At 70.4% G+C, this 54,524-nt stretch carries 61 protein-coding genes and 3 pseudogenes (1 of these 64 running past the window's edge); 14 read left to right on the plus strand and 50 right to left on the minus strand.

Annotated elements, in window-relative coordinates:
- The 3 genes and pseudogenes from IG99_RS49125 to IG99_RS51760 form a co-directional block, all read left to right on the plus strand.
- Positions 1-550: pseudogene (locus IG99_RS49125) on the plus strand (hypothetical protein); the annotation flags it as partial.
- Positions 551-751: 201 nt separating this feature from the next.
- Positions 752-2,305, plus strand: a complete 1,554-nt coding sequence (locus tag IG99_RS32265) for an alpha/beta hydrolase (protein WP_037680293.1) — start codon at positions 752-754, stop codon at positions 2,303-2,305.
- A 142-nt stretch (positions 2,306-2,447) separates the two neighbouring features.
- Positions 2,448-3,092, plus strand: a complete 645-nt coding sequence (locus IG99_RS51760; RefSeq protein ID WP_324606154.1) for an ATP-binding protein — start codon at positions 2,448-2,450, stop codon at positions 3,090-3,092.
- 56 nt (positions 3,093-3,148) lie between these two features.
- Here IG99_RS51760 and IG99_RS32275 read toward each other — a convergent pair whose 3' ends face one another.
- Positions 3,149-3,640 (minus strand): hypothetical protein, encoded by a 492-nt coding sequence (locus IG99_RS32275; protein ID WP_037680295.1) that lies wholly within the window; start codon positions 3,638-3,640, stop codon positions 3,149-3,151.
- A 487-nt stretch (positions 3,641-4,127) separates the two neighbouring features.
- On the opposite strand from IG99_RS32275, the gene IG99_RS50705 reads away from it, so the two are divergent.
- The 4 genes from IG99_RS50705 to IG99_RS32300 are packed head-to-tail and all read left to right on the plus strand — an operon-like array spanning position 4,128 to position 6,766.
- Complete coding sequence (locus IG99_RS50705) at positions 4,128-4,643, plus strand: SAV_915 family protein (RefSeq protein ID WP_234312043.1); 516 nt, start codon at positions 4,128-4,130, stop codon at positions 4,641-4,643.
- Positions 4,643-4,945 carry a DUF6317 family protein gene (locus tag IG99_RS32290; RefSeq protein ID WP_037680297.1) on the plus strand — a complete coding sequence of 101 codons (303 nt, stop codon included), beginning with the start codon at positions 4,643-4,645 and terminating at the stop codon, positions 4,943-4,945. Before IG99_RS50705 ends, IG99_RS32290 begins: the two co-directional genes overlap by 1 nt.
- The gene (locus tag IG99_RS32295) at positions 4,945-6,240 is read left to right on the plus strand and encodes a WXG100 family type VII secretion target (RefSeq protein WP_037680301.1); all 1,296 of its coding nucleotides are present in this window, start codon (positions 4,945-4,947) and stop codon (positions 6,238-6,240) included. Before IG99_RS32290 ends, IG99_RS32295 begins: the two co-directional genes overlap by 1 nt.
- Positions 6,218-6,766 (plus strand): hypothetical protein, encoded by a 549-nt coding sequence (locus IG99_RS32300; protein WP_234312044.1) that lies wholly within the window; start codon positions 6,218-6,220, stop codon positions 6,764-6,766. Before IG99_RS32295 ends, IG99_RS32300 begins: the two co-directional genes overlap by 23 nt.
- Before the next feature lie 230 nt (positions 6,767-6,996).
- On the opposite strand, the gene groL is transcribed toward IG99_RS32300, so the two are convergent.
- Together groL and groES are read right to left on the minus strand one after the other, a co-directional pair.
- On the minus strand, positions 6,997-8,622 hold the full coding sequence (gene groL, locus IG99_RS32305; RefSeq protein ID WP_037680305.1) for a chaperonin GroEL: 1,626 nt from the start codon (positions 8,620-8,622) through the stop codon (positions 6,997-6,999).
- Between the two features lie 123 nt (positions 8,623-8,745).
- Entirely contained in the window at positions 8,746-9,054 is a 309-nt protein-coding gene (groES, locus tag IG99_RS32310) for a co-chaperone GroES (protein ID WP_003998759.1), read from the minus strand.
- Between the two features lie 224 nt (positions 9,055-9,278).
- Here groES and IG99_RS32315 point away from each other — a divergent pair, with 224 nt between their 5' ends.
- Positions 9,279-9,557 carry a hypothetical protein gene (locus IG99_RS32315; RefSeq protein WP_158973282.1) on the plus strand — a complete coding sequence of 93 codons (279 nt, stop codon included), beginning with the start codon at positions 9,279-9,281 and terminating at the stop codon, positions 9,555-9,557.
- Positions 9,558-9,576: 19 nt separating this feature from the next.
- Here IG99_RS32315 and IG99_RS32320 read toward each other — a convergent pair whose 3' ends face one another.
- Positions 9,577-10,365: a polysaccharide deacetylase family protein gene (locus tag IG99_RS32320; RefSeq protein ID WP_037680310.1), complete on the minus strand. Its 789-nt coding sequence runs from the start codon at positions 10,363-10,365 to the stop codon at positions 9,577-9,579.
- A gap of 56 nt (positions 10,366-10,421) precedes the next feature.
- Positions 10,422-11,363 carry a polysaccharide deacetylase family protein gene (locus IG99_RS32325; protein WP_078948043.1) on the minus strand — a complete coding sequence of 314 codons (942 nt, stop codon included), beginning with the start codon at positions 11,361-11,363 and terminating at the stop codon, positions 10,422-10,424.
- A gap of 90 nt (positions 11,364-11,453) precedes the next feature.
- On the opposite strand from IG99_RS32325, the gene IG99_RS32330 reads away from it, so the two are divergent.
- Positions 11,454-12,626, plus strand: coding sequence for a class I SAM-dependent methyltransferase (locus tag IG99_RS32330; protein ID WP_037680312.1), 1,173 nt, complete (start codon positions 11,454-11,456; stop codon positions 12,624-12,626).
- Between the two features lie 599 nt (positions 12,627-13,225).
- Here the strand turns inward: IG99_RS32330 and IG99_RS32335 are convergent.
- The 6 genes from IG99_RS32335 to IG99_RS32360 all read right to left on the minus strand — a co-directional run bounded on the left by IG99_RS32335 (position 13,226) and on the right by IG99_RS32360 (position 20,226).
- Positions 13,226-14,509: an RNA polymerase sigma factor gene (locus IG99_RS32335; RefSeq protein ID WP_037680314.1), complete on the minus strand. Its 1,284-nt coding sequence runs from the start codon at positions 14,507-14,509 to the stop codon at positions 13,226-13,228.
- Positions 14,510-14,563: 54 nt separating this feature from the next.
- Positions 14,564-14,920 carry a YciI family protein gene (locus tag IG99_RS32340; protein ID WP_037680317.1) on the minus strand — a complete coding sequence of 119 codons (357 nt, stop codon included), beginning with the start codon at positions 14,918-14,920 and terminating at the stop codon, positions 14,564-14,566.
- Positions 14,921-15,045: 125 nt separating this feature from the next.
- Positions 15,046-16,437, minus strand: coding sequence for an FG-GAP and VCBS repeat-containing protein (locus IG99_RS32345; RefSeq protein WP_037680320.1), 1,392 nt, complete (start codon positions 16,435-16,437; stop codon positions 15,046-15,048).
- Between the two features lie 97 nt (positions 16,438-16,534).
- Positions 16,535-17,536 carry an LCP family protein gene (locus IG99_RS32350; RefSeq protein ID WP_037680322.1) on the minus strand — a complete coding sequence of 334 codons (1,002 nt, stop codon included), beginning with the start codon at positions 17,534-17,536 and terminating at the stop codon, positions 16,535-16,537.
- A gap of 109 nt (positions 17,537-17,645) precedes the next feature.
- Positions 17,646-19,064: a glycoside hydrolase family 10 protein gene (locus IG99_RS32355; RefSeq protein ID WP_078948034.1), complete on the minus strand. Its 1,419-nt coding sequence runs from the start codon at positions 19,062-19,064 to the stop codon at positions 17,646-17,648.
- 82 nt (positions 19,065-19,146) lie between these two features.
- Positions 19,147-20,226, minus strand: coding sequence for a LacI family DNA-binding transcriptional regulator (locus IG99_RS32360; protein WP_037680324.1), 1,080 nt, complete (start codon positions 20,224-20,226; stop codon positions 19,147-19,149).
- 141 nt (positions 20,227-20,367) lie between these two features.
- Here IG99_RS32360 and IG99_RS32365 point away from each other — a divergent pair, with 141 nt between their 5' ends.
- Entirely contained in the window at positions 20,368-22,683 is a 2,316-nt protein-coding gene (locus IG99_RS32365; RefSeq protein WP_037680326.1) for a beta-xylosidase/alpha-l-arabinosidase, read from the plus strand.
- Between the two features lie 77 nt (positions 22,684-22,760).
- Here IG99_RS32365 and IG99_RS32370 read toward each other — a convergent pair whose 3' ends face one another.
- Genes IG99_RS32370 through tsaB form a run of 4 tightly spaced genes read right to left on the minus strand, consistent with a single transcriptional unit; the run spans position 22,761 to position 25,306 of the window.
- Positions 22,761-23,018, minus strand: a complete 258-nt coding sequence (locus IG99_RS32370; protein WP_037680329.1) for a hypothetical protein — start codon at positions 23,016-23,018, stop codon at positions 22,761-22,763.
- Positions 23,015-24,106, minus strand: coding sequence for a tRNA (adenosine(37)-N6)-threonylcarbamoyltransferase complex transferase subunit TsaD (gene tsaD / locus IG99_RS32375; protein ID WP_037680332.1), 1,092 nt, complete (start codon positions 24,104-24,106; stop codon positions 23,015-23,017). Before tsaD ends, IG99_RS32370 begins: the two co-directional genes overlap by 4 nt.
- Positions 24,099-24,620, minus strand: a complete 522-nt coding sequence (rimI, locus tag IG99_RS32380) for a ribosomal protein S18-alanine N-acetyltransferase (protein ID WP_037680512.1) — start codon at positions 24,618-24,620, stop codon at positions 24,099-24,101. Before rimI ends, tsaD begins: the two co-directional genes overlap by 8 nt.
- 32 nt (positions 24,621-24,652) lie before the next feature.
- Positions 24,653-25,306, minus strand: a complete 654-nt coding sequence (gene tsaB / locus IG99_RS32385; RefSeq protein ID WP_037680334.1) for a tRNA (adenosine(37)-N6)-threonylcarbamoyltransferase complex dimerization subunit type 1 TsaB — start codon at positions 25,304-25,306, stop codon at positions 24,653-24,655.
- Between the two features lie 168 nt (positions 25,307-25,474).
- On the opposite strand from tsaB, the gene IG99_RS32390 reads away from it, so the two are divergent.
- A complete protein-coding gene (locus IG99_RS32390) occupies positions 25,475-25,999 on the plus strand; it encodes a hypothetical protein (protein WP_037680336.1) in 525 nt (174 codons plus the stop codon).
- Positions 26,000-26,027: 28 nt separating this feature from the next.
- On the opposite strand, the gene IG99_RS49770 is transcribed toward IG99_RS32390, so the two are convergent.
- The 7 genes from IG99_RS49770 to glmS form a co-directional block, all read right to left on the minus strand.
- Complete coding sequence (locus tag IG99_RS49770; protein WP_199815660.1) at positions 26,028-26,198, minus strand: hypothetical protein; 171 nt, start codon at positions 26,196-26,198, stop codon at positions 26,028-26,030.
- A gap of 150 nt (positions 26,199-26,348) precedes the next feature.
- Positions 26,349-26,861 (minus strand): tRNA (adenosine(37)-N6)-threonylcarbamoyltransferase complex ATPase subunit type 1 TsaE, encoded by a 513-nt coding sequence (tsaE, locus tag IG99_RS32395; protein ID WP_037680342.1) that lies wholly within the window; start codon positions 26,859-26,861, stop codon positions 26,349-26,351.
- Entirely contained in the window at positions 26,827-28,080 is a 1,254-nt protein-coding gene (locus IG99_RS32400) for an alpha/beta fold hydrolase (RefSeq protein WP_037680343.1), read from the minus strand. The genes tsaE and IG99_RS32400 overlap by 35 nt, the downstream gene beginning before the upstream one ends.
- A 173-nt stretch (positions 28,081-28,253) precedes the next feature.
- Positions 28,254-29,426, minus strand: a complete 1,173-nt coding sequence (gene alr / locus IG99_RS32405) for an alanine racemase (RefSeq protein ID WP_037680345.1) — start codon at positions 29,424-29,426, stop codon at positions 28,254-28,256.
- A gap of 142 nt (positions 29,427-29,568) precedes the next feature.
- Positions 29,569-31,005, minus strand: coding sequence for a bifunctional ADP-dependent NAD(P)H-hydrate dehydratase/NAD(P)H-hydrate epimerase (locus IG99_RS32410; RefSeq protein WP_037680346.1), 1,437 nt, complete (start codon positions 31,003-31,005; stop codon positions 29,569-29,571).
- Positions 31,006-31,112: 107 nt separating this feature from the next.
- Positions 31,113-31,484: a holo-ACP synthase gene (locus IG99_RS32415; protein ID WP_037680348.1), complete on the minus strand. Its 372-nt coding sequence runs from the start codon at positions 31,482-31,484 to the stop codon at positions 31,113-31,115.
- Between the two features lie 73 nt (positions 31,485-31,557).
- Positions 31,558-33,405 carry a glutamine--fructose-6-phosphate transaminase (isomerizing) gene (glmS, locus tag IG99_RS32420; protein WP_037680351.1) on the minus strand — a complete coding sequence of 616 codons (1,848 nt, stop codon included), beginning with the start codon at positions 33,403-33,405 and terminating at the stop codon, positions 31,558-31,560.
- Between the two features lie 154 nt (positions 33,406-33,559).
- On the opposite strand from glmS, the gene coaA reads away from it, so the two are divergent.
- Together coaA and IG99_RS32430 are read left to right on the plus strand one after the other, a co-directional pair.
- On the plus strand, positions 33,560-34,549 hold the full coding sequence (gene coaA, locus IG99_RS32425) for a type I pantothenate kinase (protein WP_037680355.1): 990 nt from the start codon (positions 33,560-33,562) through the stop codon (positions 34,547-34,549).
- Positions 34,550-34,566: 17 nt separating this feature from the next.
- A complete protein-coding gene (locus tag IG99_RS32430; RefSeq protein WP_037680358.1) occupies positions 34,567-35,487 on the plus strand; it encodes a DUF389 domain-containing protein in 921 nt (306 codons plus the stop codon).
- A 105-nt stretch (positions 35,488-35,592) separates the two neighbouring features.
- On the opposite strand, the gene glmM is transcribed toward IG99_RS32430, so the two are convergent.
- From glmM to IG99_RS32450, 4 genes are all read right to left on the minus strand, one after another.
- Positions 35,593-36,951 (minus strand): phosphoglucosamine mutase, encoded by a 1,359-nt coding sequence (gene glmM / locus IG99_RS32435; protein ID WP_037680361.1) that lies wholly within the window; start codon positions 36,949-36,951, stop codon positions 35,593-35,595.
- A gap of 222 nt (positions 36,952-37,173) precedes the next feature.
- The gene (gene rpsI, locus IG99_RS32440; protein WP_037680363.1) at positions 37,174-37,695 is read right to left on the minus strand and encodes a 30S ribosomal protein S9; all 522 of its coding nucleotides are present in this window, start codon (positions 37,693-37,695) and stop codon (positions 37,174-37,176) included.
- A gap of 42 nt (positions 37,696-37,737) precedes the next feature.
- Positions 37,738-38,181, minus strand: a complete 444-nt coding sequence (rplM, locus tag IG99_RS32445) for a 50S ribosomal protein L13 (RefSeq protein WP_037680366.1) — start codon at positions 38,179-38,181, stop codon at positions 37,738-37,740.
- A 204-nt stretch (positions 38,182-38,385) separates the two neighbouring features.
- Complete coding sequence (locus IG99_RS32450; RefSeq protein WP_037680369.1) at positions 38,386-39,609, minus strand: glycosyltransferase family 87 protein; 1,224 nt, start codon at positions 39,607-39,609, stop codon at positions 38,386-38,388.
- A 74-nt stretch (positions 39,610-39,683) separates the two neighbouring features.
- On the opposite strand from IG99_RS32450, the gene IG99_RS32455 reads away from it, so the two are divergent.
- Entirely contained in the window at positions 39,684-40,559 is an 876-nt protein-coding gene (locus IG99_RS32455; RefSeq protein WP_037680371.1) for a hypothetical protein, read from the plus strand.
- Between the two features lie 19 nt (positions 40,560-40,578).
- Here the strand turns inward: IG99_RS32455 and truA are convergent, their stop codons facing one another.
- From truA to rpsC, 24 genes and pseudogenes are all read right to left on the minus strand, one after another.
- Positions 40,579-41,436 carry a tRNA pseudouridine(38-40) synthase TruA gene (gene truA / locus IG99_RS32460; protein ID WP_037680376.1) on the minus strand — a complete coding sequence of 286 codons (858 nt, stop codon included), beginning with the start codon at positions 41,434-41,436 and terminating at the stop codon, positions 40,579-40,581.
- Positions 41,437-41,576: 140 nt separating this feature from the next.
- Entirely contained in the window at positions 41,577-42,074 is a 498-nt protein-coding gene (rplQ, locus tag IG99_RS32465; protein WP_037680377.1) for a 50S ribosomal protein L17, read from the minus strand.
- 84 nt (positions 42,075-42,158) lie between these two features.
- Positions 42,159-42,968: pseudogene (locus tag IG99_RS32470) on the minus strand (DNA-directed RNA polymerase subunit alpha); the annotation flags it as partial.
- Between the two features lie 244 nt (positions 42,969-43,212).
- Positions 43,213-43,617 (minus strand): 30S ribosomal protein S11, encoded by a 405-nt coding sequence (gene rpsK, locus IG99_RS32475; RefSeq protein ID WP_003956432.1) that lies wholly within the window; start codon positions 43,615-43,617, stop codon positions 43,213-43,215.
- 65 nt (positions 43,618-43,682) lie between these two features.
- Positions 43,683-44,063 carry a 30S ribosomal protein S13 gene (rpsM, locus tag IG99_RS32480; protein ID WP_037680379.1) on the minus strand — a complete coding sequence of 127 codons (381 nt, stop codon included), beginning with the start codon at positions 44,061-44,063 and terminating at the stop codon, positions 43,683-43,685.
- A gap of 194 nt (positions 44,064-44,257) precedes the next feature.
- Positions 44,258-44,371, minus strand: coding sequence for a 50S ribosomal protein L36 (rpmJ, locus tag IG99_RS32485; RefSeq protein WP_004984509.1), 114 nt, complete (start codon positions 44,369-44,371; stop codon positions 44,258-44,260).
- 197 nt (positions 44,372-44,568) lie between these two features.
- Complete coding sequence (gene infA / locus IG99_RS32490; RefSeq protein WP_003948620.1) at positions 44,569-44,790, minus strand: translation initiation factor IF-1; 222 nt, start codon at positions 44,788-44,790, stop codon at positions 44,569-44,571.
- 321 nt (positions 44,791-45,111) lie between these two features.
- Positions 45,112-45,939 (minus strand): annotated as a pseudogene (map, locus tag IG99_RS32495) (type I methionyl aminopeptidase); the annotation flags it as partial.
- Between the two features lie 128 nt (positions 45,940-46,067).
- Positions 46,068-46,730, minus strand: coding sequence for an adenylate kinase (locus IG99_RS32500; protein WP_037680380.1), 663 nt, complete (start codon positions 46,728-46,730; stop codon positions 46,068-46,070).
- Positions 46,730-48,043, minus strand: a complete 1,314-nt coding sequence (secY, locus tag IG99_RS32505; protein ID WP_037680383.1) for a preprotein translocase subunit SecY — start codon at positions 48,041-48,043, stop codon at positions 46,730-46,732. The genes IG99_RS32500 and secY overlap by 1 nt, the downstream gene beginning before the upstream one ends.
- A 175-nt stretch (positions 48,044-48,218) precedes the next feature.
- The gene (gene rplO, locus IG99_RS32510; RefSeq protein ID WP_037680385.1) at positions 48,219-48,674 is read right to left on the minus strand and encodes a 50S ribosomal protein L15; all 456 of its coding nucleotides are present in this window, start codon (positions 48,672-48,674) and stop codon (positions 48,219-48,221) included.
- 2 nt (positions 48,675-48,676) lie between these two features.
- Positions 48,677-48,859: a 50S ribosomal protein L30 gene (gene rpmD / locus IG99_RS32515; RefSeq protein WP_003974250.1), complete on the minus strand. Its 183-nt coding sequence runs from the start codon at positions 48,857-48,859 to the stop codon at positions 48,677-48,679.
- A gap of 2 nt (positions 48,860-48,861) precedes the next feature.
- A complete protein-coding gene (gene rpsE, locus IG99_RS32520; RefSeq protein ID WP_009190144.1) occupies positions 48,862-49,467 on the minus strand; it encodes a 30S ribosomal protein S5 in 606 nt (201 codons plus the stop codon).
- A gap of 39 nt (positions 49,468-49,506) precedes the next feature.
- Positions 49,507-49,890, minus strand: coding sequence for a 50S ribosomal protein L18 (gene rplR / locus IG99_RS32525; RefSeq protein ID WP_037680387.1), 384 nt, complete (start codon positions 49,888-49,890; stop codon positions 49,507-49,509).
- Between the two features lie 3 nt (positions 49,891-49,893).
- Complete coding sequence (gene rplF / locus IG99_RS32530; RefSeq protein WP_037680394.1) at positions 49,894-50,433, minus strand: 50S ribosomal protein L6; 540 nt, start codon at positions 50,431-50,433, stop codon at positions 49,894-49,896.
- Between the two features lie 24 nt (positions 50,434-50,457).
- Complete coding sequence (gene rpsH, locus IG99_RS32535) at positions 50,458-50,856, minus strand: 30S ribosomal protein S8 (RefSeq protein ID WP_013001411.1); 399 nt, start codon at positions 50,854-50,856, stop codon at positions 50,458-50,460.
- Between the two features lie 239 nt (positions 50,857-51,095).
- Positions 51,096-51,281 (minus strand): type Z 30S ribosomal protein S14, encoded by a 186-nt coding sequence (locus tag IG99_RS32540; protein ID WP_003948630.1) that lies wholly within the window; start codon positions 51,279-51,281, stop codon positions 51,096-51,098.
- 5 nt (positions 51,282-51,286) lie between these two features.
- Positions 51,287-51,844 (minus strand): 50S ribosomal protein L5, encoded by a 558-nt coding sequence (rplE, locus tag IG99_RS32545; protein WP_037680397.1) that lies wholly within the window; start codon positions 51,842-51,844, stop codon positions 51,287-51,289.
- A complete protein-coding gene (gene rplX, locus IG99_RS32550; protein ID WP_030039760.1) occupies positions 51,844-52,167 on the minus strand; it encodes a 50S ribosomal protein L24 in 324 nt (107 codons plus the stop codon). Before rplX ends, rplE begins: the two co-directional genes overlap by 1 nt.
- Positions 52,168-52,169: 2 nt before the next feature.
- Positions 52,170-52,538, minus strand: a complete 369-nt coding sequence (gene rplN / locus IG99_RS32555) for a 50S ribosomal protein L14 (protein WP_003998823.1) — start codon at positions 52,536-52,538, stop codon at positions 52,170-52,172.
- Positions 52,539-52,859: 321 nt separating this feature from the next.
- The gene (gene rpsQ, locus IG99_RS32560; protein WP_037680399.1) at positions 52,860-53,147 is read right to left on the minus strand and encodes a 30S ribosomal protein S17; all 288 of its coding nucleotides are present in this window, start codon (positions 53,145-53,147) and stop codon (positions 52,860-52,862) included.
- Positions 53,147-53,371 carry a 50S ribosomal protein L29 gene (rpmC, locus tag IG99_RS32565; protein WP_010036720.1) on the minus strand — a complete coding sequence of 75 codons (225 nt, stop codon included), beginning with the start codon at positions 53,369-53,371 and terminating at the stop codon, positions 53,147-53,149. The genes rpsQ and rpmC overlap by 1 nt, the downstream gene beginning before the upstream one ends.
- On the minus strand, positions 53,371-53,790 hold the full coding sequence (gene rplP / locus IG99_RS32570; RefSeq protein ID WP_007494765.1) for a 50S ribosomal protein L16: 420 nt from the start codon (positions 53,788-53,790) through the stop codon (positions 53,371-53,373). Before rplP ends, rpmC begins: the two co-directional genes overlap by 1 nt.
- Positions 53,791-53,795: 5 nt before the next feature.
- Positions 53,796-54,524, minus strand: the 3' portion of a protein-coding gene (gene rpsC, locus IG99_RS32575) for a 30S ribosomal protein S3 (protein WP_037680401.1). The gene runs 93 nt beyond the window's last position; the window shows 729 of its 822 coding nt (coding positions 94-822); its start codon lies beyond the right edge, outside the window; it ends in the stop codon at positions 53,796-53,798.

The raw sequence follows: 54,524 nt of genomic DNA on the forward strand, positions 1-54,524 counted from the left end.
CACCACCCCCGCCCCGGAACCCGAAGCCGTGCCCCTCGAAGAGGCCGAAGCCCTCACCGCCACCTACTCCCACCTCTCCCCTGCCCTCCACCACATCCCCCGAGCCATGCATTCCGAGCTGACCCGCCTCACCGCCCGCTGGCTCGCGGCCGGACACACCCCCGCAGCCATCCGCACCCACATCCTCCGTGCCCTTCCCGACGACGGCACCCCCGTCCACCGTGCCCTTCCCGACGACGGCACCCCCGTCCACCGCCCCGGCGGCCTCCTGCGCCACCTCCTCCGCGAGGTCACGCCCGTCCCAGAACCCACGCCGCCGACGCCCAGGCCGGACTCGTCCCAGCCGACAGGACCCACCTGCCCCCGCCTCTCCTCCCGCCTGGAAGGAACACGGGAGTGCGAGGGCACCCACCTCCAGCCCATGCTCTTCCGGCCGTTGAGCGACGAGACACTCTGCCCGCGTTGCACGGCTGAGCCAGGCGCAGCAACGCGCATGGCACCTGCACGCCAACTCACCGACGCGGCCGAAGGAGTGGGTCCAGTGCTGTGACCGCGTACGTTCACCGAGTTGGGGATCCGCCGCAGAGGGAGTCGCGTGGGCACGGGGCGGTCTGAAATTCCGGGCACTCTCGCGAGCCGAGCTGTCGGAGGCGGCTAGTAATCTGCACTCATTCGAACGATCGGACGATCGCGGGTACGGGCATGCAGGCACGAGGCCTGGGCGTCCAGGGGCGGGAGCACGGGGATTTCAATGCGTGACGCGCATCCGTTACGGAGTGGCAGACCGGGCCTCTCGGCCGTTGCGCTCATGATCGCCGGGGTCGTCCTCGCCGCGGTAGGGGCCATCGGCGCCTGGCTCCAGCACGACGCTCCCGGCCGAAGTGCGGAACCGCGTACGGAGTTCACCGCGGACAACCCGCCCGCCGGTCTGCCCACCGCGCTCACCACCGGCCAGCACCTCCACTGGTCCCGCTGCACCTCGCCGCCCACCGCGCGCACGGGTTACGACTGCGCCACCATGAAGACCCCCCTCGACTACCGGAAACCAGACGGCAGGACGATCGACGTCGCCCTGATCCGCCGCAAGGCCACCGGCCCGAACACCCGGCGCATCGGCTCGCTCGTCCTCAACTTCGGCGGCCCCGGCCTGTCCGGCGTGAGCGGACTGCCCGAACACCTCAACCAGTACAAGCCGCTCCTCGACCGCTACGACCTGGTCTCCTTCGACCCGCGCGGCGTCGGCGCGACCATCCCCGTGCGCTGCGGGAAAACCGCGGACGACACCGGCTACGACGGGGCCGACGCCTGCGCCAAGTACTCCGGGGCGCTCCTCCCGTACGTCGGCACCTCGCACACCGCGCGCGACCTCGACCTGATGCGCTACCTCCTCGGCGACGAGCGGCTGCACTACTTCGGCGTCTCGTACGGAACGGCGCTCGGCGCGGTCTACGCCCACCTGTACCCGTCGCACGTCGGACGGCTCGTCCTCGAAGCGTCCGTCGATCCGACCGAGGACCTCAACGAGGAGCAGGTGTCGCAGGTCAAGGCGGTTCAGGCGGCGTTCGACCGGTTCGCCGCGCACTGCGCGGCCCGTATCCGCCACTGCCCGACCGGCGACGGGCCCGAGGAAGCCGCGCGACGCATGACGCGCCTGGCCGACCGTCTGGAGAAGGAGCCCGCCCCGGCCGGCAGCGGAAGGAACCTCGCCGCCGACGACCTCGCGCACGCCGTCTTCGATCATCTCAACCGCGGCACAGACGGCTGGTCGCCGCTCGCCAAGGCCCTCACCGCGCTGATCGACCACAATGACGGCCGTCCGCTGAGCAAGGGCGCGGACGACATCGGCTCCGCCGACCGCGCGGCGACCCCGCTCGACAACAGCCGCATCGCCCGGACCGCGATCACCTGCGCGGACTCCAGCCTGCGCCCCGGCTTCGAACGCCTCGACAGGGACGAGGCCCGCATCAAAGCCGCCTCACCCGTCTTCGGCGCGGCCTGGTCCAGCGGCGTCTATCTCTGTTACGACTGGCCGTTCGACGGCGAGCGCGCCACGCCCCAGGTGAACGCCGACGGCGCGGCCCCCGTCCTGGTGGTCGGCGGCACCGGCGACCCGAACACCCCATACCCCGGCGCCCGCCACATGGCCCGCGCCCTGGGCGACGGTGTCGGCGTGCTGCTGACGGCCGAGGAGGAGGGCCACGGCACATACCCGCAGAACCGCTGCGTCACGGATGCGGTCGACCAATACCTCCGCACGGGCCGCACCCCGGCCCCGGGGACGGTGTGCCGGGGCAGCATGTCCTGAGGCCCGTACGGATCCGCCGGGCGACCGTCAGCACACCGGTTCGCTCGCAGGGGCCGCGGGTGTGCACCACCACACCGCCCGGCCCGAGACCGCCTTCGGGTGGGTGCCGGGTCAATCGCCTGGGGCATGATCGCCGACGGCTGTGAGGCAGACGAAGGGCTCCGATGACGTCGAAGCGATCGGGGTCTTCTTCGGTCCGCCGCAGGCCCCACGGCCCTGTACCCCACAGCCCCCACAGGGCTACGCCGCACCCCGACAAACCCGCGTCGTACCACCGTCACCCCTGGTCACAGCTACTCCGGACGCGGGATCTTCGGCGCATGACCCTCCCCACGACGACACGACCGTCGGCACGACCGCCCTCCGCCCGGACCGCGAGCCCGGCCTCACCCTCCGGTTCAGCTCCACCCCGCGCGGCGCCCGCCTGGCCAGACGCATCGCCTCCCAGCAGATGGACGCCTGGGGATGGCCGTACGGCACTGAGGTCAACGACGCCGTCGAACTGATCACGGCCGAGCTTGCCGCCAATGCCGTCACCCATGGCCGGGTCCCAGGGCGGGACGCCGAACTGCGGCTCCACAGGTACGACGAGGAGGGGCGCGTCCGGGTGGAGGTCAGTGACGTACGCGGGGAGCGGCTGCCGGTTCCCGTACGCGAGGGTCGGCCCCTCGCGGACGGCGGACGCGGGCTCGCCCTCGTGGCGGCCCTGGCCGAGGAGTGGGGTGTCGCTCCCCGGCCGGGTGCGCCCGGCAAGACCGTGTGGGCCGTTGTGTCCTGCGCTCCTTGAGGCCGCCGCCGGGCGCCGGGCCAGGGGAACTCGTCGACGACTTCACGCCCACCGCGTCAGTCGTCCGCCACCTGAATCAGCGCGGCGAAACGGTCGCCGTTCGTTCCTACGACGAGACCGTCCAGGGTGCAGCCCACGAGGCCTTCCGAAATGGATCCGTCGGTGTTCGACCACCAGCGCGCCTCGGGGCCCAGAAGCCGCACGATGCTTTCGGCGATCGACTGCGCCTCGGTCGGGTCCATGAAGGTGAACTCGGAGAACAGCAGGTCCCTGGACGCGAACCGGCCCATCAGCGCGATGGCCTCGTCCGGATCCTTGGGGTACAGCGACAGTTCGATCTGTTCGGCGGGGGTCGGGCCGTCTGTGGCGTATCGGTGCCGGTACTCCTCGTGCAAAGTGAGGACGAGGGAGTGCACTTCTTCGGCAACGGCCCTCATGACGGTCCGGGTCTCGCCGACGCGGCGCAGTCGCCCGGCACGGACGTAGACGCGATATTCGGACGAGCGGGTGTCGAGCAGCGGCCCCAACTCGTCCGCGGGGAGGGTCACTCCCGGCCCTCCGGCGTCTCCGGCGCGTACACGGCACCCGGCCCGCCAAGCCGGTGGGCGACCAGCTCCGGCCAGCCGCTCGGCGCGTACGGAGCCGGCGGGTCGACCTCCATACCCAGCTCGGCCGGGGCCAGTGCTTAGTCGGACTCCTCCAGGTCGAGGGCGAGCAGCTCATGGAGCTCGCCCACCAGCCTGGCGGCCAACTGCGCGTCCGTAGTGCCCCGGTAGTCGTCGACGGCGGCGTCGTGATCAGCGAACCGGGGGTTTCTTCGTCGCTCGGACGGACCGGCCGCAATGCCCGCGCTGGAGCCGACCGCTGCCGGCCCATCAACCGGTCAAGGGCTGATCAGCCCGCCGCCAAAACATCGCATGCGTTCCGTGTGGGCCCCTGCCAGTAAGCCGACATGAGCGGATTTGAACCGGCGCCCCCTGACTACCGTGGCAGGCCTCAACCGGCGCGGAGGACAACGGGGAAGAGGTGACGGCGGTGGGGACGCCGATACGCTCACGCTTGTTCGACTACGTCGACCCGCGGGCGGCGGCACATCCGGATGCGGCCACTCCTCCGGAACCGGCCCCCGCGCCGCCCCGTTCGCGCCTGCTGGACTTCGTCGAGGAGGCACCGCCCGAGCGGCCGGACGCCGACTACCTGACGGGCCCGAAACCGGGGGTTCCCGCCTACCGGACGCCGGTGTTCGTACCGGCGCACCCCAGGTCGCTCGCGGCGACGGGCGCGGGGGGCCGTACGGCCCGCGTGCCGTTCATCGTCTACGAGCTCTTCGAGCACCCGGCGAACGGAACCGTGGCCTTCGCCTTCACCACGCCCGAACGGCTGGTGGAAGCGCTCGGCGAGTCGCAGCCATGGGTCGCCGCGTCCCTCGGCCCGCTCGCGGAAGGCATGCGTGAGCAGGGCGTCACCGTCCTCCTCGACCCACGGGTGGCCCCCGGACACCACAACTGGCAGCCGGCCGACCTGGCCGCCTACACACGGGAGGTGCGCTGATGGGGGCCGATTTCAAAGCGATCTACGACGACCTCACCACGATGGCGAAGACGTTCCACGACCAGGCAACCGACTGGCGCAAGCTGCACGCCGACGTGGCACCGCCCGTGGTCAGCGGCGGCGACGGCGGGCTGGACCACGCCATCAAGGAGGTCGCCGACCTCATCGTCGGCCTGCACATCGGCCTGGCGGACAAGCTCGACGACCACGGGGACAAGGTCGGATACGCGCGGGACTCCTTCCACCGGCACGACATCGACGTGCATGGCCTGTTCGACGACCTGAAGCTGGAGGAGGGCTGATGGGCGACAGCTGGGTCGGCGGCGACATCGGCGGGCTGCGCACGATGTCCGACACGTATCTGAACGCCAAGGACAAGCTGGACGGCGTCGCGAAGCCCCTCACCACCGCCGTCGACGCACTGGCCGACGACACGAGCGGGAGCTGGAAGGGCGACGCGGCCACGACCTTCCGCGCGCAGTGGACCGCCGACGCGATCACCGTGGGGGCGTTCGCCACGTTCGTGCACTCCGTGGGAAAGGTCGTCGGCGACCTCGCCGACGCCCTCACCACCTGCGAGACCGCCCTCCAGAACGCGGAGCACATCGCCACGCGCAAGAACCTGCCCATGGCGGGCAAGGGTGTCGTCGCGCCGATCGTCACCTCCGACCCGAAGGTGGCCGCCGCGCTGAAGGAGTACGAGACGGCCCGCACCGAGATCCTGCACACCGCGCAGCACGCGCGGCTGGCGGCGGCGGACAAGCTGCGCGGGCTGTACGCGCAGGTGACCTCGGATGACGGCGAGGGCGACGCGGTGTCCCCGGGGGACAAGGTCACCGTCGCCGACTATCTGCGCGGTCTCTACGCGTACGACGCCGAGGACGCCCGGGCGGGCGGTGCCAAGGCCCGTACGCAGATCGACGACGCCAAGGCCGAGGCGCGGGCCGCCAAGAAGGAACTCAAGGCGGAGCGGCGGGTGTTCCAGCAACAGGGCCGCGCCATGCCCGACGACTTCCCGGCCAAGAGCGCCTACCGCGACACGGTGACCAAGGTCGACTCCCTTGAAGACGCCATCGCCCGCGCCGACAACGGCAGCACCAAACTCCCCTACGACCGTGCCCTCAACGTCAAACTGGCCGATGCGGCCGATGCGTTGCGCATGGGCGAAGGTCTGGAGAAGGTGCCGGACTTCCTCAAGGAGATCCCGGTCCTGGACGTCGCCGCCGCCGGTGCCTGCGGGGTGCTGGAGGCGAAGGGCGACCATGACCAGGGGTGGTCCTGGCAGCACTCGATAGCCGTGGACGGCGGTGCCAACCTCGCCGGCCTCGCCGCCGGTACGGCCATCACGGCCGGCGTGGTGGCCCTCGCGCCCGTCGAGGTACCCACGGCCGTGGTGGCCGGTGTCGGCGGCATCATCGTGATCGGTGCGACCGGCCTGATCGACCACGGCTTCCACGAGCACTGGAGCGAGGACATCCACGACCACGGGGTGGTCGGCGGTGTCCTGCACGGGAGCGGGCATGTCGCGACAGAGACCTGGGACGACGGCAAACGACTGGCGAAGGACTGCTGGAGTGGCATCAAAAGCATCTTCTGAGGTACCCCGCTCCCGATCCGGTCACGAACCCCCCGCCCGCATCCCGGCGCTGAAGGGTCTCGGCACCAGCTGGTACGAGCGCGGCTCCCGGTACTGGCTGCGCCGGGTCCTCACAGCCGTCGTCTTCCTCTCCGTGATGGCCTTCTGCTGCTTCGTGGCGCTCGCCCTCTACGACGGATTCCGCGGTGTGCTGCCGTCGGCCGTGCGCACCGTGTGGGACTGGGCGCAGGTGGCCGTGTCCTGTGCGGCCCTGGTCTGGGGGTGGCTGGTGCAGCGCCGGGCCCACCGCGGGCAGCTCCTGAATCCGCCCACCCCTTCGGAGTTCAGCAGCGCCAAGCGCGACGAGGCCAGACGCAGCACGGGGCTCGCCATGCTCGGCCGCGCCCTCGTCCTGCTCGCCGCGCCCGTCCTTCCGGCGCTCGCCGCGTTCGGCGTCGGCTGGACCGTCGCCATGCTCACGGTTCGCGAATACCCCAGCGAGGTCGGCGCCCGGCGCTGGCTGGAGAAGCATCCGTCCGGAGTTTGAGCAGAGGCGCCGCGGACACGAACACCGTTTCCTGGCGCCGCCGACGCCTTCCGTGGTCCTGCCCCGCTCGCCCTGGCCCGCAGGCCCTCCGGGTAAGGGTTGGGGCGGCGCTCGCTGAAGCCATCAGGTTGCTGCGCCGGCGCGGCGGTTGACGGCGGCCAGGCGGGCTTCAGAACAGCACCGAGGCCCGGCGCCCCCGAAGGGGTGCCGGGCCTCGGTGTCGACGTACGTCAGTGGGCGTGGCCGTGGCCGTGGCCCGCTGCGGCCGGCTCTTCCTCTTCCTTCTTCTCGACAACCAGGGTCTCGGTCGTGAGGAGGAGGGAGGCGATGGAGGCGGCGTTCTCCAGGGCGGAGCGGGTGACCTTCACCGGGTCGATGACGCCGGCCTTGACCAGGTCGCCGTACTCGCCGGTGGCGGCGTTGTAGCCGTTGCCCTTCTCGAGCTCGGCCACCTTGGAGACGATGACGTAGCCCTCGAGGCCGGCGTTCTCGGCGATCCAACGCAGGGGCTCGACCGCGGCCTTGCGGACGACCGCGACACCCGTCGCCTCGTCGCCGGTCTTGTCGAGGCTGCCCTCGAGAACCTTGACGGCGTGGACCAGCGCGGAGCCACCACCGGAGACGATGCCCTCCTCGACCGCGGCGCGGGTCGCGGAGATGGCGTCCTCCAGACGGTGCTTCTTCTCCTTCAGCTCCACCTCGGTGGCGGCGCCGACCTTGATCACGCACACGCCGCCGGCCAGCTTCGCGAGGCGCTCCTGGAGCTTCTCGCGGTCCCAGTCGGAGTCGGTGTTCTCGATCTCGGCCTTGATCTGGGCGATGCGGCCCTCGACGTCCGCCTTGTTGCCGGCGCCGTCGACGATCGTGGTGTCGTCCTTGGTGACGGTGACGCGGCGGGCGGAGCCGAGCACGTCCAGGCCGACCTGGTCGAGCTTGAGGCCGACCTCCTCGGAGATGACCGTGGCGCCGGTGAGGACGGCCATGTCCTGCAGCATCGCCTTGCGGCGGTCACCGAAGCCGGGGGCCTTCACGGCGACGGCGTTGAAGGTGCCGCGGATCTTGTTCACGACGAGGGTCGACAGGGCCTCGCCCTCGAGGTCCTCGGCGATGATCAGCAGCGGCTTCGAGGCGTTGGCCTGGATGATCTTCTCGAGCAGCGGCAGCAGGTCCGCGATGGAGGAGATCTTGCCCTGGTTGATGAGGATGTACGGGTCCTCGAGGACGGCCTCCATACGCTCCTGGTCCGTCACGAAGTACGGCGACAGGTAGCCCTTGTCGAAGGCCATGCCCTCGGTGAAGTCCAGCTCCAGACCGAAGGTGTTGGACTCCTCGACGGTGATGACACCGTCCTTGCCGACCTTGTCCATCGCCTCGGCGATGAGCTCGCCGACCTGCTGGTCCTGGGCGGACAGCGCGGCGACGGCGGCGATGTCGGACTTCTCGTCGATCGGACGGGCCGAGGCGAGCAGGTCGTCGGAGACGGCCTTGACCGCGGCGTCGATGCCCTTCTTCAGCAGCGCCGGGGAGGCACCGGCGGCGACGTTCTTCAGGCCCTCGCGGACGAGCGCCTGGGCCAGCACGGTGGCGGTGGTGGTGCCGTCACCAGCGATGTCGTTGGTCTTGGTCGCCACCTCCTTCACCAGTTGCGCGCCGAGGTTCTCGAACGGGTCGTCGATCTCGACCTCGCGGGCGATGGTGACGCCGTCGTTGGTGATGGTCGGGGCACCGAACTTCTTGTCGATGACGACGTTGCGACCCTTGGGGCCGATCGTCACCTTGACCGTGTCGGCAAGCTTGTTGACGCCGCGCTCGAGGGCGCGACGGGCGTCCTCGTCGAACTTCAGGATCTTCGCCATGACAGCGGGAGCCCTCTCGAAATCTGTGGGTGAAAAAAGGCACTGCGCCCCGGGCGCCCGGCTTCTTATGTGGTCGCGGGGGCCAGGGGCGCAGCGTCAAGCATCAAATGTGCTCGAGGTGTCTTACTTCTCGATGATCGCGAGAACGTCGCGAGCCGAGAGGACGAGGTACTCCTCGCCGTTGTACTTCACCTCGGTGCCGCCGTACTTGCTGTACAGCACGATGTCGCCGGTCTTCACGTCGAGCGGGAGACGCTCGCCGTTCTCGAAGCGGCCCGGGCCCACGGCCAGGACGACGCCCTCCTGGGGCTTCTCCTTGGCGGTGTCCGGAATGACCAGGCCAGAGGCCGTGGTCTGCTCGGCGTCCAGCGGCTGGACCACAATGCGGTCCTCGAGCGGCTTGATGGCAACCTTGGAGCTGGTGGTCGTCACGATCCGACCTCCCCCTTCGGAGATCTCACGGGGTTAACTGTCTGAGGTGGCGACCAGGTCGATCCGTCGTCGCGGGTGCCGGACCTGCCCGTCGCGTCGTTGGCACTCTCCAGTGGGGAGTGCCAGAGCTGAGACTATGACCGCGATTAGCACTCGGTCAAGCGGAGTGCCAATTGCCCGTGGCGCGGCGCCGAGTTTCCTGCGAACATGCGTACGATTCCTCAATGGAGCCGTCTTCCTCGGAGTCCCGTTCCTCATTGGCCGACGGCTGCGTCCTCGCCGTCCTGCTGGCCGCGGAAGTCGCCTTCGGGGCCATGTTCGCGCTGGTGATCGGGATGGCCGGGCATCCGACGGGGATGCTGGTGTGGATGGGCGTGATGGCGCTGGCGGCCTTCGGGGCCGGCGTCTTCCTGTTCCGTGGCGGACATCGGGCCACCGGGGCGGCCCAGATGATGGTCGCGCTCTTGCTCGTAGCCCTTCTGGCGTACGTGCGACCGAGCTGATCCACAGGCACTCCACCACCTACAGATAGTCCTCCAGTCGGCCCACCGTGAGGCCTTGTTCCCGCACCCGGCGCAGCACGCGTGTCGTGCGTTCCCGCAAGGTCGGGCCCAAGGACTCGTCGGGGTCCACGGCGATGATGTCGCCCGGGACAAGGCGGTGCGGGCCGTGCGGGTAGGTGAGGCCGGCGGGGCCCATGGAGGCGCGCCAGAGGACGACCGCCGTGATGCCGCAATCGGCGGCCGCCCGAACGGTGGCCGTGTCGTACGTGCCGTAGGGCGGGCGGAAGAGGCGGGGGCGCAGACCGAAGCGGGATCTGAGTTTGTCCTGCTGGCCGCAGATCTCGGCGCGCTGGCCGGCGTGCGGCAGGCCGCGCAGGGAGATGTGGTCGAGGGTGTGGTTCTGGATGGTCGCGCCGACGGACCGCAGGCGCGCGAAGTGGCCGTAGCCCGGGCCGACGACACTGTCCGTGAGGAACATGGTCACCGGAAGCCGCAGTTCCCGGACCATGTCCACGAACCGGGGGTCCCGTTCGGCCCCGTCGTCGTAGGTCAGGAAGACGACCCTGTCGCGGGTGGGGACGTGGTCCACGACGGGCGGGAGGCCGTACCCTCGGCCCGCGCTGCCGGTGAGAGGGCGCGTCGGCGGCTCAGGGGGCGGTGGGAGGGGCGCCGCGAGCCCCCAGCGGCGGTAGGGGCGCTCCCCGGCCGGGTCGTGCGGCCGTACGCGCTGGGCGGCCTTCTTGCCCAGTCGTTCGATGGGGTCGACGGACTGGGCGCAGCCGCTGAGCAGGACGGCGGCCGCCAGCATCCCGGCTCCCAGGCCTCGTAGCCGCCTTCCCGGCCGGACCGGACCCCGCGGCCGCCTCACAGGTAGTCCTCGAGCCGGGCCACCGCGTATCCCTTCTCCGTGACCTTGTTCAGGAACCGGCGGATCATGTCGGGCATCGTGCCCTTCCAGTGGCGTCGGCCGCGGAAGTGGCTGAGGACGATGTCGCCGGGGTGCAGGTCCCGGTCCCACTCGCGGTACTCCCAGCGGTCGACGAAGACCTCCTCGTCCCACAGCGGGGCGTACTTGATGCCGCAGGCCTTGGCGGCGCGCAGGGTGGCCTGGTCGTAGTCGCCGAAGGGCGGGCGGAAGAGGGCGGGGCGCTTGCCGTAGTGCCTCTCGATCACGTCCTGCATGCCGCAGATCTCGCGCTTCTGGCGGGCGTACGACATCCCCGGGAGGTAAGGGTGGTGCAGGGTGTGGTTGCTCAGGGTCACGCCGCGGGCCTGCATCCGCGCGAAGTAGCCGTAGTCCTTCCTGACCAGGTAGTCGCTGAGGAAGGCGGTGTACGGGACCTTCAGCTCGCTCATCATGCGCAGGAACGCGGGGTCCTTCTCGGCGCCGTCGTCGATGGTGAGGAAGACGACCCTGCGTCCGGTGGGGACGGTGGTGAAGACGGGGGGCAGGCCCAGTTCCTCGTGGTCGTCGACCTCGAATCCCTCGCGGGTGGTGATCCTCGGCTTCTTCGCGGGCGGCGCCGGGGGCGTCAGCGGGACGCGCCGCAGTCCCCAGCGCCTGGCGGCGGCGACGCGTGCCCGGTGGGCGGCGCGCAGTTCGGTGGCGTAGGAGTCGAGGGCGCGGGCGGCGGGGGCCTCGAGGCGCTGCTGCCGCCCCGGAGCCGGGTGGGCCTCGCTGCCGTCGGCCGGATCGGCCTGACCGCAGCCCGCGAGGACGGAGGCGGCGGCGACCGCGGCGACGACGCCGCGGCTCAGCACCCGCCCATGCGCCCGGTTTTTATCCTTTTGTACGACCACTCGCATGGTGCCGGATCCTCGCAGCCGCCGCCTGGGAACCGGCCCCGACACCGCGGCCGGCGGCACGCCGTCCACCGACTGGCCCACAATGACCCGGTGAACGACCCTCTCCTCGCCTTCGCCTCCCTCCTGACACCCGAGGGCCGCGCCCTCCTCGACGAGGTGCGCGGCACCGACCCCGCCCAGGAACTCGCCGTCGCCACCCGGTTGCGCCGCGAGCACCCCGCCGAGCTGGTGTCGGCGGCGCTCGGCCAGGCGCGGCTGCGGCAGCGGGCGGCGGCGAAGTTCGGGGCCGAGGACGCGGAACGCATGTACTTCACGCCGAACGGGGTCGAGCAGTCGACGCGGGCGAGCGTGGCGACGTACCGGGCGCGGTGCTTCCGGGCGTTGGGGCCGCGGTCCGTGGCCGACCTGTGCTGCGGGATCGGCGGGGACGCGATCGCGCTGGCCCGGGCCGGGATCCGGGTGCTCGCGGTGGACCGGGATCCGCTGACGGCGGCCGTGGCGCGCGCCAACGCGGAGGCGCTGGGGCTGGGTGAACTGATCGAGGTGCGGGAGGCGGACGTCACCGAGGTGGACACGGACGGGTACGACGCTGTGTTCGTCGACCCGGCTCGACGCGGTGGACGTGGGCGGATCTTCGACCCCGAGGCGTACTCGCCGCCGCTGTCCTGGGCGGTCGAGACGGCCCTGAAGGCCCCGCACGCCGCCCTGAAGGTCGCCCCCGGCATTCCGCACGAGGCGGTTCCCGAAGCGGCGGCGGCGGAGTGGATCTCGGACGGCGGGGACGTGAAAGAGGCGGTCCTCTGGTTCGGGACGGACCCGGGGACGGTACGGGCGACGCTGCTGCCGGGCCCCCGCACGCTGTGGGGGCGGGGGCTGCCCGACCCGGACGTCCGGCCCGTCGGGCGGTACCTGTACGAGCCCGACGGCGCCGTCATCCGCGCACATCTCGTCGCCGAGGTGGCCGAGGACCTGGACGGCGGGCTGATCGACCCCACGATCGCCTACATCACCGCGGACGCCCTGGTCCTGACTCCGTACGCGACCGCCTACGAGATCACCGACCAGCTCCCTTTCAACGTCAAGAAGTTGAAGGCCCTGCTGCGGGAACGCGAGGTCGGCGTCCTCACCGTGAAGAAGCGGGGCTCGGCCGTCGAGCCGGAGGAGCTCCGACGCAAGGTGAAGCCGCAAGGGCCCAACTCGGCGACGGTGTTCCTGACCCGGGTGGCGGGGGCCCCGACGATGCTGGTGGGACGACCGGCGTAGTCAGCGGCCGGGGGCCGCCTGCGGGACGACCGGCGTAGTCAGCGGCCGGTGGCCGCCTGCGGGACGGCCGGCCGGGTTGGCGGCGGGGGTGTCGTGGGACGACCGGCCTCATCGGCAGCGGGGCAAGGGCTGCCCGGGGGACGACCGGCTTAGTCGACGGCGGGCCACCGTAGAACAGCGGCCCAGTCGACGGCAGGGCCACCCGTGGAACAACCGGCCTCGTCAATGGCCAAGGCACCCACGGGGCGGCCGGGCAGCGGAGCCAGTCGGCGACCAAGGCTGCCCCCGACACACGGCCCGCCTGGCCGATGGCAGAGCCGCCTGGCAGGACAACCGGCCTCGTCGACGGCCAAGGCGCCCACCGGGCGGCCCGGCCCAATCGGCGACCAAGGCTGCCCGTCGGGCGGCCGGCCCGAGCGGCGGCCGAGGCTGCCCCGGCACGCGGCTGCCCGTCGGACCACCGGCCCAAGCGGCAGCGAGGTCGCGCCCGGCACACGGCCGGCCTAGCGACGGCCGGACTGGTCGGCGGCCGAGGTTGCCCCCGGCCTGACGACGGCAGGCCCAAGCAGCAGCGAGGTCGCGCCCGGCACACGGCCGGCCTAGTGACGGCCGGACTGGTCGGCGGCCGTGGACGCCCGGCGGAGCAGTAGCTCGCGTTCGCGTTCGTTGCGGGTCAGTTCCGCCGCTCGTTCGAACTCCGCGCGGGCCTCCGCCGTACGGCCGAGCCGCTGGAGGAGGTCGCCGCGGACGCTGGGGAGCAGGTGGTAGTCGCGGAGGGCCGGTTCGGCGGTGAGGGTGTCGACGATCCGCAGGGCCGGGGCCGGGCCGTCGGCCATCGACACGGCGACCGCGCGGTTGAGCTCCACGACCGGGGAGGGGGCGCGGGCGGAGAGCAGGCCGTAGAGGGTCGCGATGGTCGCCCAGTCGGTCTCCTCGTAGGTGTACGCGTGCGCGTGGCAGGCGGCGATCGTGGCCTGAAGGGCGTACGGGCCCGGGGCGCCCGTGGCCGTGGCCTCGGCGCGGGCCAGGGCGGCGACGCCGCGGGCGATGAGCCTGCGGTTCCAGCGGCGGCGGTTCTGGTCGGCGAGGAGGACGGGCTCGCCGTCGGGGCCCGTGCGGGCGGCGGTGCGGGACGCCTGGAACTCCAGCAGCGCGGCCAGGGCGTGCACCTCCGGCTCCTTCGGCATCAGGGCCGCCAGCTGCCGGGCCAGCCGCAGCGCGTCCTCACACAGCGCCGGGCGCAGCCAGTCGTCGCCCGCGGTGGCCGCGTAGCCCTCGTTGAAGATCAGGTAGATGACGTCCAGGACCGAGTCGAGACGGGCCGCGCGGTCGGGGCCGTGAGGCACCTCGAAAGGGACGTTCTTGGCGGCGAGGGTCCGCTTCGCGCGCACGATGCGCTGGGCGACCGTCGGCTCCGGGACCAGGAAGGCACGGGCGATCTCGGGCGTGGTCAGACCGCCGAGCAGCCTGAGGGTGAGGGCGGTGCGGGCCTCGGCGGACAGCACGGGGTGGCAGGCGGTGAAGACGAGGCGCAGCAGGTCGTCGTCGATGGCGTCGGGGTCGGCCGGCTCCTCGGGGGCCACCGTGGTGTCCAGGTCGCGGCCGATCTCCGCCAGCTTGCGGGCGTAGTTCTCCCGGCGGCGCACCAGGTCCACGGCCCGGCGCCGCGCGATGGCCATGAGCCAGGCGCCCGGGTTGTGGGGGACGCCGTCGCGTGGCCACTGCTCCAGCGCGGCCACCAGCGCGTCCTGCGCGAGTTCCTCGGCGATCCCGACGTCCCGCACGACGCGGGTGACGCCGGCGATGATGCGGGGCGACTCGATACGGAACACGGCCTCGACGGAGGCGCGGGCGTCGGTGTGGGAGGGCTGTGAGGTGGTCACAGCCCCCCATTCGACACCGTTACGGCCGTACGGCCAAGGCGAGCCGTGCGGCGCTCAGCCCTCCATGATCTCCCGGACCTCGCAGGTGACCGTCCAGTGCTCCTCGTGCACCTTCAGGAAGCGCTTGGTCCACTCGATCGCCTCGGCCATGTCCTTCGCCTGCACGATCGCGTAGCCGCCGACGGCCTCCTTGGCCTCGGTGAAGGGCCCGTCGGTGACCGACAGCTGCCCCTTCTCCCAGTGCACCCGGGTCCCCTGCGCGGTCGGCGTCAGCCCGGCGGTGTCCAGCAGCACCCCGGCCTTCGTCATCTCCTCGATCAGCTCCCCCATCCGCTGCATCAGCGCGTCGCTGGGACCCTCGGCGGGGGCGTTCTTCTCGTCGGTCCGGACCATCGACAGGTAGCGCGGCATGGTGACTCCTCGGTCGCTTCGGGACCGGTCCTTCCCGGCCTCTCACCAGTACGTCGACCGGGAGAGGCCGGGATCGACAGGCCCCGCGGATTTCTTCCGAGATTTTTTCCCTGCCCGCTGACCTGCTACGACAGCACGCCGCCGAACCACGCCTTCGTGTAAGGCGCCCCGACCGTCCCCCCGCCGAAGGTGAACGCCGCGTCCGTCACGATGCCCGTCGGACGTCCCCGCAGCGACCAGACCACGCCGTCGCCGGAGTTCTCACGGGGCGCCGCCGCCGCGAGGTCCGCGTAGCCGTTGCGGTTGATGTCGAGGAGGCTGACCGCGCCGCCGAAGTTGTCGCTCGACTCCACGGTGCCGGGGACGCCCTTGGTGTTCTGGGTGAAGCCCTGGGCACCCTTGCCGGTCAGGCCGTTGCGGCTGCCGTACAGAACGTTGACCATGCCCGCCCCGTCGTCGTCGCCGATCGCCTCGCCGGGCACGCCCACGGCCACGTCGGCGTAGCCGTCGCCGTTGATGTCGCCGACGGCCACGGCGTCGCCGAAGTAGTCCTCGGTCTCCTTGCCGCCGGGGACTCCTTCGGTGTTCTGGCTGTACGACTTCCAGGTGGACTTCGGCTTCAGACCGGAGGCGGAGCCGAGGGCGACGGTGATCGTGGAGTAGTTCGTGGCGCCCCGGACGACGTCGGCGTAGCCGTCGTGGTTGATGTCGCCGAAGGCCACCCCGCCGTCGCCCTCGGGGGCCTCGTAGCGGGTGAAGGCGTCCCCGGAGGCGTTGGCCAGGTAGAAGCGGGAAGTGGAGTTGCCCTCGCCGACGTAGTCGGTCAGCGCGAGGTCGTCGCGGCCGTCGCCGTTGACGTCCCCGGCGGCGGACTCCAGTACGTCGTCGTACAGGAGGTCGGTCGCGCCGAAGTCCTTCGTGCCGGCCGGCTTCCCGGCCCGGGAGATCGGCCCCCGCCACACGGTGGCCTTGGTGCCGATCGGGTCGTCGACGTGGGAGCGGCCCCCGCGGAACAGGACCAGGTCCTGCTTGCCGTCGCCGTCGAAGTCACCGGCCTGGGTGGCCGCCGCGGGCACGGACACCCCGCCGGACAGACCTCTCTTGCCGCCCCAGACGACGACCGCGTCCCGGGTGGCGGATTCCTGCCCGATGATCAGGTCCGTGCGCCCGTCGCCGTCCAGGTCCCCCTTGGACAGCTGGATGCCGAAGTTCTCGCCGGCGGCGGGGCTGCCCGGGATACCGCTGGTGGCGCGGCTGATGACCGTGCGATGGTCCTTGGTCAGGCCGTGCGGGCCGCCGTACATGACGGTGACGTAGCCCGCGCCCTTCTTGCCGCCGACCGTGGCGATCGGGGCACCGACGGCGAGGTCCTTGTAGCCGTCGCCGTTGAAGTCGTCACGGACGGGGGCGGCGGTGGCCGCCCCGGCGGTGCCCGTCAGGGCGGGAATACCGCCGAGCGCCAGCACACCGGCGACGAGCGGTACGGACCAGATTCTGTACGAACGCTGAGTGGACATCGGAAATCCCCCTGTTTACGGAAATGCAGTCACCGCGTCAGACCGCCCGGGGTGCCCGATAGTTGTAGCGCCCGGCGGGCTTTCAGCGCGCGGGTCCTCAGCGCAGCGACTCCCACAGCTCGCTCGCCGCCGGCTCCCGTGCCACCACCCGGTCGGGGTCCGAGGGGGCCGGCACCACCGGCATGGTCACCGTCGTCACGTCCGCCGCCGACAGGCCCTTCAGGCTCTCGCCGAGGCGGGTCAACTCGGCCAGGGAGTCCAGTCCGGTGTCGGTGGTCAGACTGCCGGTGATGGCGTCGGCGGCCTTGTAGAGCCGGGCTGGGTCGGTCAGCAGGTCGCTGGAGGCGATCTGCTCCAGAAGCGACTTCACCAGCTTCTGCTGGAGGCCGATCCGGCCGAGGTCGCTGCCGTCGCCTATGCCGTGCCGGGTGCGGGCGAGACCGAGGGCCTGCTTGCCGTCGAGGTGGTGTGTGCCCGCCGCCAGGTGCAGGTGGCTGTCGTTGTCGTCGATGTCCTGGTCCGTGGTGACGGTGACCCCGCCGAGCGCGTCGACGAGCTCGGCGAAGCCGGAGAAGTCGATCTCCAGGTAGTGGTCCATGCGGACGCCGGTGATCGACTCGACCGTCTTGACCGCGCAGACCGGCCCGCCGACGGCGTACGCGCTGTTGAACATGGCGTGGTACGCCACCGTCGTCGAACCCCCGGACGGCAGCGGGCAGGACGGCCGGGTCACCAGCGTGTCGCGCGGGATGCTCACCACGGTCGCCGACGCCCGCCCCGCGTCGAGGTGCACGACCATCGCCGTGTCCGAGCGGGCCCCGCCGGTGCTGTCGCCCCCGCCGAGCTCCGCGTTCTCCGCGCCACTGCGCGAGTCCGAGCCGAGGACCAGGATGTTCAACGGCTCGGTGGACAGCGGGGCGGAGGACGCCGAGGACGTCGGCGCGGGCCTGGCGGCCGCCCTGGCGGGGCGGTCGTCGCCGAGCGCGCTGTTGACGTCGACGCCCTTGATGTTGTTGTTCAGATGCCAGTACGCCCACCCCGCCGCGCCGACGCCCAGCACCAGGGCGCCGGCGAGGGCGAGGCCGACGGCCTTCAGCACGTGTCCCCTCACGGAGAGGAACGTAAGTCCGAATTATGACGAGCGGTGTCGCGGAACCTGTTTTCTTCGGAAAATCTCAGATTCCCGGCCCCTCGGTGCTCCGGGTACGTCAGCCCAGCGTCACCGTCGGCACCGGATTGCTCCCGCTCCACGAGGCGTTGAACCCGAAGGTGACCGAACCGCCGCTGGGAACCGTTCCGTTGTACGAGGTGTTGGAACAGGTGACCGCCGCCCCCGACTGACTGCACGTCGCGTTCCACGCCTGCGTGATCCGCTGGCCCGGGGCGTACGTCCAACTCACCTTCCACGACGACAGGGAGGCGCCCGAGCAGGAGATCGTCACGTTCCCGGTGAACCCGGTGTTCCACTGGCTGCCCACGCCGTAGCTCGCCGTGCACGCCCCGGTGGGCGGCGGAGTGGTCGTACCGCCGCCGAGCGCCTCGGCGATGCCGTAGTACGCCGGCTTGGGCGCGTAGTTCGCGTCGTACGGCGTGGCCGCGCCGTACCCCGGGAAGGTGCTGTCAACCCAGGAGTCGGAGTCGGTGAAGCCCCAGACGGTGAGGTTCACACAGCGCGCGACCGCCACGCAGGCGGCGGTGACCGCCTTGTAGTCGGCGCGCTGCTGGGCGAGTTTCGCGGTGTCGGCGGGCAGCGCCATCCGGATGTCCAGCTCGGTGATCGCCACGTCGACGCCGAGGTCGGCGAAGCGCTGGATGTTCTGCTGGAGCGTCGACGGCACCTGACCGAGGATCAGATGCGCCTGGAGGCCCACTCCGTCGATCGGGACGCCCCGCTCCTTCAGTGACTTGACCAGGTTGTACAGGGCGGTGGACTTCGCGTTGACGCCCTCGACGTTGTAGTCGTTGATGTACAGCTTGGCGGCCGGGTCGGCGGCGCGGGCCCAGGTCAGGGCGCTCGCGATGTAGTCGGCGCCGAGGCCGTTGTACCAGAGCGTGGGGCGGTAGGTGCCGTCCTCGTTGAAGGGCTCGTTGACGACGTCCCAGGCGGCGATCTTCCCCTGGTAGCGGCCGACCTCGGTGTTGATGTGGTTCTGCAGCAGGCCGCCGAGCTGGGCCGGGGTCCAGCTGCCGTTCGTCAGCCAGTTCGGGTTCTGGTTGTGCCAGACCAGGGTGTGGCCGCGCACCTGTTGGTCGTGGGCCTGCGCGAAGGCCACGATCTGGTCGGCCTCGGCCCAGTTGAAGTTCCCCTGGGTCGGCTCGACCGAGCCCCACTTCATGGCGTTGCCGGGGGTGAGCGAGCTGAACTCCCGCCCGGCGATGTCGCCGTAGCCGCCGGTGAGCTTGGAGCCGGTCACCGCCGTACCGACGACCTTGCTCTTGGCGGCGGCGAGGTCGCGCAGCGGGGTGTCGGCGGCCCGGGCGGCGGTGGTGCCGGCTGCGAGCAGGGCCGCGGTGGCGGCGAGGCCGGCGCACACGGCGGAGACGCGGCGCCACAGCGGCGAGACGGATGTCCCGGCGGTCCTGGAAGTGGTCCTGGAAGTGGTCCTGGAAGTTCTGGAGGTTCTCATTGCGGGTGCCTCCGAAAGTTTCGGTCGTGCAACCGATTGACTTCGGAGGAGTGTGGAGGCACCCCCCACACCCGTCAACAGGTCACCTTCCGGCCAACGGCTCCCCGGTACTCGTACGCACCACCAGACTGGTCGCCAGCTCCACCCGGGTCGCCGTCGGCGCGCCCTCGCCGCGCCCCAGCTCCAGGACCAGCCGGGCCGCGGCCTCCGCCATCTCCATCAGCGGCTGCCGTACGGTCGTCAGCGGGGGCCCCACCCAGCGCGCCACCGGCAGGTCGTCGAAGCCGACCACGCTCACGTCCTCCGGGATGCGCAGCCCCAGCTCGCGTGCGGCCTCGTACAGGCCGAGCGCCTGGAGGTCGTTGCCCGCGAAGACCGCGGTGGGGCGGTCGTCCTGGCTCAGCAGCTCACGCCCCAGCCGGTAGCCGGCCTCGTGGTGGAAGTCCCCGATCTTGATCAGGTCCTGTTCGACGGGCAGCCCGGCGGTCTCCAGGGCGGCCCGGTAGCCGTCGATGCGGGCCCGGCTGCACATCATCTGCGGCGGCCCGCTGATGGCGCCGATCCTGCGGTGCCCGAGGTCGACCAGGTGCCGGGTGGCGGCGAGCCCGCCCTGCCAGTTGGTGGCCCCGATGGACGGCACGTCGGCGCCCGGATCACCGGCCGGGTCCATGACGACGAACGGGATGGACCTGCTGGTCAGCAGCGCGCGCTGGGACTCGTCGAGCCCGGACAGCACCAGGATCACCCCGTGCGGCCGACGGGCGGCGACCTGGTCGGCCCAGGTCCGCCCCGGGGTGAGCCGGCCCGCGCTCTCGCTCAGCACGACACTCAGCCCGGCGTCGCGCGCCACGTTCTCCACACCCCGGATCACCTCCATCGCCCAGGCGCTCTCCAGCTCGTGGAAGACCAGATCGATCAGGGGCGAGCGGGTCGCCTCGGCACGGCGGCGCCGGTAGCCGTAGGCGCGCAGAAGTTCCTCTACGCGGGAGCGGGTCGCGGGGGCGACGTCGGCCCGGCCGTTGAGGACCTTCGAAACAGTCGGCGCCGAGACGCCGGCCTCCCGGGCGATCTCGGCGAGCGTCGCGGTCTGCGCCGGCCTGTCCCCCGTCGGTGGTGTCGGCCGGTCTTCCGTCCGCGTTTCAGCGGGCTCCGAGGGTGTCATGGGCGCGATCGTATCCCCGCACGACCCCTTGACGAACCCCGTGCGGCGCCATAGGTTCCCCGGAACATTCGATATACACAACGAAACATTCGACGAACCGGACGTCCACCTGGTGGCTCACCGACCTCTGACAGGAGTTTCATGACCACCGCCCCCTGGCGTGACCCCGCCCTGCCCGTCGCCGCCCGCGTCGGCGACCTCCTCTCCCGGATGACCCTGGAGGAGAAGACCGCCCAGCTCTACGGCGTGTGGGTGGGTGCCGAGACGGACGGCGAGGGCGTCGCCCCGCACCAGCACGACATGACCGCCGACTACGACTGGGACGAGCTGATCACCCTGGGCCTCGGCCAGCTCACCCGTTCCTTCGGTACGGCCCCCGTGGACCCGGCGCTGGGCGCGCAGGCGTTGGCCCGCGCCCAGCGCCGGATCGCCGACGCGGGCCGCTTCGGCATCCCGGCCGTGGCCCACGAGGAGTGCCTGGCCGGCTTCACCACCTGGGGCGCCACGGCGTACCCCGTCCCCCTCGCCTGGGGCGCCAGCTTCGACCCGCCGCTGGTCGAGGAGGTGGGCCGGCACATCGGCCGCGACCTGCGCTCGGTCGGCGTCCACCAGGGCCTCGCGCCCGTCCTGGACGTCGTACGGGACGCGCGCTGGGGCCGGGTGGAGGAAACGATCGGCGAGGACCCGTACCTGGTCGGCACGGTCGGCTCGGCCTATGTGCGCGGTCTGGAGTCGGCCGGGGTCGTCGCCACGCTCAAGCACTTCGCCGGGTACGCCTCCTCGGCGGGCGCCCGCAACCTCGCGCCCGTCCGGGCGGGGATCCGGGAGTTCGCCGATGTGACCCTGCCCCCCTTCGAGATGGCGCTGCGCGAGGGCGGGGCGCGGTCGGTGATGGCCGCGTACACGGAGACGGACGGCATCCCCGCGTCGGCTGACCCCGCCCTGCTGACCGAACTCCTCCGCGAGGAGTGGGAGTTCGCGGGCACGGTGGTCGCCGACTACTTCGGCATCGGCTTCCTCGAGAGCCTGCACCGCGTGGCCGGCTCCACCGCCGACGCGGCCCGTCTGGCGCTGGCCGCCGGTATCGACGTGGAGCTGCCCACGCTGAAGTGCTACGGCGAGCCGCTGACCGAGGCCGTCCGCGAGGGCCGGGTCCCGGAGGCGCTGGTGGACCGGGCGGTGCGCCGGGTCCTGGAGCAGAAGTGCGAGTTGGGCCTGCTGGATGAGGACTGGCGCCCCGAGCCGGCCGAGCCCGAGCGGATCGATCTGGATTCGGCGGCCAACCGGGCCCTGGCCCGCCGGCTCGCGGAGGAGTCGGTGGTGCTGCTGGACAACCCCGACGGTCTGCTCCCCCTCTCCCCCGACACCCGGATCGCGGTGGTGGGCCCGAGGGCGGCGGACGCCCTGGCGATGCTCGGCTGCTACTCCTTCCCCTCCCACGTCCTGCCCCACCACCCCGAGGTGCCGCTGGGCATCGAGATCCCGACGCTGCTGGACGCCCTGCGCACCGAACTCCCGGACGCGAAGGTGACGTTCGCGGAGGGCTGCGGGGTGTCCGACCCGGACACCTCCGGTTTCCCGGAGGCGTTCGCGCGGGCGTCGGAGGCGGACGTCTGCGTGGCCGTCCTGGGCGACCGGGCGGGCCTGTTCGGTCGCGGCACCTCGGGCGAGGGCTGTGACGTGACGGAGCTACGGCTGCCCGGCGCGCAGAGCGAGTTGCTGGACGCGCTGATCGGCACGGGCGTCCCGGTCGTCCTCGTCCTCCTCACGGGCCGTCCGTACGCGCTCGGCCGCTGGCACGGCCGCCTGGGCGCGGTCGTCCAGGCCTTCTTCCCGGGGGAGGAGGGCGGCCCGGCGGTGGCCGGGGTGCTGTCGGGCCGCGTCAACCCCTCCGGCCGCCTCCCGGTCAGCGTCCCGCAGGTACCGGGCGGCCAGCCGTGGACCTACCTCCAACCACCGCTCGGCCTCGCCGACGCGGTCAGCAACCTCGACCCGACCCCGCTCTACCCCTTCGGGCACGGCCGCTCCTACACGACCTTCACCTGGGACGACTTCACCGGTGGCACCGAACCGACGGAGATCGCCACGGACGGCTCGTACGACCTCTCCCTCACCGTCCGCAACTCCGGCGACGTGCCGGGTGCGGAGGTCGTCCAGCTCTACCTGCACGACCCGGTGGCCTCCGTGACCCGCCCCGACGTCCGCCTGATCGGCTACCAGCGCCTGGAACTGGACCCGGGCGAGTCGGCGCGGGTGACCTTCCACTTCCACACGGACCTGTCGGCCTTCACCGACCGCGCGGGGCGGCGGGTGGTCGAACCGGGGGCGCTGGAACTGCGGTTGGGAACATCCAGCGCGGAGACGCGGCACGCGGCTGCTCTGCGACTGACCGGACCCGTGCGTGACGCCGGGACGGACCGGCACCTGCGGTGCGAGGCGGAGGTGGCTCGCGCCTGAGGGACGGCCGGCTTGTTGGGGGGCCGGCTCCCGCTGTCCGGGCGGCTCGGGGGGCCGCCCGGGCAGCGGACCCATCGCTACTCCTCCCCCACCACCTCGAACCGCCACCGATGCACCGCCCGCGTCACCAACTCACCGTCCGGATCGGGCAGTTCCGGGAGTTTTGCGTCGTACGGCGCGTCCCACCACGTGATGACCAGCACCCGGTCGCCGGGGGCCCGGAAGGTCTCGCGGCGCAGTGGCTCGGCCGGCAGGCCCTGTGCCCGTGCCCAGGTCAGCAGGTCCTCGCCCCGGCCGGGCACCGCACGGGCCTCCCACATCAGCGCGAGCGTCACGAGTAGAGGTTCTCCCCGCTCACCTCGTGCACGTGGTCGTGGGTGGGAGCGGGCACGTGCGGGTCCGTCACCGGCAGGGACGAGTCCGCCGACAGGTCCCAGCTGGACGCCGGACGCCCCCGGGTCACCATCTCCGCGCCCAGCGCCGCCACCATCGCACCGTTGTCCGTGCACAGCTTGGGGCGCGGCACCCGCAGCCGGATGCCGGCCGCCTCGCAGCGTTCCTGCGCCAGTACGCGGAGCCTGGAGTTGGCCGCCACACCGCCGCCGATCATCAGGTGGTCGACGCCCTGGTCCTTGCAGGCCCGTACCGCCTTGCGGGTCAGCACGTCCACCACCGCCTCCTGGAAGGACGCGGCCACGTCACGCACCGGCACCTCCTCGCCCGCCGCCCGCTTCGCCTCGATCCAGCGGGCCACGGCCGTCTTCAGGCCGGAGAAGGAGAAGTCGTACAGGGGGTCGCGCGGGCCGGTCAGGCCGCGCGGGAAGGCGATCGCCTCCGGATCGCCCTCGCGCGCGTACCGGTCGATGACCGGGCCGCCCGGGAAGCCCAGGTTCAGCACGCGCGCGATCTTGTCGAACGCCTCGCCCGCCGCGTCGTCGATGGTGGAGCCCATCGGGCGCACGTCCGAGGTGATGTCCGTCGACAGGAGCAGCGAGGAGTGCCCGCCGCTCACCAGCAGCGCCATCGTCGGCTCCGGCAGCGCCCCGTGCTCCAGCTGGTCCACGCAGATGTGCGAGGCGAGGTGGTTGACGCCGTAGAGCGGCTTGCCGAGCGCGTAGGCGTACGCCTTCGCCGCCGATACGCCGACCAGCAGCGCCCCCGCCAGCCCCGGGCCGGCCGTCACGGCGATGCCGTCCAGGTCCTTCGCGGAGACGCCCGCCTCCTTCAGCGCCCGGTCGACGGTCGGGACCATCGCCTCCAGGTGGGCCCTGCTGGCCACTTCCGGCACGACCCCGCCGAAGCGGGCGTGCTCGTCGACGCTGGAGGCGACGGCGTCCGCCAGCAGGGTGGTGCCCCGGACGATGCCGACGCCGGTCTCGTCGCAGGAGGTCTCGATGCCGAGGACGAGGGGTTCGTCAGCCATGGGTGTCGGTTCCTTGCACTGATGTCGATTCCGCGGCGGCGCCGCTCTTGGACGCTGTGATCAGGCGCATCACCAGGGCGTCCACGTTCCCCGGCTGGTAGTAGCCGCGCCTGAACCCGATGGGCTCGAAGCCGAAGCGCTCGTACAGCTTCTGCGCGCGGACGTTGTCGATCCGGCACTCCAGCATCACTTCGGCACACTCGAAGGCGGTCGCCGCCTTCAGCAGCTCGGTGAGCAGCCGCCCGCCGAGTCCCGTCCCCCAGTGGTCGCGGGCGACGGCGATGGTCTGGATGTCGGCGCCCTCGGCGGAACCGCTGTCGGACGCGACACCGGTGGCGGCCAGCCCCGCGTATCCGACGATCCGGTCGTCCGACTCGGCCACCAGGTAGCGGCGGGTCGCCTCGGGACCGCGCGAGTGGGCCAGCTCGGACCAGAACATCCCCCGCGACCAGGCGTCCTCGGGGAAGAGGTCCTTCTCCAGTTCGAGTACCGGGTCGATGTCCCACCAGCGCATCTCGCGCAGCCGAGGAGTCACGGTCGTATCGGTCACTTGGGGGTGACCACCTTGTAGTTCTTCGGGACCTGGGCGTCCGGACGGCGCAGGTACAGCGGCCGTGGCGCGGGCAGCTCCTCGCCCGCCGCCAGCTTCTCGGCGGCCAGCGCGGCCAGCGCCGCGGCGGACACGTGCTGCGGCTCGTGCGCGTTCGGGAAGGTGTCCGGGTACAGCAGCGCGCCCGCGCCGACGGCCGGCAGTCCGGCCACCTGTTCGGCGATGTCGGCGGGCCGGTCGACGGCCGGGCCCGTGAGGCGGGTCCGGGAGTCGGCGTAGCGCGCCCAGTAGACCTCCTTGCGCCGGGCGTCGGTCGCCACGACGAAGGGGCCGTCGATGTCGGACGCGTAGGCGAGCCCGTCGAGGGTGCACAGTCCGTGCACGGGGACGCCGAGGGCGAGTCCGAAGGTGTCGGCGGTCATCAGGCCGACGCGCAGCCCGGTGTAGGGGCCGGGGCCGATGCCGACGACGATGCCGGTGACGGCGTCGAGCTTCAGTCCGGCCTCGGCGAACACACGGTCGACGGCCGGCAGCAGCAGCTCGCCGTGCCGGCGCGCGTCCACCTGGCTCGACGAGGCGATGACGTCCGTTCCGTCGTGCACGGCGACGGTGATGGCTGGGGTGGCGGTATCCAGAGCGAGCAAGAGCACGCAAACAGCCTACGGCGCCCAGGGGCCCGTGTCGGCCGCCACGGTGCGGCGCCCGGTGACTGCTAACGTCGCCGGGAAGCACCTGGACGCACACGCACAGGGCTGCACGGCGAAGCTCGAAGGACAGAAGCAGAGGTGGCGACGGTGGCAAGGAGCAGCTCGACAATCGTGGCCGGGCTCACCGTGGCGGCCGTGGGCACCGTCGGCTTCCTCGCCTACCAGGCGTCGGCGAGCGCGCCCCCCTCCCTGGCCAGGCCCAGGGCGAGCGCCTCACCTCCGGTGACGAAGGCCCCCCGGGTGAAGCAGGACCCCGCCGTCCCGCCCGGTCGTTCCGGCACGGGTGAGCGTGTCGTGTACTCGGTCGGCGGCGACCGGGTGTGGCTCGTCGAAGGGGACGGCGCGGTCCGGCGCACGTTCAAGGTGACACCCGGCACGGTCGACCCGACCCCGGGCCACTACCGGGTCACCTCCCGCTCGAGCGCCGTCACCGGCACCGACGGCACCCCCATCGAGCACGTCGTGCGCTTCGCCGTCCTGCAAGGCGTGCCCGTCGGCTTCAGCGCGGCCACGAGCAGTGTGCCGCAGCCGGCCGACGCGTCGGTGCCGACGGGCGGCATCCGCGAGTCGCGCGCGGACGGCGAGGCGATGTGGCGGTTCGCGACGATCGGCCAGCACATCGTCGTGGTCCCCTGATCGAGTGATCCGGCGCCCGCCGGTTTCCCTAGGCGGCCTTGCGGCGCGGCTCGGTCCGCTCCATCGTCCCCGGGTCCGGCACGCGGGGCGGCGTCGAGATCGTGTGCGCGGCCGCGCAGGAGGCCAGCAGGTCGCGCATGGACACCCCGGGCAGTGCGTACGGCCGCGGCTGGACCACCTTGGTCTCCGCAGTGGACATGGGCGCCTCCTGAGGGGCCGGGGGCAGACGTACTTAGGCACACCTAACTACGGGGCTGGATACCATGTGACCACGCCCGGGACGCCCGGCGCAACATCTTGCCGACGTCTTGTCGGAACGTTCATACGATCGACTCAGCGCCCCCGCGCCTCAGGCGGAGAGCACGCTCAGATCCACCGTCGCCCACCGCTCCCCGAGCCCGGACACGGTCACGTGCCGTACCTCGTCGGTGGTGTCTCCGACCGCCCGGTGGATGACGACCTGGAGCCGGTCCTCCGTCAGCTCCTCGACCTTGCCCTCGCCCCACTCCACGACGATCACCGACTCCGGCAACGAGACGTCGAGGTCGAGGTCCTCCATCTCGTCGAGCCCACCGGAGAGCCGGTACGCGTCGACGTGGACGAGCGGCGGACCGTCCCCGAGGGAGGGGTGCACGCGGGCGATCACGAAGGTCGGCGAGGTGACCGCGCCCCGCACTCCCAGGCCCTCGCCGAGCCCGCGCGTGAGCGTCGTCTTGCCCGCGCCGAGCTCCCCGCTGAGCATCAGGAGGTCACCGGCCCGCAAGAGCTTGGCCAGTCGGCGGCCCAGCTCCCGCATCTGCTCGGGAGAGGTGACGGTCAGTTCGAGGTCAGCCGGGTTGCGCGGTGCCGCTGGTGCTTCCATAGCCACCCACGGTAGCCCCTGCGGGCACCGCGCCCGTGCGGGTGAGCAGGTCGGCGAGGCGGTCGGTGACCACCTCCGGGTGCTCCAGCATCACCAGGTGCCCGGCGTCCGGTACGAGGACCAGCTCGGCGTCCGGCAGCAGGTCGGCGATGGCTTCGCTGTGCTCGCTCGGCGTCACGAGGTCGGCGACCCCGGCCAGCACGAGCACCGGCATGTCGGTGAAGTGGGCGAGTGCCTCGGTCTTGTCGTGGTCGGTGAACGCCGGGTAGAACTCGGCGACCACGTCGATCGGCGTGCCCTCGATCATCCGCTCGGCGAACCGCTCGATCCCGGGGTCGACGTCACGGGACGCGAACGAGTACCGCTTGATGATCCCGGCGAACAGTTCCGCCGTCGCCCTGCGCCCCTTCTCCACCAGCTCGGCCCGCTGCCCCAGCGCCTTCAGCACCCCGGGGAGCACCCGCCGCACCGCGTTGACGCCGGCCACGGGGAGCCCGAAGTTGACCTCGCCGAGCCGCCCCGACGACGTCCCGACCAGCGCCGTACCCACCACCCGTTCCCGGATGAGCTCCGGATACTGCGCGGCCAGCGCCATCACCGTCATCCCGCCCATGGAGTGACCGACGAGCACGAGCGGCCCGTCCGGCGCGGCGGCGTCGATGACGGCCTTCAGGTCCTGGCCCAGCTGGTCGATGGTGACCGGCACGTCCTCCTGGATCTGTGCCGCCCCGCGCCCGGACCGCCCGTGGCTGCGCTGGTCCCAGTGCACGGTCCGTACGACGCCCCGCAGCGCGGCCCGCTGGAAGTGCCAGGAGTCCTGGTTGAGGCAGTAGCCGTGACTGAAGACGACGGTCACCGGGAGGGGCGCCTTACGGCCGAAGAGGCGTCGGCGACGGGGGGCCGGTCCGCCCTCGGGCTCGACGTCGTCGACCTCGTAGTACAGCTCGGTGCCGTCGTCGGCGTGCGCCTTGCCGGGTGTGCCGCGCAACGACCCGTACGGCCCGGTGGAGTCGAGGGCCAGCTGAGCCTTTCTGCGCATGCCCCGGCCGACCGTCATCCGTTCGAGTGCCACCCCGGCGGCCGCTCCCGCCGCGAGGACACCTATCGCGGCGCCCGCGATGCCGGTCGCCCTGCGCCAGCCCCCGGCCGTCGCGTCCGCGGCGGAGGCCACGGCCACCGAGGCGGCGTGCGCGACGGCCTCCGCACTGCTCTCGCTCACGTACCGCTCCTCTTCGCCGCTGATCGCTTGTCTGGCCGTTCGGGACGCAGGTGGTTCACCTGCCGTACCGGTATGGGTGATGCGGGTGGTGCACTTGCCTATCGGTGCGGGTTACCCGTCCCGTCGATTGTTCACATGGCCGCGTCCGCGCGGACGCACACCTGTGGACGCCTTCAGGTGGCCACATTGACGTAGACGCGGGGAACGCGTGTTCCGATCCGGGTGACGATCTCATACGCGATGGTGCCCGCCGCCTTCGCCCAGTCCTCGGCGGTGGGCTCACCCCGGTCGCCGGGCCCGAACAGCACCGCCTCAGTGCCCGCTTCGGGCTCGTCTCCGCCGAGGTCGACGACGAACTGGTCCATCGCGACGCGCCCGGCGACCGTACGCCATTTGCCGCCGACCAGGACCGGGCCGGTGCCCGAGGCGTGCCGCGGGATGCCGTCCGCGTAGCCGACCGGGACGAGGCCGAGGGTGGTGGCTCCCGGAGTGACGTAGTGGTGCCCGTAACTGACGCCGTGTCCGCCCGGGACGTGCTTCACCAGCGCGATGGACGCGGACAGTGTCATCACCGGGCGCAGCCCGAAGTCGGCGGGGGCGCCCAGCTCAGGGCTGGGCGAGATGCCGTAGAGGGCGATACCGGTACGGACCAGGTCGAAATGCGTCTCGGGCATCGTGAGCGTGGCCGGCGAGTTCGCGATGTGCCGCACCTCGGGGCGCACACCCCGCTGTTCGGCGTACGCCACCATCTCCCGGAAGAGGGCGACCTGGGCGTCGACGGAGGGATGCCCCGGCTCGTCGGCGCAGGCGAGGTGGGACCACAGTCCCGTCACCCGGACCAGCCCCTCGGCCTCGGCCCGCAGTGCCTCGCCGACCAGCTCGGCCCAGTCGTCGCCGGGCTGGCAGCCGTTGCGCCCGAGTCCGGTGTCGGCCTTGAGCTGGATCCGGGCCGCCCGTCCGGCCAGCCGCGCCGCCTCCCGCACCTCGGCCAGGGCCCACATCCCGCTCACCGAGACGTCGAGATCCGCCTCGATCGCCTGCCGCCAGGGCCCGCCCGGCGTCCACAGCCAGCACATGATCCGCACCTCGGCCGGCACTCCGGCACGCTCACGCAGCGCGAGGGCCTCCTCCGGCGTGGCCGTACCGAGCCAGGTCGCACCCGCCTCCACGGCCGCCCGCGCACACGGGATCGCGCCGTGGCCGTACCCGTCGGACTTGACCACGGCCATCAGCTGCGCGCCCGGCGCCCGCCCACGCAGGGCCCGCACATTGGCCCGCAACGCGGCCAGATCGATCTCAGCACGGGCCCGTAGGGGCGCAGTCGACACAGATCCTGTCTCATTCATGGCGCCCCCAGTCTCTCAGAGCCACAGCACACCCCATGGCTCCTCCTCCCCCCACCCCACCGATTAGCCCGTCCGGCGTTCGCTCCCCCGCATGCCGGTCCGGCCGTCGCGTTCCAGCCCACCGGCACGTCTCAGAGAAACCTCACCCCCGCCGCACATCCCGCCACGCGCCCACGACCGCCTCCGCCACATCGTGCGCCCCCACCGGCGCCCCCTGGGCCGCGAACCGCCCCGCCAGCCCATGCAGATACGCCCCCGCACTCCCCGCGTCCACCGCCGACAACCCCGCCGCCAACAACGACCCCGCCAGCCCCGACAGCACGTCCCCGCTCCCGGCCGTCGCCAGCCACCCCGTCCCCGTCGCGTTCACCCGCACCACATCCCCGCCCCCCGGCCCGACCACCAACGTCGTCGACCCCTTCAACAGCACCGCCGCCCCGTACCGCCCCGCCAACTCCCGCACCGCCGCCAGCCGAGCCCCCTCCACCTCCTCACGCGCCACCCCCAGCAACGCCGCCGCCTCCCCCGCGTGCGGCGTCATCAGCGTCGGCGCCGCCCGCCCCCGCACCGCGGCCACCTCCGCCAGCCGCAACCCGTCCGCGTCGATCAGTACCGGCACCTCCGCCCTCAGCACCTCCGCCACGGTCGCCGCGTCGTCCCCGGCCCCCGGCCCGACGACCCACGCCTGCACCCGCCCCGCCAGCCGGGGCCCCTGGTCCGACACGAGCGTCTCCGGGAACCGCGCGATCACCGCGTCCCCGGCGGGCCCCACGTACCGCACGGCCCCCGCCCCGCCCCGCAGCGCCCCGGCCACCGCCAGCACGGCCGCCCCGGGATAGCGCGCGGACCCGGCGGCGATCCCCACCACACCCCGTCGGTACTTGTCGCTCTCGGCGGCCGGCCTGGGCAGCAACCGGGCCACGTCGGCGTGCTGCAACGCCTCCAACTCGGCCCGCTCGGGCAGGTCGAGGCCGATGTCGACCAATCGCACCGACCCGGCGTACTCCCGCGCCGGATCGATCAGCAGCCCCGGCTTGTGCGTGCCGAAGGTGACCGTCAGGTCCGCCCGTACGGCGGCCCCGTGCACCTCCCCCGTGTCGGCGTCCACGCCACTGGGCAGGTCGACGGCGACCACCGTGGCCCGCGACCGCTCCGCCGCGACCGCCAACGGCACCGCGTCCGGCCGCAGGCCGCCCTTGCCCCCGATGCCGACGATGCCGTCCAAAACCAGATCGGCCCGCTCGATCAACTCCTCCGCGGCACTGGGAGCGACCGCGCGCCCGCCCGCCCTGCGCAACGTCGTCAGCCCACCCGCGTGGGCCCGCTCGGGCGCCGGCAGCACCGCCGTGACGCCCGCGCCCCGCCGCGCGAGCCTGGCCCCGGCGTACAGGGCGTCTCCCCCGTTGTCGCCGCTGCCGACCAGCAGCACGACCCGGCTGCCGTACACCCGCCCCAGCACGTCGGCACAGGCGGCGGCCAGCCCGGCGGCCGCCCGCTGCATCAACGCCCCTTCCGGAAGCCTCGCCATGAGCTCCCGCTCCGCCGCCCTGACCGTCTCCACGCTGTAAGCACTACGCATGCGAACGAGTCTTCCCCGTCCCCGGCGAATCTCCCCGTCCGTGACGCACCGAGTGCGTTCATCGCCGCTCCGCCACCCCTTTTGCCGAACGCCCGGACGGACCGGCCTCACCCCTCGGCGATCACCACGGCCGACGCCACCCCCGCGTCATGGCTCAGTGACACATGCCAGGACCGCACCCCGAGCTCCTCCGCCCGGGCCGCCACCGTCCCGGTCACCCGCAGCCGCGGCCGGCCGCTGTCCTCGACGTACACCTCGGCGTCCGTCCACAGCAGGCCGGGCGGGGCCCCCAGCGCCTTGGCCAGGGCCTCCTTGGCCGCGAACCGCACGGCGAGCGAGGCGGGCCCACGGCGCTCCCCGCTCGGCAACAGCAACTCACTCTCCCGGAACAACCGCCGGACCAGCCCGGGCGTACGCTCCAGCGACGCCGCGAACCGCTCGATCTCGGCGACATCGACGCCGACCCCGATGATGCTCATGCGCTGCACCTTACGTGGGCCCACTTGCGTCACCGGGCGCGTAGCCGCCGAGGCAACGGGGTCTCCGACCGGCTTACTCCACCGTCACCGACTTCGCCAGGTTCCGGGGCTGGTCCACCTCGTTCCCCCGAGCCGTGGCCAGCTCGCACGCGAACACCTGCAACGGCACCGTGGCCACCAGCGGCTGAAGGAGCGTCGGGGTGGCCGGGATCGAGATGAGGTGGTCGGCGTACGGGACGACCGCCTCGTCGCCCTCCTCCGCGATCACGATGGTCCGCGCGCCCCGGGCCCGGATCTCCTGGATGTTGGACACGATCTTGTCGTGGAGGACGGACCGGCCCCGAGGTGAGGGCACGACGACCACCACCGGCAGGTCCTCCTCGATCAGCGCGATCGGCCCGTGCTTGAGCTCGCCCGCCGAGAAGCCCTCGGCGTGCATGTAGGCCAGCTCCTTCAGCTTCAGCGCGCCCTCCAGCGCCACCGGGTAGCCCACATGCCGCCCGAGGAACAGCACCGTGTTCTTGTCGGCGAGCGTGCGCGCCAGTTCGCGTACCGGCTCCATCGTCTCCAGGACCCGCTCCACCTCGCCGGAGATGTGCGCCAGGTCCCGGACGACCGCCGAGATCTCGTCGCCCCACTTGGTGCCGCGCACCTGGCCCAGGTACAGCGCGACCAGATAGCAGGCGACGAGCTGCGTCAGGAACGCCTTGGTGGAGGCGACCGCGACCTCCGGGCCGGCGTGGGTGTACAGCACCGCGTCCGACTCGCGCGGGATGGTCGAGCCGTTGGTGTTGCAGATCGCCAGCACCTTGGAGCCCTGCTCGCGGGCGTGCCGCAGCGCCATCAGCGTGTCCATGGTCTCGCCGGACTGCGAGATGGCGATGACCAGCGTCCGCGGGTCGAGGATCGGGTCCCGGTAGCGGAACTCGCTCGCCAGCTCCACCTCGCACGGGATGCGGGTCCAGTGCTCGATGGCGTACTTGGCGATCAGCCCGGCGTGGAAGGCCGTACCGCACGCGACGACGACGATCTTGTCGACCTCGCGCAACACCCCCGTGGGGATCCGCACCTCGTCCAGCGTCAGTGAACCGGAGGCGTCGATGCGTCCCAGCAGCGTATCGGCGACCGCCTTGGGCTGCTCGGCGATCTCCTTGAGCATGAAGTAGTCATAACCCCCCTTTTCCGCGGCCGAGGCGTCCCAGTCGACGTGGTACGAACGCACCTCGGCCGGGCGGCCGTCGAAGCCGGTGACCGTCACTCCGTCCCGGCGCAGCTCCACCACCTGGTCCTGACCCAGCTCGATCGCCGACCGCGTGTGGGCGATGAACGCGGCGACGTCCGAGGCGAGAAAGGCCTCGCCCTGTCCAACGCCCACCACCAGTGGCGAGTTCCGCCGCGCCCCCACCACCGTGTCCGGATCGTCGGCGTGCACGGCGACCAGCGTGAACGCGCCCTCCAGGCGCCGGCACACCAGCCGCATCGCCTCGGCGAGGTCCGCGCAGGAGGAGTACTCCTCGGCCAGCAGGTGCGCGACGACCTCGGTGTCGGTCTCGGAGGCCAGGTCGTGCCCCCGCTCCGCCAGTTCCTCGCGCAGCGCGGCGAAGTTCTCGATGATGCCGTTGTGCACGACGGCGACGCGCCCCGCGTTGTCGAGGTGCGGGTGGGCGTTGACGTCGGTCGGACCGCCGTGCGTGGCCCACCGGGTGTGCCCGATGCCCGTGGTCCCCGTCGGCAGGGGCCGGTCCACCAGCTCCTTCTCCAGGTTGACCAGCTTCCCGGCCTTCTTCGCGGCGGCCAGCCCGCCGTCCGCGAGCACCGCGACGCCCGCCGAGTCGTACCCCCGGTACTCCAGACGCTTCAGCCCGGCCATCACGACTTCGAGGGCCGACTGTGAACCCACGTATCCCACGATTCCGCACATGGGCCGCAGCCTACGGGCCGAAGCCCGGCATTTTCCGGCACAGCATGCCCGATTTCGGAAATCCCCGGCCCCGAACGACCGCCGAAACCGCCCTCTGCGGCGAGCGTGACGGACCCCACCCGCCAACCCGTTCAAACTCCGTTAACAATGGACTGTGATCTCTCCGGTCTCCTCGATACCCCGGAGCGCCCACCGGCACAAGCCGGAGGCGACTCCCTACGTCGACCTCACCCGTACCGAGTGGAGCGCGCTGCGCGACAAGACGCCGCTGCCGCTCACCGCGGAGGAGGTCGAGAAGCTGCGCGGCCTCGGTGACGTCATCGACCTCGACGAGGTGCGGGACATCTACCTGCCGCTCTCCCGTCTCCTCAATCTCTACGTCGGCGCCACGGACGGCCTCAGAGGCGCTCTGAACACCTTCCTCGGCGAACAGGGCTCCCAGTCGGGCACCCCGTTCGTCATAGGAGTCGCCGGCTCGGTCGCGGTCGGCAAGTCCACCGTCGCCCGCCTCCTCCAGGCCCTGCTGTCCCGCTGGCCCGAGCACCCGCGCGTGGAACTGGTCACCACCGACGGCTTCCTGCTGCCCACGAAGGAGTTGGAGGACCGCGGCCTGATGTCGCGGAAGGGTTTCCCCGAGTCCTACGACCGGCGCGCCCTCACCCGCTTCGTCGCCGACATCAAGGCCGGCAAGGACGAGGTCACCGCACCCGTCTACTCCCACCTCATCTACGACATCGTGCCGGACCGCAGGCTCACGGTCCGTCGCCCCGACATCCTGATCGTCGAGGGCCTGAACGTCCTCCAGCCCGCCCTCCCCGGCAAGGACGGCCGCACCCGCGTCGGTCTCGCCGACTACTTCGACTTCAGCGTGTACGTCGACGCGAGCGCCGAGGACATCGAGCGCTGGTACCTCAGCCGCTTCCGCAAACTGCGCGCGACCGCCTTCCAGAACCCCGACTCCTACTTCCGCAAGTACACGCAGGTCTCCGAGGAGGAGGCCGTCGACTACGCCCGCACCCTCTGGCGCACCATCAACAAGCCCAACCTGCTGGAGAACATCGCCCCCACCCGCGGCCGCGCCACCCTGGTCGTCCGCAAGGGTGCGGACCACAAGGTGCAGCGGCTGCGCCTGCGGAAACTCTGATGCGTTAGAAAGGCGTCATGCTGCATCTGCGCCTGATCACGCCGTCCGCCACGACCGACGACGTGGTCCGCCTCATCGAGAGGACGGTCGGCACCACCCACCTCGTCGTGCTGCCCGGCGCCGCCCGCAACCCCGCCGGGGACGTGGTCCTGTGCGACGTAGCCCGCGAGGCCGGCGACGAACTCCTGTCTGACCTACAGGAGTTGGGTTTGGACACCACCGGCTCCATCGCCGTCGAGAACATCGACCTGTCGCTGTCCAAACGCGCCGACAAGGCCGAGGCGGAGGCCCCCGGCGAAGGCGCGGACGCGGTCCTGTGGGAGCACCTGACCGACGCCACCCACGAGGAGTCGACGCTCTCCGTCACCTACCTCGCCTTCATCACGCTGGCCACGATGATCGCGGCCTGCGGTGTGGTGCTCGACAACGCGGTCCTCATCGTCGGCGCGATGGCGGTCGGCCCGGAGTTCGGCCCGCTCGCCGGAATCTCCACCTCGATCGTGCAGCGCGCCCCCCGCCTGGCCCTGCGCTCACTGATCGCCCTCCTGGTGGGCTTCGCCGTGGCCATGGCGGTGACGGTGGGCTTCAGCCTCTTCATGGACGCGCTGGACCTGTTCAGCAAGGAACAGCTGGAGGCCGACCGCCCCCAGACCGGCTTCGTCTACGCCCCCGACGCCTTCTCCTTCATCGTCGCCGTCCTGGCCGGCGCCGCAGGCACCCTCTCCCTGACCTCCGCCAAGTCCGGAGCCCTGGTCGGCGTGGCCATCTCGGTGACGACGGTGCCGGCCGCCGCCAACGCGGCGGTAGCCCTCAGCTACGGCGACACGAAACAGACCTGGGGCTCAACGGAGCAACTCCTCCTGAACCTCCTGGGCATCATCCTGGCGGGAACGATGACCTTGCTCGCCCAGAAATGGGCGTGGCGGAAGCGCACCTGAAGGGGCGCGGGGCTCTGTCGATTTGCGGCTCCGCCGCGTGGGCGCGACAAGCCACGAAGCATCCGCAGCCCGCGAAGCACAGAACCCCGCACCTCAAACCCGCTCTCAGCCCAGCGTCGACTTCACCACATCGGCCAGCCGCCCGGCCACAGACCGGGCCTGATCAATGTCCGCCGCCTCGACCATCACCCGAACCAACTGCTCGGTCCCCGAAGGCCGCAGCAGAACCCGCCCGGTAGACCCCAGCTCCCGCTCCGCCTCGGCAACAGCCGCAGCAAGCTCGGCTGAGTCCCCGACACGGGTCCTGTCCACATCCGGCACATTGACCAGCACCTGCGGCAACCGCTCCATGACGGACGCCAGCTCCCGAAGCGTCCGTCCCGTCTGCGCGACCCGAGCCGCCAGCATCAGCCCGGTCAGCGTGCCGTCCCCGGTGGTCGCGTGATCCAGGATGATCACGTGCCCGGACTGCTCGCCACCGAGGGCGTAGCCGTGCTCCTTCATCTCCTCCAGCACGTACCGGTCACCGACCGCCGTCTGGATGAGCGTCAGCCCCTCCCGCTCCAGCGCGAGCTTGAAGCCGAGGTTGGACATGACGGTCGCCACGACGGTGTCGGACCGCAGCACGGACCGCTCCCGCATGGCGAGGGCCAGCACCGCGAGGATCTGGTCGCCGTCGATCTCGTCACCCGTGTGGTCCACGGCGAGGCACCGGTCGGCGTCCCCGTCGTGCGCGATCCCGAGGTCCGCCCCGTGGGAGACGACCGCTTCCTTCAGCTTGTCGAGGTGGGTCGACCCGCAGCCCTCGTTGATGTTGAGCCCGGTCGGCTCGGCACCGATGGTGATGACCTCGGCACCGGCTCGCGTGAACGCCTCCGGCGAGACCCGGGCGGCGGCACCGTGTGCCTCGTCGAGGACGATCTTCAGCCCGTCGAGCCGGTTGGGGAGTACGGCGATGAGGTGGGCGACGTACCGGTCGAACCCCTCGCTGTACGTCCGTACGCGTCCGACGCCCGCGCCGGTCGGCCGGTCCCAGGGCGCGCCGGTGCGGTGCTCGTCGTAGACGGACTCGATGCGGTCCTCGAGCTCGTCGGCGAGTTTGTGGCCGCCGCGGGCGAAGAACTTGACGCCGTTGTCGGGCATGGCGTTGTGGCTCGCGGAGAGCATCACACCGAGGTCGGCGCCGAGCACGCCGGTGAGGTAGGCGACCGCGGGCGTCGGCAGCACGCCGACGCGCAGCACGTCGACGCCGGCGCTGGCGAGGCCGGCGACGACCGCGGCCTCCAGGAATTCCCCGGACGCTCGCGGGTCCCGTCCGACCACCGCTGTCGGCTTGTGGCCCTCGAAGGTGCCCGCCTCGGCCAGTACGTGCGCCGCCGCGACGGACAGACCGAGCGCCATCTCGGCCGTCAGATCCGCGTTGGCGACACCGCGCACGCCGTCCGTGCCGAAGAGTCGTCCCACGTGTCCTCCTGAGGAAGCATCAAGCGTCACTTGCGAAAGTCCTGTGCTGTGCGGCTCACGCACGAGACGTCCACGTTTCCAGGCCTACGATGCCTGATCATTCGATCGCACAAGCCTTTGAGCGTCTTGTGCCGTTATACGCCCGAAGGCTGTGATAAACGAACGCCCCGGCGGCACAGGCGTGCCGCCGGGGCGTTCGGAGTACGTGCAGGCAGCGTGCGATTAGCGCTTGCTGTACTGCGGGGCCTTGCGGGCCTTCTTCAGACCGGCCTTCTTGCGCTCGACCGCACGGTCGTCGCGCTTGAGGAAGCCGGCCTTCTTGAGCGGGCCGCGGTTGTTGTCGACGTCGGCCTCGTTCAGCGCGCGGGCGACACCGAGACGGAGCGCACCGGCCTGGCCGGAGACACCGCCACCGGCGATGCGGGCGATGACGTCGTAGCGACCCTCGAGCTCGAGCACCTTGAAGGGCTCGTTGACTTCCTGCTGGTGCACCTTGTTCGGGAAGTAGTCCTCGAGGGTGCGACCGTTGATCTTCCACTTGCCGGAGCCCGGGACGATCCGGACGCGGGCGATGGCGTTCTTGCGACGGCCCAGGCCGGCGGCCGGCTGCGGGTCGCCGAAGCGGGAGGCCATGGACTCGGAGGTGTACTCGCCCTCGACGGGGACGTCCGACTCCGTGGTGTAGCTGTCGATGTCGACGAGCTCAGTCTCTTCGACCGGCTGCTCGGTGGTGGTCTCGGCCACGATTCTCCTCAGATTCTGTTCAGTCTTAGGGGGTGGCCGGACTTACTGCGCGACCTGGGTGATCTCGAACGGCACCGGCTGCTGCGCAGCGTGGGGGTGCTGGTCACCCTTGTAGACCTTCAGCTTCGAGAGCATCTGACGGCCCAGCGTGTTCTTGGGGAGCATGCCCTTGACGGCCTTCTCGATGGCCTTCTCGGGGTTCTTGTCGAGCAGCTCGTCGTAGCGGACGGAGCGCAGACCACCCGGGTAGCCCGAGTGGCGGTACGCCATCTTCTGGGTCCGCTTGTTGCCCGAGAGGTGCACCTTGTCGGCGTTGATGATGATGACGAAGTCACCGGTGTCAACGTGGGGGGCGTAGATCGGCTTGTGCTTGCCGCGCAGGATGGAGGCGGCAGTGCTGGCGAGACGGCCCAGGACGACGTCCTGAGCGTCAATGACGTGCCACTGGCGCGTCACATCGCCGGGCTTGGGGCTGTACGTACGCACGGTTCGTAGCCTTCGCTTCTTCAGTGAATGGTCCTGACAGGTCACCGAAGACGATCACGACAGCCCAGACCGCACTGCGGTGACGCAAACCGCGTGCTGGTCGCTGGTCATCGGCCCGGTGGACCGGTGTAAGGGCCCGTCCCGTGAGAATGAGCAAGCCAATACACAACGAACATGCAGGATACCCGTGTCGCCCCTGAGGGGTCAAAACGCGGGATCACTGCTGGTTCTCACCCTACCGGCCTCTTCCCTCTCCCGGCGCTGCGTGACGAACGCGCCGGACCCGCGGGAGGGCCGCACTCGGACACAATGACACATCATCGTCACCGCGAGCACACACAGAGTCACCGCGTCCTTGACGGCGCGCCGCCGCCCCGGTTCCAGATACGGCCAGGTCAGGCCGGGGATCTGCGGCACGAGGGCGAGCCAGAACCAGGGGCCGCGGGCGACCGAGCCGACGTACGGCACTCCGGCGAGCAGCAGCGGCAGCACGACCAGCAGGTAATGATCGTACGACGGCCTGGACGCCAGGAACGCCGACAGCATCAGGGTCGTCGCCGTCTCGGCGAGACGCAGCGGGCCGGGGTCGGCGCGTCGCCGGCGCCGGTACGCGCAGACCACCCCGGTGGCGCAGGCGAGCAGGGCGACGGCCTCGGCGAGGGGCGCCGGCACCCCGAGCCGGGGCAGCACGGCGGCCGGGGATGCCTCGTAGAGCCGTACGAACGCGTCGTCGCCGCGCAGCAGGAACGGCAGGGTGCGGGTGACGAAGCCCACTGGGTCGGGCAGCAGCAGGGCCGACCCGGCGGACGCGAGCGCCGGCACCAGGACCAGCATGGCGAGCGCCCGCCACTGGCGCGCGAAGACGAACAGCAGCGCCACGGGGGCCAGCAGCGGCTTCAGGGCCACCGCCGCCCCGATCACCGCCCCGGCCGCCGGCCACCGGCCCCGGCCCGCCAGCAGCAGACCCAGCGGCAGCGCGAGCGCCGCGGTCACGGTCCAGTTGCCCAGCAGCACCAGGTGCCCGAAGGGCGCGAAGCCGGCCGCGAGCCCGGTCAGGCCCAGGGCGGCGAAGCGACTACGCAGCGGGACGCCGTGCAGACGCAGGGCACAGGCCCAGCCCGCGGCCAGGCAGCCCGTCACGGCGAGCGGCACCAGCACGCGCAGCGCGGCCGGCGGCAGCAGGGCCTGAGGGACGGCGGCGAGCACCGCGCCCGGCAGATAAAGGAAGTGCGGGTCGTCGTACGGGGAGCCGCCCGCCATCCAGGTCCGGGCCGCCCGGACGACGATCACGTTGTCCATCCCGCCGTCCGGAATCGCCCGCGTCACATGTGTCGCCAGCGCCCCCAGCACCGCCGCGAGCACCACCCACCACGGCCAGGGCGCCCGTCGCACCAACCACCCGGAGATGTCGTTTTTGCCCGTCCTCATTGACGGAACGCTAGGTGCTGCGGAGGCAGTCGGGGCGGAACAGCACGCCCCATGTCCCGTCTAAGATGCGCCCCATGAGCTATGGGCAGGGGGGACCTCAGTCACAGTGGGATCCCTGGAAACCGAATTCGCAGCAACCGTGGAACGGCGGTAGCGGCGACTCTCCGGACTGGGCCGCGCTCGCCGAGGCGTCCGAGACACGCGCCAGACGCCGTCGGCTGTTCTTCATCGGCGGCGGTGTGGCCGCCACGCTGGCCGTGGGCACGGCCGTGGCGATGGCCGTGGTGTCGGCGAACGGCAGCGACGAGGCCAACCGGCCGACGTCCTCGCTGCCCGCGACCTCGGACCTCCCGAGCGAGTCCGCCACGGCACCGTCGTTCGCGCCGACCAGCGCGCCGCCCCCGCTGGACCCCAAGGAGTTCGTCGCCAGCAAGGACAAGGACACGGCCTCGAACAGCCCGGACATCCTCTTCCCGGGCACCCAGCTCACCATGGGTTCGACCGTGTACAAGAAGGGGCCGAAGGCCGACACCACGGACTGCGCGACGGCCGCCCAGGGCACGCTGCCCAAGGTCCTCAAGGACAACGGCTGTACGCGTGTGATGCGCGTCACCTACACCAAGGGCGGCGTCGCGGTGACGGTCGGCGTGGCCGTGTTCGACACCGAGGCCCAGGCGACCAAGGCAAAGGGGCAGGCCGACAAACAGAGCATCGTGAAGTCGCTCTCCGGCGAGGGCGTGAAGGCCTTCTGCGACGGCGCCGTCTGCCGCTCCACCACCAACTCCTACGGCCGCTACGCCTACTTCACCATCGCCGGCTTCACCGGCGGCAAGGACGTGACGACCAAGGACACCGCCGTCTTCTCGGCCGGCGACGACCTCGCGGAGTTCACGTTCCGCCAGATCCGCAGGCGCGGGGAGGCCCAGGCGTCCGCGGCGGCGAACTCCTGAACCCCACCCGGGGGCCGGGTCAGCAGCACCCGGCCCCGGGCAACGTCCGCTTGTTGCGCGCCTCCTTGCTGCGCGCGGCCAGCAACTCGTCCGCCGGGTAGCCGACCTCCTCCAGCGTCAGCCCGTGCGGCCGTACGACGTGGACGGCCGAGTCCCGTACCCCGGCGGCCAGCACCTTGCCGGGCCACTCCGGCCCGCGGTGCCCGTCCCCCACGAACAGCAGCGCCCCGATCAGCGAGCGCACCATGTTGTGGCAGAACGCGTCGGCCCGCACGGTCGCGGTGATGATCCCGTCCTCACCCCTGACCAGGCTCAGCTCCTGGAGCGTACGGATGGTGGTCGCGCCCTCCCGCCGCTTGCAGTAGGCGGCGAAGTCGTGCTCCCCCAGCAGCCGCCCGGCCGCCTCGTTCATGGCGTCGACGTCGAGCGCCCAGTCGTGCCACAGCACATGGTTCCGCAGCAGCGGATCCACGCCCCCGGGATTGTCCGTGACCCGGTACGCGTAGCGCCGCCAGACGGCCGAGAACCGCGCGTTGAAGCCACTGGGCGCCTCCCGCAGCGCCCACACCCGCACATCCCGGGGCAGCCGCCCGGCAAGCCGCTTCAGCAGCTTCTCGTGATGCTCCCGCCAGACCCCCTCCGGCAGATCGACATGGGCGACCTGCCCACGCGCATGCACCCCGGCGTCGGTCCGCCCCGCCACGGTCAGCTCATACGTGGTCTCCCCCGACCGCGTAACGGTCCGCAGGGCGTCCTCGATCTCCCCCTGCACAGTCCGCCGCCCCCCGGCCTGCTTGGCCCACCCGGAGAACTCACTGCCGTCGTAGGACAGGTCGAGGCGCACCCGCACGTACCCGGGCTCAACTTCGTCACTCACACAGAGATCCTCTCAGCAACAAAAAGCGGGCCCGCCCCTCGAAAGGAACGGACCCGCAACGCCCTGAAGGGGCGCGGGGAACTGCGCGACAAGCCACGACGAAGCCGCACCCGCCAACAAAACAGTCCCCGGCAGAACGCTTACGCGTCCTTCGACTCCTCGGCGGGAGCCTCCGCGGCGTCCTCGACCTCGGTCGCCTCGGCGGCCTTGGTCTCCTCCGCCTCCTTGACCGCACGCTTCGTCGCGGCCTCGGCCTCACCCGTCGCCTGCTGCGCGACCGTCAGCGCCTCGACCAGCTCGATGACAGCCATGGGCGCGTTGTCGCCACGGCGGTTACCGATCTTGGTGATGCGGGTGTAGCCACCCGGACGGTTCTCGTAGCGCGGGCCGATCTCGGTGAAGAGCGTGTGGACGACGCTCTTGTCCGTGATCACCTGGAGCACCTGACGGCGGTTGTGAAGGTCGCCCTTCTTCGCCTTGGTGACCAGACGCTCGGCGTACGGGCGCAGGCGGCGGGCCTTCGCCTCGGTGGTGGTGATGCGGCCGTGCTCGAAGAGGCTCTTCGCGAGGTTCGCGAGCAGCAGCTTCTCGTGCGCGGCACTGCCGCCCAGACGGGCACCCTTGGCGGGCTTCGGCATTTCTTTCTCCTTGGTATCTGCCCCGGCCGTATCAGGTACCGGGGTCAGGAACCCGGTGAGCGGATGCTCACCGGCAACAACCGATCAGTACTGCTCGGTCTCCACGAAACCCGCGTCCGCGTCGTCGTCGGCGCCGAAGGCGTCGGCGGCGGCGGTCGGATCGAATCCGGGCGGGCTGTCCTTGAGCGCCAGGCCCATGCCGGCCAGCTTCGCCTTGACCTCGTCGATGGACTTCGCACCGAAGTTACGGATGTCCAGGAGGTCGGCCTCGGAGCGGGCGACGAGCTCACCCACGGAGTGGATGCCCTCACGCTTGAGGCAGTTGTACGACCGAACGGTGAGCTCCAGCTCCTCGATCGGCAGCGCCAGATCAGCGGCGAGGGCGGCGTCCGTCGGGGACGGACCCATGTCGATGCCCTCGGCGTCGATGTTGAGCTCACGGGCCAGCCCGAACAGCTCGACCAGCGTCTTACCGGCGGAGGCCATGGCGTCACGCGGACGCATCGCCTGCTTGGTCTCGACGTCGACGATCAGCTTGTCGAAGTCGGTGCGCTGCTCGACACGGGTCGCCTCGACCTTGTACGTGACCTTGAGGACCGGCGAGTAGATCGAGTCGACCGGGATACGACCGATCTCCTGGCCGACCTGCTTGTTCTGCACGGCGGAGACGTAACCACGGCCACGCTCGACCGTCAGCTCCATCTCCAGCTTGCCCTTGCCGTTGAGCGTGGCGAGCACCAGGTCGGGGTTGTGCACCTCGACACCGGCCGGGGGCGCGATGTCGGCGGCGGTGACCAGACCCGGGCCCTGCTTGCGCAGGTACATCACGACCGGCTCGTCGTGCTCCGAGGAGACGACCAGCTGCTTGATGTTGAGGATCAGGTCGGTGACGTCCCCTTCTTTCGTGGACGCCCGCTATTTGACGTCCGACGGAAACCGCGCCCGTGAGAAGCGCGGGTACTGCAAGGGTACGGGCGATACGGCCCCTTTACGGTGCCGTACCGCCCGAACCTCAAGCCGATCGAAGCGACCGTGCGTCAGACGCGACGGCGCTTCGGCGGGCGGCAGCCGTACTGCGACATGTGGGGGATGACCCCCACACCCCCAGCCTGCAGCCGAGCCGCCGTGAGCCGGTGCGTCAGACGCGACGGCGCTTCGGCGGGCGGCAGCCGTTGTGGGGGGTCGGGGTGACGTCCTGGATGGAGCCGACCTCGAGGCCCGTGGCCTGCAGGGAACGGATCGCGGTCTCACGACCGGAACCCGGGCCCTTCACGAACACGTCGACCTTGCGCATGCCGTGCTCCTGGGCGCGGCGGGCAGCCGACTCGGCGGCCATCTGCGCGGCGAACGGCGTGGACTTCCGGGAACCCTTGAAGCCGACGTGGCCGGCGGAGGCCCAGGAGATCACGTTGCCGGACGGGTCCGTGATGGAGACGATCGTGTTGTTGAACGTGCTCTTGATGTGCGCGTGGCCGTGAGCGACGTTCTTCTTTTCCTTGCGGCGCACCTTCTTGGCAGCGCCCTGACGTCCCTTGGGGGGCATCTCTTAACTCCTACGGGAGGTGGTCGGTCCTACAGCGAAGACCGTGGACAGAGGTCCGCTGCGGACTACTTCTTGCCCGGCTTCTTCTTGCCGGCGATGGCGCGACGCGGGCCCTTGCGGGTGCGGGCGTTGGTGCTGGTGCGCTGACCGCGGACGGGCAGGCCACGGCGGTGACGCAGACCCTGGTAGCAGCCGATCTCGACCTTGCGGCGGATGTCGGCCTGGATCTCGCGACGGAGGTCACCCTCGGTCTTGATGTTGTTGTCGACGTACTCGCGGATCGCGACGAGCTGCTCCTCGGAGAGGTCGCGAACGCGGGTGTTGGGGTCGATGCCGGTCTCGGCCAGCGTCAACTGCGAAAGGGTCCGGCCGATGCCGAACACGTAGGTGAGGGCGACCTCCACGCGCTTTTCGCGCGGGATGTCAACACCGGAAACGCGTGCCATTCAATGGCTCCAGTTGATCCTCGGAGGTCTTCCACAGAACCGGCTCCCGGCCGCCGTATCAGGTACGAGCCAGGTCCCCGGCCTCCGAACCGGGGGTGTCAGGCGATCGCTCGCCTGGGTCCTGCGTATGAACATATTCAGCTCGCGTCGCGCGAAGTCTCTACGAAAGGCAGAGGGGTGCGATCTGCTCGCGATCAGCCCTGGCGCTGCTTGTGGCGCGGGTTCTCGCAGATGATCATGACCCGGCCGTGACGGCGGATCACCCTGCACTTGTCGCAGATCTTCTTGACGCTCGGCTTGACCTTCATGTGATGAGGTTCTCCGGGTCATCGCCCCGCCCTGAAGGGCGGGAACAGGGCAAAGATCTACTTGTACCGTTGGAGTTCACTCCGGGACACCGCCCGCGGAGTGGCTCCCCTGGATCGCTCCGGGGAGTTTGACAGGGCATGCCTGTCCAACCACGACCCTCCCGGCCGCAGAGGCGAGTACGAGACCCGCCCAAGCCTTACTTGTATCGGTAAACGATCCGGCCACGCGTCAGGTCGTACGGAGACAGCTCCACCACGACCCGGTCGTCAGGGAGGATGCGGATGTAGTGCATGCGCATCTTGCCGCTGATGTGTGCCAGGACCTGGTGGCCGTTCTGGAGCTCGACCTTGAACATGGCGTTCGGAAGAGACTCGACGACAGTGCCCTCGATCTCGATGGCACCTTGCTTCTTGGCCACGCTTCGCCCTTCGAATCGACTACCTTGATCGACTCCGTACGAGCGCATGCAGGCATACGGGTGCACGAGAGCCGACGAGTCAGTCTACGTCAGCGCACCCGGAAACACGAATCGAGAAAGCCTGCCCCACACAGAGCCACATCATGCAAGCTGAGCCGGCCTCCGACCGGCGGTCATGGCCGGGGTCCGCCGTCAGGCCAGGGGGTCCGGCGCGGCCGTGACTCCGTACTCCGCCGGCTTCGCCTTGCCGCCGGCCCCGCCCTCGACGCCCCTCTCGCGGGCTCGGCGCCAGAGCGCCTCACAAGCTTCGAGCCGCTGCGCCGGCCTCCGACCGGCGGTGACCCCGTACTCCGCCAGCTTCGCCTTGCCGCCGTCGGGGGCGGTCAGGACCAGGGGCCCCTGGTCCGTCAGGGCGACGGAGTGCTCCCAGTGGGAGGACCACGTGCCGTCCGTCGTGATGACGGTCCAGTCGTCCTCGAGGACCTCGGTCTTGGGGGTACCGAGGGAGACCATGGGCTCGATGGCGAGGCAGAAGCCGGGGACCAGCTTGGGGCCCTTGCCGCGGCGGCGGTCGACGTAGTTCAGCAGGTGCGGGTCCATGTGCATCTCGGTGCCGATGCCGTGGCCGCCGTAGTCCTCGATGATGCCGTAGCGGCCGCCGCCGGGCTTGGGCTGGCGGCGGATGTACGTCTCGATGGCCCGCGACACGTCGACCAGGCGGCTGCCCTGCTTCATCGCGGCGATGCCGGCCCACATCGACTCCTCCGTCACCCGGGAGAGCTCGACCAGCTCCGGGGAGTGACCGGAGCCCACGAAGGCGGTGTAGGCGGCGTCGCCGTGCCAGCCGTCGACGATCGCGCCGCAGTCGATGGAGATGATGTCCCCGTCCTTGAGGACGACGTCCTCGGAGGGGATGCCGTGCACCACGACGTCGTTCACGGAGGTGCAGATCGTCGCCGGGAAGCCGCCGTAGCCGAGGAAGTTCGACTTGGCGCCGTTCTCCGCGAGCACCTTGCGCGCGACCTCGTCCAGGTCCTTGGTGCTTGCCCCGGGCACCGCGGCCTCCCGGGTAGCCGCGTGGATCGCGGCGACGACCAACCCCGCCTCACGCATCTTGGCGATCTGCTCGGGGCTCTTGATCTGCACCATGGGGACTACGGCCTTTCTGGACCGGGAAGAGACGGACGCTTTCCACGATACGGGGGCGGACCAAGCCTCCCCACACAGCAGCCGCGGCCCCCTCCTCGGGAACCGCGGCTACGGCGACGTACGAACGACTACTTGATGTCGTCCTCGCGCTTCAGCGCCTCGAGCGCGCGACGGGTGACCTCGTCCACCGGACCCAGCGCCGAGATCGTGACGACCAGGCCCTGCGCCTTGTAGTAGTCGATGATCGGCTCGGTCTGCGTGTGGTAGACCTCGAGCCGCTTGCGGACGGTCTCCTCGGAGTCGTCGTCACGCTGGTACAGCTCACCGCCGCACACGTCGCAGACGCCGTCCTTGGTCGGCTTCTTGTACGTCTCGTGGAAGACGTGCGACGAGTCGTTGCGGCAGATGCGCCGGCCGGCGATCCGCTTGACGACCTCCTCCTCCGGCACCTCGAGGTCCAGCACCGCGTCCAACTTGATCGCCTCGGTCTTCAGCAGCTCGTCCAGTGCCTCGGCCTGCGAGACGTTGCGCGGGAACCCGTCGAGCAGGAAGCCGTTCTCGGCGTCGGGCTGCTCCATGCGGTCCTTGGCCATCGCGATGGTGACCTCGTCCGGGACGAGGTTGCCGGCGTCCATGTAGGACTTCGCGAGTTTCCCGAGCTCCGTCTGCTGGCTGATGTTGGCGCGGAACAGGTCACCCGTGGAGATGTGCGGCACGCGCAGCTTCTCGGCAAGACGAGTGGCCTGTGTGCCCTTCCCGGCACCCGGCGGCCCGACGAGGACGATTCGCATCAGCGGAGGAACCCTTCGTAATTGCGCTGCTGGAGCTGGCTCTCGATCTGCTTCACCGTCTCGAGGCCGACACCCACGATGATCAGGATGCTGGTCCCGCCGAACGGGAAGTTCTGGTTGGCCTGGAAGCCGATCAACGCCATTGTCGGTACGAGAGCGATCAGACCCAGATACAGCGAACCCGGCCAGGTGATCCGGTTGAGCACGTACGAAAGGTACTCAGCGGTCGGCCTGCCAGCCCGGATGCCCGGGATGAAGCCACCATACTTCTTCATGTTGTCGGCGACTTCCTCGGGGTTGAAGGAGATCGCCACGTAGAAGAACGCGAAGAAAACGATGAGCAAGAAGTACGCAGTGATGTAAATCGGGTGGTCGCCCTTGGTCAGGTTCTGCTCGACCCAGCGCTTCCAGCCCGAGTCACCGCTGGAGAACTGCGCGATCAGAGCCGGGATGTAGAGCAGCGACGACGCGAAGATGACCGGGATCACACCGGCCTGGTTCACCTTCAGCGGGATGTACGTGGACGTACCACCGTAGGAGCGGCGGCCGATCATGCGCTTCGCGTACTGCACGGGGATGCGGCGCTGGGCCTGCTCGACGAAGACCACCAGGCCGACCATGACCAGGCCGACGAGGATGACGGTGCTGAACTCGATCCAGCCGCCGGCCAGGGTGCCCTGCTTCTTGATGGCCCACAGCGCGGACGGGAAGGTGGCGGCGATCGAGATGAACATCAGGATCGACATGCCGTTGCCGATGCCGCGGTCGGTGATGAGCTCACCGAGCCACATGACCATGGCCGTACCTGCGGTCATGCAGATGACCATGACGATGGTGCTGAAGATCGCGCGGTCCGGGACGATCTGGCTGGCGACCGTGCAACCGGAGAAGAGGGCGCCGCTGCGGGCGGTGGCCACCAGGCCGGTGCCCTGCAGGATGGCGAGCGCCACGGTGAGGTAACGGGTGTACTGCGTGATCTTCGCCGTACCGGCCTGGCCCTCCTTCTTGAGGGCTTCCAGGCGCGGGATGACCACGGTCAGCAGCTGGAGGATGATGCTGGCCGTGATATACGGCATGATGCCCAGCGCGAAGATCGTGATCTGGAGCAGCGCGCCGCCGCTGAACATGTTGACCAGACCGAAGAGGCCCTGGTTGCCGGACGCCTGGTCCACACACTCCTGGACACTCTTGTAGTCGACGCCCGGGATCGGGATGTGGGTCCCGACCCGGTAGACCACGATGATGCCGAGCGTGAAGAGCAGCTTCTTGCGCAGGTCGGGCGTCTTGAACGCCCGGGCGAACGCGGTGAGCACGGTGCCTCCTGCGACCCCCGCGCAACTGCGTCAAGGGTGACGGTCTTGAGGTTCGACGAATACGTGAAAGAGCAGTGCAGGCCACCTTACCGGCCTCACCGCCCGCCTTGGAACGACCAACCGGGGATACCTCATTGTGAGGTATCCCCGGTCGGGACTGCTTACGTCATCGCGCTCAGACGAGCTCGGTGACCGTACCGCCGGCGGCGGTGATCTTCTCCTTGGCGGAGCCGGAGACGGCGTCGACCGTCACCTGCAGCGCCACGGTGACCTCGCCCTGGCCGAGGACCTTGACGAGCGCGTTCTTGCGAACGGCACCCTTGGCGACCAGACCCTCGACGGTGACCTCGCCACCCTCGGGGTACAGCGACGCCAGCTTGTCGAGGTTCACGACCTGGTACTCGGTCTTGAACGGGTTCTTGAAGCCCTTCAGCTTCGGGAGGCGCATGTGGAGGGGCATCTGGCCACCCTCGAAGCGCTCCGGAACCTGGTAACGGGCCTTGGTGCCCTTGGTACCACGACCGGCCGTCTTACCCTTCGACGCCTCACCACGACCGACACGGGTCTTGGCGGTCTTGGCGCCCGGGGCGGGACGGAGGTTGTGGATCTTGAGCGGGTTGTTCTCCGCCATGATCAGTCGACCTCCTCGACCGTCACGAGGTGGCGGACGGTGTGCACCATGCCGCGGAACTCGGGGCGGTCCTCCTTGACGACCTGCGTGTTGATGCCCTTGAGACCAAGGGAGCGCAGGGTGTCACGGTGGTTCTGCTTGCTGCCGATGTAGGACTTGACCTGCGTAATCTTGAGCTGCGCCATGATTACGCACCCGCCCCGGCACGCGCACGGAGAAGAGCCGCGGGGGCGACGTCCTCGAGCGGCAGACCACGGCGGGCCGCGATCTCCTCGGGACGCTGCAGACCCTTCAGGGCCTCCACGGTCGCGTGCACGATGTTGATGGCGTTGTCGGAGCCGAGCGACTTCGACAGCACGTCGTGAATACCGGCGCACTCGAGCACGGCACGCACCGGACCACCGGCGATAACACCGGTACCGGGGGACGCGGGCTTGAGCAGCACGACGCCGGCAGCCTTCTCACCCTGGATGGGGTGCGGGATGGTGCCCTGGATCCGGGGGACCTTGAAGAAGTGCTTCTTGGCCTCCTCAACACCCTTGGCGATGGCGGCCGGCACCTCCTTGGCCTTGCCGTAACCGACACCCACGGTGCCGTCACCGTCGCCCACCACGACCAGCGCGGTGAAGCTGAAGCGACGACCACCCTTCACAACCTTGGCGACGCGGTTGATCGCGACGACGCGCTCAACGTACGCGGTCTTCTCGGCGGCAGCAGCGCCGCCGTCACGGCCCTTCCGGTCCCGCCGCTCGCCGCCACCGGCACCGCCACCGCGGCGCTGGGGTCCAGCCATTGGAATTACCTCTCTCTGTTTCCGCTAGCTACGGCAGGCTCAGAACTTGAGCCCGGCTTCGCGGGCGGCGTCCGCCAGAGCGGCGATGCGCCCGGCGTACTGGTTGCCACCACGGTCGAACACGACAGCCTCGACACCGGCGGCCTTGGCACGCTCGGCGACCAGGGCGCCGACCTGCTTGGCCTGCGCGGACTTGTCGCCCTCGCCACCGCGGATCGAGGTGTCCAGGGTGGACGCCGACGCAAGGGTGTGACCCTTGATGTCGTCGATCACCTGGGCCACGATGTGGCGGTTCGAGCGGGTAACGACCAGACGCGGACGCTCCGCCGTACCGTTGATCGACTTGCGGATCCGGATGTGGCGGCGCTTGATCGCGGCGCGCTTGTAAGCGTCGCCCTTGAGGATCTTCTGCCCGTATGCCATGGCTTACTTACCCGCCTTTCCGACCTTGCGGCGGATGACTTCGCCCTCGTACTTGACGCCCTTGGCCTTGTACGGGTCGGGCTTGCGCAGCTTGCGGATGTTGGCCGCAACCTCGCCGACCTTCTGCTTGTCGATGCCCTCGACCTGGAAGCGGGTCGGGGTCTCCACCTTGAAGGTGATGCCCTCGGGCGCCTCGACGGTGATCGGGTGGCTGTAGCCGAGAGCGAACTCCAGGTTCGAACCCTTGGCGGTCACTCGGTAACCGACACCGCTGATCTCGAGCTTCTTCACGTAACCCTGGGTCACGCCGGTGATCATGTTCGCCACCAGCGTGCGGGACAGGCCGTGCAGGGCCTTGCTCAGACGCTCGTCGTTGGGGCGGGTGACGTTCAGGACGCCGTCCTCACCCTTGGCGATCTCGATCGGCGCCACGACAGTGTGGGTCAGCGAGCCCTTGGGGCCCTTGACCGAGACCGTCTGGCCGTCGATGGTGACGTCCACGCCGGCGGGAACCGTGATGGGGAGCTTGCCAATACGCGACATAGCTGTTTCCTCCGTTCCCTTCCGTTACCAGACGTAGGCGAGGACTTCTCCGCCTACGCCCTTCTTGCCGGCCTGCTTGTCGGTGAGGAGTCCGTGCGACGTGGAGATGATCGCCACGCCGAGACCGCCCAGCACCTTCGGCAGGGAGGTGGACTTCGCGTACACCCGGAGACCGGGCTTGGAGATCCGCTTGATGCCCGCGATGGAGCGCTCACGGTTGGGGCCGAACTTCAGCTCCAGGACGAGGTTCTTGCCGACCTCGGCGTCCTCGACCTTCCAGCCCGTGATGAAGCCCTCCTGCTGGAGGATCTCCGCGATGTGCGACTTGATCTTCGATGCCGGCATCGTCACGGAGTCGTGGTATGCCGAGTTCGCGTTCCGCAGACGCGTAAGCATGTCTGCGATCGGATCAGTCATGGTCATGAATTGGCCTTCGGCCTCTCTCGCCGGGGTTTCCTGGTGCGCCATCCCTCTCCCCGATCCGAGACGGGACGGGTGCGGCGCGGTGGACCTACGGCGTAGTAAGCAAACATTAGCGGGCTCGGCCCGCGGGCGTACGGGCGACCGTCAGGCGCCCAACCCTCCAAGCCTAAGCCATGGAAGGGCGGGCGCCTGACACGCCCATTGCTTACCGAGAGCTCCGGGAATCCCTAAAAGGGGGATTACCAGGAGCTCTTGGTCACGCCCGGCAGCTCGCCACGGTGAGCCATCTCACGAAGGCACACGCGGCAGAGGCCGAACTTGCGGTACACGGAGTGCGGGCGGCCGCAGCGCTGGCAGCGGGTGTAGCCACGCACACCGAACTTGGGCTTGCGAGCAGCCTTAGCGATCAGAGCCTTCTTCGCCATCTCGCTCACGCCTCCTTGAAGGGGAAGCCGAGGTGACGAAGGAGCGCACGGCCCTCAGCGTCGTTGGTCGCCGTGGTGACCACGGTGATGTCCATGCCCCGGGTACGGTCGATCTTGTCCTGGTCGATCTCGTGGAACATGACCTGCTCGGTGAGACCGAAGGTGTAGTTGCCACGGCCGTCGAACTGCTTGGGGGACAGGCCGCGGAAGTCGCGGATGCGCGGCAGCGCGAGCGACAGGGTGCGGTCCAGGAACTCCCACATGCGGTCGCCACGAAGCGTGACGTGGGCACCGATCGGCTGACCCTCACGCAGCTTGAACTGCGCGATGGACTTGCGGGCCTTGGTGACGGCCGGCTTCTGACCGGTGATCGTGGTGAGGTCGCGGATGGCGCCCTCGATCAGCTTGGAGTCGCGGGCGGCGTCGCCCACACCCATGTTGACCACGATCTTGACGAGGCCGGGAACCTGCATGACGTTCTCGTACTTGAACTCGTCACGCAGCTTGCCCGCGATGTCCTCGCGGTACTTCGTCTTCAGACGCGGAGTGGTGGTGGTAGCCATCAGATGTCCTCACCCGTCCGCTTGGCAACGCGGATCTTGTTGCCTTCGTCGTCGAAGCGGTAACCGACGCGGGTCACAACCTTGTTGCCGTCCTTCTCCACGACCAGCTGGACGTTGGAGACGTGGATCGGCGCCTCGGTGGTGACGATGCCGCCGGCCTGCGAGCCCTTGGCGGTCGGGCCGGCCTTGGTGTGCTTCTTGACCCGGTTGACACCCTCGACCAGGACGCGGTCCTCGCGGGGGAAGGCCGCGATGACCTTGCCCTGCTTGCCCTTGTCCTTACCGGTGATGACCTGGACCAGGTCGCCCTTCTTGATCTTCATGCTTACAGCACCTCCGGCGCGAGCGAGATGATCTTCATGAACTTCTTCTCGCGCAGCTCACGGCCGACCGGGCCGAAGATACGGGTGCCGCGAGGGTCGCCGTCGTTCTTCAGAATGACGGCGGCGTTCTCGTCGAAGCGGATGTACGAGCCGTCCGGACGGCGGCGCTCCTTGACGGTGCGAACGATGACCGCCTTGACGACGTCACCCTTCTTCACGTTGCCACCGGGGATCGCGTCCTTGACGGTGGCGACGATGACGTCACCGATGCCCGCGTAGCGGCGACCGGAGCCACCGAGCACACGGATGCAAAGGATCTCCTTCGCACCAGTGTTGTCGGCGACACGCAGTCGCGACTCCTGCTGGATCACGTCTATCTCCTGTTTGTCTGCCGGTTCCCGCAGGGGCCTTGTCGGGCCGAACCTGCGAGCCTGGCGGAACCGTCCTGCCGGGATACCCCCGCAGGAATTACTTGCCGACCCGGCCGGGCCGCGGGGCCGCTCTCGCGACGAGCGCGAGTGCCTCACGCACCTCGGCCGGGCTTCCCGGCGGCGGCTCCGTAAGTCGTTCACGGAACTCGCCGGGCGGCGGTCTTTCTTCGGTCGGGCGAAAACCTCGCCGGGAGCGCCCGGCCGGGCCGGGGCCCGGGGGCGAGCCCCCGGCGGGGGCAGCGGGGGCGAACCCCCGCTTGATTACTTCGCCTTCTCGAGGATCTCGACGACGCGCCAGCGCTTCGTCGCGGACAGCGGCCGGGTCTCCGCGAGGAGGACACGGTCGCCGACACCCGCGGCGTTCTGCTCGTCGTGCGCCTTGAGCCTGCTGGTACGGCGGATGACCTTGCCGTACAGCGCGTGCTTGACGCGGTCCTCGACGGCGACGACGACGGTCTTGTCCATCTTGTCGCTGACGACGAGACCCTCACGGGTCTTGCGGAAGCCGCGGGCCTCTGCAGTCTGCTCAGTCACGTTGCTCTCACTCATCAGGCGCTCTCCACCGTCTCGATGCCCAGCTCGCGCTCACGCATCAGGGTGTAGATCCGCGCGATGTCCTTACGGACGGCCTTCAGCCGGCCGTGGTTCTCGAGCTGACCGGTCGCCGCCTGGAAGCGGAGGTTGAACAGCTCTTCCTTGGCCTCGCGGAGCTTGTTCAGCAGCTCCTCGTTGCCCAGCTCGCGCAGCTCGGACGCCTTGGTACCGGCCGACATCACGCTTCACCTGCCTCGCGCTTGACGATCCGGCACTTCATCGGCAGCTTGTGGGCCGCACGGGTCAGCGCCTCACGGGCGATCTTCTCGTTGGGGTACGACAGCTCGAACATCACGCGTCCGGGCTTGACGTTGGCGATCCACCACTCCGGAGAACCCTTACCGGAACCCATGCGGGTCTCGGCGGGCTTCTTGGTGAGCGGACGGTCCGGGTAGATGTTGATCCAGACCTTGCCACCACGCTTGATGTGACGCGTCATGGCGATACGAGCGGCCTCGATCTGACGGTTCGTCACGTACGCCGGGGTCAGCGCCTGGATACCGTACTCGCCGAACGCAACCGTCGTGCCACCCTTGGCGGCGCCGGAGCGCCCCGGGTGGTGCTGCTTGCGGTGCTTGACCCTACGGGGGATCAGCATGTCGGTCAGGCCTCCGTTCCGGTGCTCTCAGCCGGAGCGGCGGGGGCCTCGGCCTTGGGGGCCTCGGCGCCGGCAGCCTGCTGCGGCTTACGACCGCGCCGCTCGCCACCGCGGCCACCACGGGCCGGGCGGTCGGAGCCGCCACCGCGAGCCGGGCGGTTACCCGCACGGGCGGCAGCGTTCTCGGCGCGGACCTCGGCGATGTTCTTGACGTCGCCCTTGTAGATCCAGACCTTCACACCGATGCGGCCGAAGGTCGTCTTGGCCTCGAAGAAGCCGTAGTCCACGTTCGCGCGGAGCGTGTGCAGGGGCACACGGCCCTCGCGGTAGAACTCCGAGCGGGACATCTCGGCGCCGCCGAGGCGGCCACCGCACTGGATCTTGATGCCCTTGGCGCCGGCCTTCATCGTGCCCTGCATGCTCTTACGCATGGCGCGACGGAAGGAGACGCGGGAGGAGAGCTGCTCGGCAACGGCCTGAGCAACCAGCTGGGCGTCGGTCTCGGGGCTCTTGACCTCGAGGATGTTCAGCTGGACCTGCTTGCCCGTGAGCTTCTCGAGGTCGCCGCGGATGCGGTCGGCCTCGGCGCCACGGCGGCCGATGACGATGCCCGGACGAGCGGTGTGGATGTCCACCCGCACGCGGTCACGGGTGCGCTCGATCTCGACCTTGGAGATGCCGGCGCGCTCCATGCCGGACGTCATCATCCGACGGATGGCGACGTCTTCCTTGAC

It is taken from the genome of Streptomyces griseus subsp. griseus (genome assembly GCF_000720255.1).
GTDB lineage: Bacteria > Actinomycetota > Actinomycetes > Streptomycetales > Streptomycetaceae > Streptomyces > Streptomyces griseus_I.

What these genes read in the sequence shown, in the direction of transcription:
- IG99_RS32295 (WP_037680301.1), top strand. Translation starts at nt 4,945, where the DNA reads ATGGGCGACAGCTGGGTCGGCGGCGACATCGGCGGGCTGCGCACGATG.
- glmS (WP_037680351.1), bottom strand. Translation starts at nt 33,405, where the DNA reads ATGTGCGGAATCGTGGGATACGTGGGTTCACAGTCGGCCCTCGAAGTC.
- rplP (WP_007494765.1), bottom strand. Translation starts at nt 53,790, where the DNA reads ATGCTGATCCCCCGTAGGGTCAAGCACCGCAAGCAGCACCACCCGGGG.
- alr (WP_037680345.1), bottom strand. Translation starts at nt 29,426, where the DNA reads ATGAATGAGACAGGATCTGTGTCGACTGCGCCCCTACGGGCCCGTGCT.
- IG99_RS32410 (WP_037680346.1), bottom strand. Translation starts at nt 31,005, where the DNA reads ATGCGTAGTGCTTACAGCGTGGAGACGGTCAGGGCGGCGGAGCGGGAG.
- rpmC (WP_010036720.1), bottom strand. Translation starts at nt 53,371, where the DNA reads ATGTCGGCCGGTACCAAGGCGTCCGAGCTGCGCGAGCTGGGCAACGAG.
- IG99_RS32415 (WP_037680348.1), bottom strand. Translation starts at nt 31,484, where the DNA reads ATGAGCATCATCGGGGTCGGCGTCGATGTCGCCGAGATCGAGCGGTTC.
- rplF (WP_037680394.1), bottom strand. Translation starts at nt 50,433, where the DNA reads ATGTCGCGTATTGGCAAGCTCCCCATCACGGTTCCCGCCGGCGTGGAC.
- IG99_RS32265 (WP_037680293.1), top strand. Translation starts at nt 752, where the DNA reads ATGCGTGACGCGCATCCGTTACGGAGTGGCAGACCGGGCCTCTCGGCC.
- IG99_RS32320 (WP_037680310.1), bottom strand. Translation starts at nt 10,365, where the DNA reads ATGCTGGCGGCCGCCGTCCTGCTCAGCGGCTGCGCCCAGTCCGTCGAC.
- rplR (WP_037680387.1), bottom strand. Translation starts at nt 49,890, where the DNA reads ATGGCATACGGGCAGAAGATCCTCAAGGGCGACGCTTACAAGCGCGCC.
- IG99_RS32450 (WP_037680369.1), bottom strand. Translation starts at nt 39,609, where the DNA reads ATGAGGACGGGCAAAAACGACATCTCCGGGTGGTTGGTGCGACGGGCG.
- IG99_RS32290 (WP_037680297.1), top strand. Translation starts at nt 4,643, where the DNA reads ATGGGGGCCGATTTCAAAGCGATCTACGACGACCTCACCACGATGGCG.
- rpsM (WP_037680379.1), bottom strand. Translation starts at nt 44,063, where the DNA reads ATGGCACGCGTTTCCGGTGTTGACATCCCGCGCGAAAAGCGCGTGGAG.
- rplX (WP_030039760.1), bottom strand. Translation starts at nt 52,167, where the DNA reads ATGAAGATCAAGAAGGGCGACCTGGTCCAGGTCATCACCGGTAAGGAC.
- IG99_RS32315 (WP_158973282.1), top strand. Translation starts at nt 9,279, where the DNA reads ATGGAGCCGTCTTCCTCGGAGTCCCGTTCCTCATTGGCCGACGGCTGC.
- rimI (WP_037680512.1), bottom strand. Translation starts at nt 24,620, where the DNA reads ATGCGCTGGTGGGACATCGACCCGGTACTCGAACTGGAGAAGGACCTC.
- rpsK (WP_003956432.1), bottom strand. Translation starts at nt 43,617, where the DNA reads ATGCCCCCCAAGGGACGTCAGGGCGCTGCCAAGAAGGTGCGCCGCAAG.
- rplQ (WP_037680377.1), bottom strand. Translation starts at nt 42,074, where the DNA reads ATGCCGAAGCCCGCCAAGGGTGCCCGTCTGGGCGGCAGTGCCGCGCAC.
- rpmD (WP_003974250.1), bottom strand. Translation starts at nt 48,859, where the DNA reads ATGGCGCAGCTCAAGATTACGCAGGTCAAGTCCTACATCGGCAGCAAG.
- rplE (WP_037680397.1), bottom strand. Translation starts at nt 51,844, where the DNA reads ATGGCTACCACCACCACTCCGCGTCTGAAGACGAAGTACCGCGAGGAC.
- IG99_RS32325 (WP_078948043.1), bottom strand. Translation starts at nt 11,363, where the DNA reads ATGCGAGTGGTCGTACAAAAGGATAAAAACCGGGCGCATGGGCGGGTG.
- rpmJ (WP_004984509.1), bottom strand. Translation starts at nt 44,371, where the DNA reads ATGAAGGTCAAGCCGAGCGTCAAGAAGATCTGCGACAAGTGCAGGGTG.
- IG99_RS32355 (WP_078948034.1), bottom strand. Translation starts at nt 19,064, where the DNA reads ATGAGAACCTCCAGAACTTCCAGGACCACTTCCAGGACCACTTCCAGG.
- rplO (WP_037680385.1), bottom strand. Translation starts at nt 48,674, where the DNA reads ATGGCGGAGAACAACCCGCTCAAGATCCACAACCTCCGTCCCGCCCCG.
- IG99_RS49770 (WP_199815660.1), bottom strand. Translation starts at nt 26,198, where the DNA reads ATGTCCACTGCGGAGACCAAGGTGGTCCAGCCGCGGCCGTACGCACTG.
- tsaE (WP_037680342.1), bottom strand. Translation starts at nt 26,861, where the DNA reads ATGGAAGCACCAGCGGCACCGCGCAACCCGGCTGACCTCGAACTGACC.
- IG99_RS32365 (WP_037680326.1), top strand. Translation starts at nt 20,368, where the DNA reads ATGACCACCGCCCCCTGGCGTGACCCCGCCCTGCCCGTCGCCGCCCGC.
- rpsQ (WP_037680399.1), bottom strand. Translation starts at nt 53,147, where the DNA reads ATGAGTGAGAGCAACGTGACTGAGCAGACTGCAGAGGCCCGCGGCTTC.
- IG99_RS32345 (WP_037680320.1), bottom strand. Translation starts at nt 16,437, where the DNA reads ATGTCCACTCAGCGTTCGTACAGAATCTGGTCCGTACCGCTCGTCGCC.
- rpsH (WP_013001411.1), bottom strand. Translation starts at nt 50,856, where the DNA reads ATGACCATGACTGATCCGATCGCAGACATGCTTACGCGTCTGCGGAAC.
- groL (WP_037680305.1), bottom strand. Translation starts at nt 8,622, where the DNA reads ATGGCGAAGATCCTGAAGTTCGACGAGGACGCCCGTCGCGCCCTCGAG.
- tsaD (WP_037680332.1), bottom strand. Translation starts at nt 24,106, where the DNA reads ATGGCTGACGAACCCCTCGTCCTCGGCATCGAGACCTCCTGCGACGAG.
- rpsE (WP_009190144.1), bottom strand. Translation starts at nt 49,467, where the DNA reads ATGGCTGGACCCCAGCGCCGCGGTGGCGGTGCCGGTGGCGGCGAGCGG.
- IG99_RS32500 (WP_037680380.1), bottom strand. Translation starts at nt 46,730, where the DNA reads ATGCGAATCGTCCTCGTCGGGCCGCCGGGTGCCGGGAAGGGCACACAG.
- IG99_RS32340 (WP_037680317.1), bottom strand. Translation starts at nt 14,920, where the DNA reads ATGCCGCGCTACCTGTCGATGGTCCGGACCGACGAGAAGAACGCCCCC.
- IG99_RS32455 (WP_037680371.1), top strand. Translation starts at nt 39,684, where the DNA reads ATGAGCTATGGGCAGGGGGGACCTCAGTCACAGTGGGATCCCTGGAAA.
- IG99_RS32540 (WP_003948630.1), bottom strand. Translation starts at nt 51,281, where the DNA reads ATGGCGAAGAAGGCTCTGATCGCTAAGGCTGCTCGCAAGCCCAAGTTC.
- IG99_RS32430 (WP_037680358.1), top strand. Translation starts at nt 34,567, where the DNA reads ATGCTGCATCTGCGCCTGATCACGCCGTCCGCCACGACCGACGACGTG.
- IG99_RS32360 (WP_037680324.1), bottom strand. Translation starts at nt 20,226, where the DNA reads ATGACACCCTCGGAGCCCGCTGAAACGCGGACGGAAGACCGGCCGACA.